Origin of the sequence: Pseudomonas reactans (genome assembly GCF_013387025.1) — a bacterium.
GTDB classification, from domain to species: domain Bacteria; phylum Pseudomonadota; class Gammaproteobacteria; order Pseudomonadales; family Pseudomonadaceae; genus Aquipseudomonas; species Aquipseudomonas reactans.
The window spans coordinates 1-55704 of sequence record NZ_JACAQP010000002.1 but is presented as its reverse complement, the minus strand read 5'-3'; the positions used below and the strand labels follow the sequence as shown (position 1 = coordinate 55704).

Sequence of the window (55704 nt, the reverse complement as noted above, 5' to 3'; positions counted from 1 at the left end):
TTGACCAGTCGCTGTTCCAGTTCGCTGCACGCTTGCTGGATCATCTCTTCGGTAATCTGCACATCTTTGCCATTGGCATCGACGTACCAGCAGGGCAATTGCTGCGGCTGGCGGATTACTTCAATCTTGGCATCGCTGCTGTTTTGCAAGGTCATGGCCTGTCTCCTCATCAGGTTGTGTACCCATTCTGCTCATCACTCTAAGCCGCCCGCGTGACCAGGCTGTTACAACTCCATTCAAAGCCACCTGTTCGAACACCCAGTCCACCAGAAACCGATACAAATTTCCAGCCAGGGGTTAGACCGATAGCCTCTAGGGATAGGTATCGGCGGGCATAATTAACCTGACTCATTGTTATTTACCCAAGTTCCCCCAATGTTGAGGACAGGTTCCTCATTGGTGATGCCCTCCATGTTCTCAGTCCGTCAACGCCGCGCGATCCGTCTGGCCAGCCGCTTCATCGCGCCCTACCGCTGGCAGGCGCTTGGCGCCCTGTTAGCGCTGATCGTCACGGCCGGCATCACTTTGTCCATGGGGCAGGGCATTCGCCTGCTGGTGGACCAGGGTTTCATGACCCAATCCCCGCACTTGCTCAACCAGTCCATCGGCCTGTTCATGGTCCTGGTGCTGGGGCTGGCAGTGGGCACCTTCGCACGGTTTTATCTGGTGTCGTGGATCGGCGAGCGGGTGGTGGCGGATATCCGTCGGCAAGTGTTCAACCATTTGATCTACCTGCATCCGGGCTTTTACGAGAACAACCGCAGTTCGGAGATCCAGTCGCGGTTGACCACCGACACCACGTTGCTGCAATCGGTGATCGGCTCGTCGTTGTCGCTGTTCCTGCGCAATGCGTTGATGGTCATCGGTGGCATCGTGTTGCTGTTTGTCACCAACCCCAAGCTCACCAGTATCGTGGTGGTAGCGCTGCCGCTGGTGCTGGCGCCGATCCTGATCTTCGGCCGCCGGGTGCGCAGCTTGTCGCGCCAAAGCCAGGACCGCATCGCCGACGTGGGCAGCTATGTGTCCGAGACCCTCGGCCAGATCAAGACCGTGCAGGCCTACAACCATCAGGTGCAGGACGAGCAGCGTTTCGCCGTGACCGTGGAAGACGCCTTTACCACCGCGCGCAAACGCATCACCCAGCGCGCCTGGCTGATTACCCTGGTGATCATGCTGGTGCTCGGCGCCGTGGGTGTGATGCTGTGGGTCGGCGGCATGGACGTGATCAGCGGGCGTATTTCCGGCGGTGAGCTGGCGGCGTTCGTGTTCTACAGCCTTATAGTCGGCAGTGCGGTCGGCACCCTGAGTGAAGTGCTCGGTGAGTTGCAGCGCGCCGCCGGGGCCGCCGAGCGCATTGGTGAGTTGTTGCAGTCGAGCAACGAGATCCAGGCGCCGACCGCAGGCACCGTCCAATTGCCCGCCCGTGTCAGCGGCCGCATGGAGGTGCAAGACCTGCGTTTCTCCTATCCCTCACGGCCGGACAGCTACGCCATCGACGGCCTGAACCTGACCATCAATCCTGGCGAAACCCTCGCGTTGGTGGGCCCCTCCGGCGCGGGTAAATCGACGATTTTCGACCTGTTGTTGCGCTTCTACGACCCCCAGCAAGGCCGCATCCTGCTCGAAGGCCATCCACTCACCGAACTCGACCCCATGGACCTGCGCCGCCACTTCGCCCTGGTGTCCCAGAGCCCGGCGCTGTTCTTCGGCAGCGTCGAAGAAAACATCCGCTACGGCAACCCGACCGCCACCCAGGAACAGGTTGAAGCCGCCGCCCGCATTGCCCATGCCCACGACTTCATCCTGCAAATGCCCGACGGCTACCAGACTCATCTAGGCGACGGCGGCATGGGCCTCTCCGGCGGCCAACGCCAACGCCTGGCTATTGCCCGCGCGCTGCTGGTGGACGCGCCGATCCTGCTGCTCGACGAAGCTACCAGCGCCCTTGATGCCCAGAGTGAACACCTGATCCAGCAAGCGCTGCCGCAGTTGATGCAAGGGCGCACCACGCTGGTGATCGCCCATCGGCTGGCCACGGTGAAGAACGCTGATCGCATTGCGGTGATGGACCAGGGCAAGTTGGTGGCGGTGGGGACGCATCAGCAGTTGATTGCGAGCAATGCGTTGTATGCGCGGTTGGCGGCGTTGCAGTTCAGTGATGGGCTTGAAGAGCACGCGTCACACTAAAGTCCAGTCCATAAAAAATGCCCGCATTTCTCAATGCGGGCATCGATGTCTCTGTAGGAGCAAGCTTGCCCGCGAAAAACGTCAACGATAACGTAGCTATCCTGGTTTTAAGCGGCGTCCTCAGGTTGTTCGCGAGCAAGCTCGCTCCTACATAGTGGCCTACTGATCATCAAAATACCGCTCATGCCAATCCACCAACGGCTGTGGCGAGTTGAGCTTTTGCCCGTAGATCACCGAATAAGACAGCACGTTCTGCACATACTGGCGGGTTTCGTCGAACGGGATGCTTTCCACCCACACATCGAAACTCAGGTGGTCTGCGCCGCGCAGCCACTGACGTACGCGACCGGGGCCGGCGTTGTAGGCGGCGGAGGCGAGCACGCGGTTGCCGTTGAACTGGCTGTGCACCTGGCTCAGGTAGGCGGCGCCGAGCTGGATGTTCTTGTCCGGGTCCAGCACTTGGGCCGGGGAGGCCAGGGGGATGCTGAACTTGCGCGCCGTTTCCTTGGCGGTACCGGGCATCAGTTGCATCAGGCCGCTGGCGCCGACGCCGGAGCGGGCGTCGTCCATGAAGGCACTTTCCTGACGGGTGATGGCGAATACCCAGCTGGAATGCAGGCCGCGCACCTTGGCTTCACGCACCAGGGTGTCGCGGTGCGCCATTGGGAAGCGGATGTCCAGGTCATCCCAGTACTGCGCCTGGCTGATGGTGCGGATCGCCGGGAAGTACCACTTCATGTCGTAGGCCAGCCTGGCCTGGGCGACCATCTCGTCACGGTTGAAGTGACGGCTCACGTGGTACCACTCACGACGGCCATCCACGATCTGGCCACGAGCGTAGAATTCCAGCGCACGGCGCACGCCCGGCGTGTTGCGCACTTTGTTGACCAGCGCCTGGCTCATCAGTAGCGGTTTGTTCTTCAACTGATACGGGGCTTTGGAGCGATCTGCCGCAAGGAAACCGTAGAAGTCACGCTCTTGTGCCAGGTTCTTGTACAACACCAGCGCTTGCGGGTTTTTCGGCTCGGCCAGCTCCAGGCTGCGGGCCTGCCAGTAGCGCCAGCGGTTGGTGGTCGCCAAGTCTTGTGGGAGTTTGCGGGTCAACTGATAGGCATCTTCCCAACGTGCCAGGCGCAGCAACAAGCGCAGGCGCCATTCGGAGACAGTGTTGTCGCGCAGTTCCGGATCGTACTTGGTCATCACCTCAAGGGCGCGCGGGTCATAGCGCTTGGCCAGGGTCAGGCCGATTTCCCGGGCGATCGACACTTTTTCGTCACGAGAGAAGTGCATGCTGCTGGCATAGCCGTCGAGCAGGGCCATGGCTTTGTCCGGATCCTGGCGGGCCAGGCGACGCAAGCCCAGGCCGACGGCGTCCGACATGGCCTCGGTAGCTGGCAGGAAGCGTGATGGGTCGCTGAGCATGTCGGGCTTTTGCGCCACGTCCACCATCAGGCGGCCTTGGGCGCCGAGGGTGGGCAAGGTTTTCACCAGGCTGTTGGCGAGCGCGTAGTTGCGCGCTTCGGCGGCGAGTTTGGTGCGGTCCCAGATCTTCTGTTCGGTGAGCTGCCCGTCAGCCGCCCATTGGCCGAAGGTGGCATCGCAGGCAGCCGGTTGAGACTTGCCGGTCATCCAGAGCTTTTCGGTGGTCTTGTAGCCTTCGGCTTTCAGATTGTGGGTGAGCTGGTACTGGCCCTGCAGGCAGTCCAGCTCAACGAAATTGAGCTTGGCGTCGTAGTACTTTTCAAAGGTCTGCCAATCGCCACGCTCGGCCAGCCAGCGCAACCAGCGCAGTTTCATCCAGTTGGCCTGCGGCAGGTCGCCGTTTTTGGCGAGGAACTGCTCGATTTCCTGGTTGCTCGCGGTTTTCAGGCGCGCCGTCAGTTCGTCATAGGCCAGGTACGGGGTCAGCGGGTAATCGGCCAGGGCCTGGCTGTATTGCATGTACGGGCCGGTATCGCCCTTGGCCAAAGCGCGTTTGGCTTCATCGTAATATTGACGTTGGGTGGTGAGGTCCACGGCCTGGGCGGATTGAACGGCGGTGGCGGAAAGAAGCAGACAAGATAAAAAGCTGAAAAGGCGACTGCGCATGAGACGTCCGTGCAGAGGAATCTGGACAAGTGCCGACGTCGTCGACACTGATTGCCCCTAGCTTAGCCTTTTGCCCGACACTGACGAAAGCTTTGCCGGGCGGTTCGTTCAAGTTCGTAGCAAATGTCCTACAGAACGTGTCGGCAGCGAAAATGCCAGCCGCATCCCACCCCTAACTCAGGTAGAATGCGCGCCCAGTTTTTGGAGAAGCGTATGACCCTGCTCAAATTCAGCGATGTGTCCCTTGCTTTCGGCGCTATGCCGTTGTTGGACAAGGTGTCCTGGCAGATCGCCCGTGGTGAGCGGGTGTGCATCATCGGCCGCAACGGCACCGGCAAATCCAGCATGATGAAGCTGGTCAAAGGCGACCAGAAGCCCGATGACGGCTCTGTATGGCGCGCGCCGGGCCTCAAGATCGGCGAATTGCCGCAAGAATTGCCGGTGGCCGACGGACGGACAGTGTTCGACGTGGTTGCCGAAGGCCTCGACGGCGTCGGCGCACTGCTCGCCGAATACCATCACCTGGCGCAGAACTGCGTCACCGAAGATGACCTGAACAAGCTGATGCACGTTCAGCAAGACCTCGAAGCCCGTGATGGCTGGCGCTTGCAGCAACTGGTCGACAGCACCTTGAGCCGCCTGCAACTGCCGGCCGACAAGACCCTCGCCGAGTTGTCCGGTGGCTGGCGTCGCCGCGTGCTGCTGGCCCAGGCCCTGGTGTCCGAGCCGGATCTGCTGCTGCTCGACGAACCGACCAACCACTTGGACATTGGCGCGATTGCCTGGCTGGAAGAAGCCCTCAAGGAATTCCAGGGCGCCGTGCTGTTCATCACGCACGACCGTTCCTTCCTGCAGAACCTGGCCACCCGCATTCTTGAACTGGACCGTGGCGGCCTGATCGACTGGAACGGCGACTACGCCAGCTTCCTGGTACACAAGGAAGCCGCGCTGGCTGCCGAAGAAACCGCCAACGCGCTGTTCGACAAGAAGCTGGCCCAGGAAGAAGTCTGGATCCGCCAGGGCATCAAGGCCCGCCGCACCCGTAACGAAGGCCGCGTACGCGCCCTGAAAGCCCTGCGTGTCGAGCGCAGCGAACGCCGCGAGCGCACCGGCAAGGCGAATATCCAGCTGGACACCGCCGACAAGTCGGGCAAGCAAGTGATGGTGCTGGAGAACGTCAGCTTCCATCACCCGGACGGCCCGTTCCTGATCAAGGACTTCTCCATGGTCCTGCAGCGCGGCGACCGTATCGGCCTGCTGGGCGCCAACGGCACCGGCAAGACCACCTTGCTCAAGCTGATGCTCAGCGGTCTGCAGCCAACCAGCGGCACCGTGGAAGAGGGCACGCGCATTGACGTGGCCTACTTCGACCAGCTGCGCCACCAGTTGGACCTGGAAAAAACCGTGATCGACAACGTCGCCGAAGGCCGCGACTTTATCGATATCGACGGCCAGAGCCGCCACGTGCTCAGCTACCTGGGCGACTTCCTGTTCAGCCCGCAGCGTGCACGTACGCCGGTGAAAGCCTTGTCCGGTGGTGAGCGTGCGCGCCTGCTGCTGGCGAAGCTGTTCAGCAAGCCGGCCAACCTGCTGGTGCTCGATGAACCGACCAACGACCTCGACGTGGAAACCCTCGAACTGCTGGAAGAGGTGCTGCTGACCTTCAACGGCACTGTGCTGATGGTGAGTCACGACCGGGCATTCCTCGACAACGTGGTCACCAGCACCCTGGTCTTCGAAGGTGAAGGCAAGGTGCGTGAATACGTCGGTGGTTACCAGGACTGGCTGCGCCAGGGCGGCTCGCCGCGCCTGCTGGGTGTGACCGAGAGCAAGTCTGGCAAGGCCGACTTGAACTCGGCGGTGGTGGCCCCAGTGGCGGCGGCTGCGCCGGCTGTAGAGGCGGCTCCGGTGGGCAAGAAGAAGCTCAGCTACAAGCTGCAGCGTGAGCTGGAAGCCTTGCCGGGTGATATCGAGGCCAAGGAACAGCAGATTGCCGCCGTCGAAGCGGACATGGCGGACGCCGGTTTCTACCTGCGTCCGGCGGCAGAAACCGCCAAGGTCATCGCCTCCCTGGAGAAACTGAACCAGGAGCTGGAAGTACTGGTTGAGCGTTGGGCCGAGTTGGATGCCTGAGTGAATCCAGTGCATTAAAAAACCCGGTGCTCATCTGATGAGCACCGGGTTTTTTATATGAAATGCGCTTCAACTGTAGGAGCTGGCTTGCCAGCGATTGCATTCTGTCAGTTGATATATGTGCTGGCTGACACTCCGCTATCGCTGGCAAGCCAGCTCCTACAGGGGGATTTATGAGGCTTTGTTCAGCTTGACGGCCAGCACATCGCACGGCGCACCGTGCAGCACATCATTGGCGGTGGAACCGAGCAACAACGCCAGCCCGTGACGGCCATGGCTGCCGACCACGATCAGGTCACAACCCTTTTCCTTGGCCAGATGGTGGATTTCCTGGCGCGGTTGGCCGTAGGTGAGGTGGCAGTCTTCCTTTTTCAAGTGCGGGTATTTGAGAATCAAACGGTCGAGGCGCTCTTTGGCCTGATCGAACTGTTGTTGCTGCAACTGGGAAAGATCCATCGGCACGTCACCGCCAAAGGCCATGGCCATGGGCTCGACGATATGCACCAGCGACAGTATGGCGCCATTGGCCAATGCTGACTCCTGCGCGCGCTTGATCACTGGATCGCACTCTTCGGTCAGATCGACAGCGACCAGAATATGTTGGTAGGGCATGAGGCGTTCCTCCAAGGGACTGCAATATGTTCAGTATGGCTGCTTTCAAGCGGATGGGGTTGCGTCAGATCAAATCCGCTCATCTAGAAATTCGGGAGTACACATATGACGGTCTGGATAGTGGTGTCAATCCTTGTGGTGGTTCTGAGCCCTCTGGCATGGCTGCGCCCGTCGCGCCATCAGAGTGGGCGCATGGCCCTGCGCATGGAGGCACGCCGCATTGGCCTGGCCATGCAGTTGTCGCCCCAGGAGTGGCCGCATTGGCTCAAGCAAGAGCCGCCGAGCCCCTGTGCGCAGTATTGCCGGCCACGACGCGGCAGCACGCCGGCGATCTGGAGCTATTGGCAGTTGGAGCCGGGGGTATGGGTGAATCAGTGGCGTGAAGTCTGCACTGATGAAAAGTTGTTGCCGTATTTTGCGAAGCTGCCGGACAACGTCTACAAGATCGAGGCGGACAAGCAGATGATCGCTCTGTATTGGGGTGAGAAGGGTGAGCCCAGCGTCCTGAAGGATATCGATACGCTGCTTAAAGCCCTGGCCTGAGAGCGGCTCTCTGTAGGAGCGAGCTTGCTCGCGAAAAGCCCGAGAGCGTCGCATTAACCCAGATGCGATGCGTTATCGTTGGCGATTTTCGCGAGCAAGCTCGCTCCTACAGAAACGCTGGGCAATAAAAAGCCCGACATCATCATCGGGCTGGAGTTGGCCAGGCAGGCCGGTAATTCTGTGTTCCCTGCGTCGGATATTCATCCAGGCGCGGTACGGTTGTCGCTAGCGTAGCGGCATATCCCGTTCTGTACAGCCCTTTCCCACATCTTTTCCCTTATTGATTTCGTGAATAGTTGAATATTGACGAGTCGCGGGCTTAGGGTTGGGGTTCTGAAATGACTGGAAAGTCGCGTTTTTCCTAGCCTTTCGAGCGATTGACAATTGCCCGGAATTGGATGAAGGTGGCGTACCCAAATCAAACGGGCGTATGAATTGAGCGTTTGTCTGTCAGACCGCTCATACAGAATCCCGACTATCGCATTGGCGGGTGTGCCTGGCGGATTGGCGTGAACATTGGCGAATTCATCAATGTCCAACCAGAGGCCAGCGTCCAATGTGTACTGTTCAGCTTCCATATCGTGGAGATCAGTTGATGATTTACGAAGGTAAAGCCATCACGGTTAAGGCTCTTGAAAGTGGCATCGTCGAACTGAAGTTCGACCTCAAGGGTGAGTCCGTCAACAAGTTCAACCGTCTAACCCTGAATGAATTGCGTCAGGCCGTAGACACCATCAAAGCAGATGCTTCGGTCAAGGGCGTGATCGTTTCCAGCGGCAAGGACGTGTTCATCGTCGGCGCTGACATCACCGAATTCGTCGACAACTTCAAGCTGCCCGATGCCGAGCTGGTGGCTGGCAACCTCGAAGCCAACAAGATTTTCAGCGATTTTGAAGACCTCAATGTACCGACCGTCGCCGCGATCAACGGCATCGCGTTGGGCGGCGGCCTGGAAATGTGCCTGGCGGCAGACTTCCGCGTCATGTCGGCCACGGCCAAGATCGGCCTGCCTGAAGTCAAACTGGGCATCTACCCAGGTTTCGGCGGCACCGTACGCCTGCCGCGCCTGATCGGTGCCGACAACGCCATCGAGTGGATTGCCGCTGGCAAGGAAAACCGTGCTGAAGACGCGCTGAAAGTCGGTGCTGTCGACGCTGTGGTTGCCCCGGACAAACTGGCCGAAGCTGCACTGAACTTGATCAAGGGCGCCATCAGCGGCGAATTTGACTACAAGGCCAAGCGTCAGCCGAAGCTGGAAAAACTCAAGCTCAACGCCATCGAACAAATGATGTCGTTCGAAACCGCCAAAGGTTTCGTGGCTGGCCAGGCTGGCCCGAACTACCCGGCGCCGGTTGAAGCGATCAAGACCATCCAGAAAGCCGCGAACTTCGGTCGCGACAAAGCTCTGGAAGTGGAAGCGGCTGGCTTCGTCAAACTGGCGAAAACCTCCGCAGCCCAGAGCCTGATCGGCCTGTTCCTGAACGATCAGGAACTGAAGAAAAAGGCCAAGGCCTACGACGAAATCGCCAAGGACGTGAAACAGGCTGCCGTACTCGGCGCCGGTATCATGGGCGGCGGTATCGCCTATCAGTCGGCGTCCAAAGGCACGCCGATCCTGATGAAAGACATCAACGAGCACGGTATCGAGCAAGGCCTGGCAGAAGCCGCCAAGCTGCTGGTCGGCCGCGTGGACAAAGGTCGCATGACCGCTGCGAAAATGGCTGAAGTGCTTAACGGCATTCGTCCTACGCTGTCCTACGGCGATTTCGGCCACGTCGACCTGGTGGTCGAAGCGGTTGTCGAGAACCCTAAGGTCAAGCAAGCCGTGCTGGCCGAAGTGGAAGCCCAGGTGAAAGACGACACCATCCTGGCGTCCAACACCTCGACCATTTCCATTTCGCTGCTGGCCAAGGCCTTGAAGCGTCCGGAGAACTTCGTCGGCATGCACTTCTTCAACCCGGTGCACATGATGCCGCTGGTGGAAGTCATCCGTGGCGAGAAGTCCAGCGAGCTGGCCGTTGCCACCACCGTTGCCTACGCCAAGAAAATGGGCAAGAACCCGATCGTGGTCAACGACTGCCCGGGCTTCCTGGTCAACCGCGTGCTGTTCCCGTACTTCGGCGGTTTCGCCAAGTTGGTCAGCGCCGGTGTGGACTTCGTGCGCATCGACAAAGTCATGGAAAAATTCGGCTGGCCAATGGGCCCGGCGTACCTGATGGACGTGGTCGGCATCGACACCGGCCACCACGGTCGCGACGTGATGGCTGAAGGCTTCCCGGACCGCATGAAAGACGACCGCCGCTCGGCGATCGACGCGCTGTACGAGGCCAAGCGCCTGGGCCAGAAGAACGGCAAGGGTTTCTACGCCTACGAGGCCGACAAGAAGGGCAAGCAGAAGAAAGTGGCCGACCCGTCGGTGCACGAAGTGCTGGCTCCGGTCATCTACGAACAGCGTGAGGTGTCGGACGAGGACATCATCAACTGGATGATGATCGCCCTGTGCCTGGAAACCGTACGTTGCCTGGAAGACGGCATCGTCGAGACCGCCGCCGAAGCCGATATGGGCCTGGTGTACGGTATTGGTTTCCCTCCATTCCGTGGTGGTGCGCTGCGTTACATCGACTCGATCGGTGTGGCCGAGTTCGTTGCCCTGGCTGATCAATACGCTGATTTGGGCCCGCTGTACCACCCGACCGCGAAGCTGCGTGAAATGGCCAAGAACGGCCAGCGCTTCTTCGGTTAAGTGCCCAGACGACTAGAGCGAGAATATTTATGAGCTTGAATCCAAGAGACGTCGTGATCGTCGACTTCGGTCGTACGCCGATGGGCCGCTCCAAGGGCGGCATGCACCGCAACACCCGTGCCGAAGATATGTCGGCACACCTGATCAGCAAACTGCTGGAACGCAACGTCAAGGTCGACCCGAACGAAGTCGAAGACGTGATCTGGGGCTGTGTCAACCAGACCCTGGAGCAGGGCTGGAACATCGCGCGCATGGCGTCGCTGATGACCCAGATCCCGCACACCGCCGCCGGCCAGACCGTGAGCCGCCTGTGCGGTTCGTCGATGAGCGCGCTGCACACCGCCGCCCAGGCCATCATGACCGGCAACGGTGATGTGTTCGTGGTCGGTGGCGTGGAGCACATGGGCCACGTCAGCATGATGCACGGCGTTGACCCTAACCCGCACATGTCGCTGTACGCGGCAAAAGCCTCGGGCATGATGGGCCTGACTGCGGAAATGCTTGGCAAAATGCACGGCATTACCCGCGAAGCCCAGGACGCGTTCGGCCTGCGTTCCCACCAGCTCGCCCACAAGGCGACTGTGGAAGGCAAGTTCAAGGATGAAATCATCCCGATGAACGGCTACGACGAGAACGGTTTCCTGAAACTGTTCGACTACGACGAAACCATTCGTCCGGATACCACCCTCGAAAGCCTGGCGGCTCTGAAGCCGGCGTTCAATCCAAAGGGCGGCACCGTGACTGCCGGTACTTCGTCGCAAATCACCGACGGTGCTTCGTGCATGATCGTGATGTCGGCGCAGCGTGCCCAGGACCTGGGCATCCAACCGCTGGCCGTGATCCGTTCGATGGCCGTGGCAGGTGTGGACCCGGCAATCATGGGCTATGGTCCAGTACCGGCCACACAAAAAGCCTTGAAGCGCGCGGGCCTGACCATCAACGACATCGACTTCTTCGAGCTCAACGAAGCTTTCGCCGCACAGGCCCTACCTGTGCTGAAAGATTTGAAAGTACTCGACAAGATGAATGAGAAGGTTAACCTGCACGGCGGCGCGATTGCCCTGGGCCACCCATTCGGTTGCTCCGGTGCGCGTATCTCCGGCACTTTGCTTAACGTGATGAAGCAAAATGGCGGCAACCTCGGGGTTGCAACCATGTGCATTGGTCTCGGCCAAGGCATTTCTACCGTCTTCGAACGCGTCTAAGCGTTGGGTTGACGGAAGCCGGGGCCCAGTGCCCCGGTTTTTGTTTTTGGGTGGTTTTGTATTTTTTTTTTAACAAATTTTGTAAGGGGGCCAGAGCATGAAAGTCGAACCAGGGCTCTACCAGCATTATAAAGGTCCGCAGTACCGTGTTTTCAGTGTGGCGCGCCACTCCGAGACCGAAGAAGAAGTGGTGTTCTACCAAGCACTGTATGGCGATTACGGCTTTTGGGTGCGCCCGTTGAGCATGTTTGTGGAGACCGTCGAAGTTGACGGCGAGCAGGTCCCGCGCTTTGCTTTGGTCCAGGCCGAACCCAGTCTTTTTTCAGGGCGATAACGGCAGGTCGCGCAGAATGCTGCGCTTGACCTCACCTTGTTGCCACTATATATAGCGTTGCCGCGACAGGCGCCAACTGCCTTTCACTTCTCGAATTCAGGAATTTTCCGATCCATGGGCAAATCGCTGGTCATTGTGGAATCCCCGGCTAAGGCCAAGACCATCAACAAGTACTTGGGCAACGAGTACGTGGTGAAGTCGAGTATCGGCCATATCCGAGACCTGCCCACCAGCGGTTCGGCTAGCGCCAGCAAGGAGCCAGCCGCCAAGCGCGGCAAGGCGGCTGCGGGCGAAGGTCCGGTGCTCACCCCTAAAGAGAAAGCGCGCAAGCAGCTGGTCTCGCGCATGGGTGTGGACCCGGAACATGGCTGGAAGGCCAAGTACGAAATCCTTCCAGGCAAGGAAAAGGTCATCGAAGAGCTGCGCCGGCTCGCCAAAGATGCCGACACCATCTATCTCGCGACGGACTTGGACCGCGAAGGGGAAGCCATTGCCTGGCACCTGCGGGAAGCCATTGGCGGTGATGACAGCCGCTACAAGCGCGTGGTGTTCAACGAAATCACCAAGAAAGCCATCCAGGAAGCTTTCTCCAAGCCGGGCGAACTGGACATCGACCGCGTCAACGCCCAGCAGGCCCGTCGTTTCCTCGACCGCGTCGTGGGTTATATGGTTTCGCCGCTGCTGTGGGCCAAGATCGCCCGTGGCCTGTCGGCCGGTCGTGTGCAATCGGTTGCGGTAAAGCTGGTGGTGGAGCGTGAGCGCGAGATTCGTGCGTTCATCCCCGAAGAGTACTGGGAAGTCCACGCCGACCTCGGCACTGCCAAGGGCGCCAACGTGCGCTTTGAAGTGGCCCGCGAGAAAGGCGAGGCCTTCAAGCCGCTGAACGAAGCCCAGGCCATGGCCGCGCTGGAAAAGCTCAAGTCTTCCAGCTACAACATCGTCAAGCGTGAAGACAAACCGACCAGCAGCAAGCCATCGGCACCGTTCATCACTTCCACCCTGCAACAGGCCGCGAGTAACCGCCTGGGCTTCGGTGTGAAGAAAACCATGATGATGGCCCAGCGCTTGTACGAAGCCGGCTACATCACCTACATGCGTACCGACTCCACCAACCTGTCGGTGGACGCGGTCGCGATGGCGCGTACCTATATTGAAGAAGAGTTCGGCAAGAAGTACCTGCCGGAGAAGCCGAACGTCTACAGCAGCAAGGAAGGCGCACAAGAGGCTCACGAAGCGATCCGTCCTTCTGACGCCAACACCACGCCTGCCAAGCTGAGCGGCATGGAGCGCGACGCTGAGCGCCTCTACGAGTTGATCTGGCGCCAGTTCCTGGCTTGCCAGATGCTGCCGGCGCAATACCTGTCCACCACAGTGACTGTCGCGGCTTCGGATTTCGAGCTGCGTGCCAAAGGCCGTATCCTCAAGTTCGACGGTTATACCCGTGTGATGCCGCAAATCGCCAAGCCTGGCGATGACGACGTGCTGCCGGACATGGCCCAGGGCGACACGCTCAAGCTGATCCAGCTCGACCCGTCCCAGCACTTCACCAAGCCGCCGGCGCGTTATTCGGAAGCCAGCCTGGTAAAAGAGATGGAAAAACGCGGTATCGGTCGTCCTTCGACCTATGCGGCGATCATCTCGACCATTCAGGACCGTGGCTACGTTGCGCTGCACAACCGTCGTTTCTACTCGGAAAAGATGGGCGACATCGTGACCGAGCGCCTGTCCGAGAGCTTCTCCAACCTGATGGACTACGGCTTCACCGCCGGTATGGAAGAGAATCTCGATGACGTGGCCCAGGGCGAACGCGACTGGAAAAACGTGTTGGACGAGTTCTATGGCGACTTCAAGAAAAAGCTTGAAGTAGCCGAAAGCCCTGAACATGGCATGCGCGCCAACCAGCCGGTGATGACCGACATTCCGTGCCAGACCTGCGGTCGGCCGATGCAGATTCGTACGGCGTCCACTGGCGTGTTCCTCGGTTGCTCGGGCTACAGCCTGCCGCCGAAAGAGCGCTGCAAGGCCACCGTCAACCTGGTGCCAGGTGATGAAATCGCCGCCGACGACGAGGGTGAGTCCGAGTCGCTGGTACTGCGTGGCAAGCACCGTTGCCCGATCTGCAGCACGGCGATGGACGCCTACCTGCTGGACGAGAAGCACAAGCTGCACATCTGCGGTAACAATCCGGATTGCAACGGCTACGAGATTGAAGAAGGTACCTATCGCATCAAGGGCTACGAAGGTCCGAGCCTGGAATGCGATAAGTGCGGCAGCGAGATGCAACTCAAGACCGGCCGTTTCGGCAAGTTCTTCGGCTGCACCAACCCGACCTGCAAGAACACCCGCAAACTGCTGAAAAGCGGTGACGCGGCGCCGCCGAAGATGGACCCGGTGAAGATGCCCGAGCTCAAGTGCGAGAAGGTCAACGACACCTACATCCTGCGTGACGGCGCTTCGGGGCTGTTCCTGGCCGCCAGCCAGTTCCCGAAAAACCGCGAGACCCGTGCACCGTTGGTGCTGGAGATCGTGCCGCACAAGGACGAGATTGATCCGAAGTACCACTTCCTGTGTGAAGCGCCGAAGAAGGACCCGGATGGTCGCCCAGCCGTGATCCGCTACAGCCGCAAGACCAAGGAGCAGTACGTGCAGACCGAAGTGGACGGCAAACCTACAGGCTGGAAAGCGTTCTACGACGGCGGTAAGTGGAAGGTTGAGGACAAGCGCCAGGGCGCTTGATCAACTAATCTGCGAAATACAAAGGCCGCCTGCACAGGCGGCCTTTTTTTGGGTGTGGGTGCGAGCTAGCTCGTGAAAATCGTTAACGATAACGCGGGAAGCCAGGTACATAATGGCGCTCTCAGGTTTTTCGCGAGCAAGCTCGCTCCTACACAGCCAGCATCGTGCTTATTCGTTGTGGAGATTGCCATCATGGCCAACGAACTCTATACCCGTACCAATCAGAAAATTTACTTCGCGGGTTTATCCCTGGAAGCCCTTGGCCGCGCCGAGGAAGGGAAAGAGATGAATGCCATCGCGCTGGTCCAGGCGGGGCGTGAAGCAGCGTTGTTTCACCTGTATGGCGCCTTGCTGGGTTTGTGTCATGAAATCGCCGGGTTTTACCGCCTGCCCCAGGCCCGTTCGCCCCGTGCAGAAATGATCATGAATCGCGAAGTGCTGGACTCGATGGCGATTCCTGAGCTGGCCGAGTTGGTGGAAATGGCTCAAAGCCCTGACAGTTGGGTGGCGCGTTTGCTCAAGGCGCATGCCGATATGTTCCAGCCACCGCGTATTCCGCATGTGCCCAAGGGCGATGTGACGCAGCCACTGATCGTGGCGGTTGCGGTGGAAGAGGAAGAGCCCAAGCCGTTGAGCCGTGAAGAGCTGGAGGGCTGGCGTCAGGAACTGAAAAAGATGGCGCTGCGCTTTCGCGAAGGTCTCAACGAGTGCTGAGCATCCTGTAGGCGACCATTCATCAAGCTGTCAACAAACCTGTTCAGATCCTCTGCGGGGCTGGGTGGATGACTGATATAATCCCGGCCTTTCGTGGAGAACAGACTTTTATGCCAACGTCCTTTCTAGAAATTGTTGAGTTGCCTGACGGCCGAATCGAGCTGCGCCGGGCTGAGGACGAGGGTTCTCTGGTCATCCTGGATTTTTCCGAAGATGCCAAGCAGTTCCTGCAAGGCCAGCACGTGGAAGTGGCTAAAGCCATGTTGAGCGTGGGCGTGCAGATGGCCGGTCGCCTGGCGGAAGGCGAGCCGGAGAAAGACGAGGGGCCGCGGGTTCTTCACTGAGCCCTGTGGTGAAGAGCGCTATTGTGGTTGATGGGGCTTCTGTGGCGAGCAAGCTTGCTCGCGTTGGGCTGCGAAGCGGCCCTAAATAGATTTATACGATAGGTTAGGCATTCCACGGTGCCAGTTTTGGGTCTGCTTCGCAGACCAGCGCGAGCAAGCTCGCTCGCCACAGGTCGGCTTGTGACTTTAGCCCAATCGAATATTCAAGCTTTGCGCATCACCCGTACGTGCAGCACTGATCAGTTGCTGCTTGGCGCTTGCATTCAACGGATTCAACCAGCTCACCACCGTATGGCTGCGGCCCAGGCGTAGTGCTTCGCAGGTCAACTGCTGGGCACTTTGCGTGCCGCGCGGTTGCAGCAGCAGGATGCGCTCGCGGTTGAGGCCGGCATCCCGCAGCCAGGCCTGGGTCAGGCTGGCGGGTGGGGCGATCAGCGTCAGCCAGCGGGCGTCCTGTTCCTCGCTCAGGTCACGCAGGATCGGCGCCAGCAGGCTCAGGCAACTCCCCGCAGCACCGCGCAACGACAATTCACTGAACGCCTCAGGTTCGGCGCCCCAGGGCGCCTCGACCGTTTTCTTGAGGATAGGCGCAAGGGGTTGGGCCATGAAGGCCTCGAACAGCGACAGTTGTGTGTGTTGTGGGGTGTGGACGAGTTGCATGATGCCTCCTCTAGCGGCGAATGACGCCGACGCTCAAGCCTTCGATCACCAGGTCCTGATCTTTCAGGTTCACTTCAATCGGGGCGAACTCAGGGTTCTCGGCCAGGAGCCAGACCTTGCTGCCTTCGCGCTTGAAGCGTTTGACGGTGACTTCATCGCCGATACGGGCGACGACGATCTGGCCATTACGGGCTTCGCGGGTGGTGTGGACGGCCAGCAGGTCGCCATCGAAGATGCCCACATCCTTCATGCTCATGCCATGGACGCGCAACAGGTAGTCGGCGCGAGGATGGAAGAAGGTCGGGTTGATGTTGCAGGACTCCTCGACGTGCTGTTGCGCCAGGATCGGCGCACCGGCGGCGACGCGGCCGATGATCGGCAGGGTCGATTCGTCGGCCTTGGCTTCGAAGCCAGGGATGCGAATACCGCGCGAGGCACCGGGGGTCATCTCGATCGCGCCTTTGCGAGCGAGGGCCTTGAGGTGTTCTTCAGCGGCGTTGGGGGACTTGAACCCCAGTTCCAGCGCAATTTCCGCTCGTGTCGGCGGATAGCCGTTGTCATCGAGGCAGCGCTTGATAAAAGCCAGAATCTCAGCTTGGCGTGGCGTCAGTTTTAGCATGTTGATCGCTCTGTCTTTTTATACAGTGACTGGGATTATATACAGTGAACTGCGCTTGGCAATCATCCTTTTCCGCCCCTCCGCTGGACGGTCATCGGGCATGCTTCCCACAAGCCAGGGATAGCGCTGCCTACAGACCGGTATGGATGTGATTAAATAGCGATGAAATGTATGACTGCCCGGCCGGAAAGCGAACCCGCAGGCTTGACAAGACACACCCTGAAACGTATGTTTCAAACAAGTGTTTGTCAGGCGGAGTAGCCATGGCCCAGTCGGAAACCGTTGAACGCATTCTCGATGCTGCCGAGCAATTGTTCGCGGAAAAAGGATTTGCTGAAACCTCATTGCGGCTGATCACCAGCAAGGCTGGCGTCAACCTCGCTGCTGTGAACTACCATTTCGGCTCGAAAAAGGCCTTGATCCAAGCGGTGTTCTCGCGCTTCCTGGGGCCGTTCTGCGCCAGTCTTGACCGTGAGCTGGAGCGTCGCCAGGCCAAGGCTGACCATAAGCCGACCCTGGAAGAGTTGTTGGAAATCCTCGTCGAGCAGGCCCTGGTCGTTCAGCCCCGCAGCGGCAACGATTTGTCGATTTTCATGCGCTTGTTAGGCTTGGCGTTCAGCCAGAGCCAGGGTCACCTGCGCCGTTACCTGGAAGACATGTACGGCAAGGTTTTTCGTCGCTATATGTTGCTGGTTAACGAGGCGGCTCCGCGTATTCCGCCGATCGAGCTGTTCTGGCGCGTGCACTTCATGCTCGGTGCTGCCGCGTTCAGCATGTCCGGGATCAAGGCGTTGCGGGCCATTGCCGAGACCGATTTCGGCGTGAATACCTCAATTGAACAGGTCATGCGCCTGATGGTGCCGTTCCTGGCCGCCGGCATGCGTGCCGAAACCGGTGTGACCGACGCCGCCATGGCCGCTGCTCAATTGCGCCCACGCAGCAAGTCCGCGCCAATACCCGCCAAGGTTTGACCGCACCGGGTGGGCGCGACCGCTTGCATCCGCTAAGCTAGCGGCCCATGCCGAATTCAGCTATTTACTCGCAACCCGTTGTGCTCACTGTGCCTGGTGAGGGCAACGGGTTGTGTGCGTTATTTAAGGAAGGTTTATGACTGCTGCCCTGCAAGGTTCTTTGATGGTCGACGTGGCCGGCACCTGGCTGACGGCCGAGGACCGCCATCTGCTGCGCCAGCCTGAAGTGGGCGGCCTGATCATTTTCGCGCGCAATATCGAGCATCCGCGCCAAGTGCGGGAGTTGAGCGCGGCGATTCGAGCCGTGCGCCCGGACCTGCTGTTGGCCGTCGACCAGGAAGGCGGTCGCGTACAGCGCCTGCGCCAGGGGTTCGTGCGCTTGCCGGCCATGCGTGCATTGGCGGACAACCCCAACGCCGAGTATTTGGCCGAGCAGTGCGGCTGGATCATGGCGACAGAAGTGTTGGCCGTTGGCCTGGACCTGAGCTTCGCCCCGGTGCTGGACCTGGACTACCAACGCAGCGCCGTGGTCGGCACCCGTTCCTTCGAAGGCGACCCCGAGCGTGCCGCCGTGCTGGCTGGCGCATTCATCCGTGGCATGAACAGCGCCGGCATGGCCGCTACCGGTAAGCACTTTCCCGGTCACGGTTGGGCTGAGGCCGATTCCCACGTCGCCATTCCCAATGATGAACGTAGCCTGGAACAGATTCGCGCCAATGACCTGGTGCCTTTCGCACGCCTGAGCAAGCAACTTGCGGCCGTGATGCCCGCGCACGTGATCTACCCGCAAGTCGACGCCCAGCCAGCTGGGTTCTCGCGCCGCTGGCTGCAGGACATCCTGCGTGGTGAGTTGCAGTTCGATGGGGTGATTTTCAGTGATGACCTGTCGATGGCTGGTGCCCATGTGGTGGGCGACGCCGCCAGCCGCATCGAAGCGGCGCTGACGGCGGGTTGCGATATGGGGCTGGTGTGCAACGATCGTGCGGCTGCCGAACTGGCGTTGAGCGCCGCGCAGCGTATGAAGGTCAAGCCATCGGATCGAATCGCTCGCATGCGCGGCCGGGCGATTGCGTCGACGGACTACAAGCAGGATCCGCGTTGGTTGGTGGCAGTTACCGCGCTGCGTGAAGCGCAGTTGATCGGCTGAAAACCGCGGTGCGCCCATCGCAGGCAAGCCAGCTCCCACATTCGACCGCAGTTATCTTGAAGAAACGCGGTCACCTGTGGGAGCTGGCTTGCCTGCGATAGCGATCTGACAGTCAGCGCTTTTCCTGTTTGTTGGGCAGCGGCGCAAACAGCGCTTCGATATCCTCGTTGCCCAACTGCCAGTCTCCGGTAGTACGCCCATCCAGCACGCCCGCTGCCAGGTCGGACTTTTCCTTCTGCAGGTGCTGGATTTTCTCCTCCACCGTGCCCCTGGCAATCATCTTGTAGACGAACACCGGCTTTTCCTGACCAATGCGATAGGCACGGTCGGTGGCCTGGTTCTCCGTGGCCGGGTTCCACCACGGGTCGTAGTGGATCACCGTATCGGCTTCGGTCAGGTTCAGGCCCACGCCTCCGGCCTTCAAGCTGATCAGAAAAATCTGCAGCTTGCCGCTCTGGAAGTCCTTCACCGGCGTGCGCCGATCCCGGGTCTGGCCGGTGAGCAGTGCGTAGGCCACGCCACGTTTTTTCAGCTCGACTTCGATCAGGCTCAACATCGAGGTGAATTGGGAAAACAGCAGGATCCGCCGACCTTCCTCAAACAGTTCCTCAAGCATTTCCATCAAACTATCGAGTTTGCCTGAGCTGCTGCCACGGGCGGGCAAGGTTGCGTCGTTGACCAGCCGCAAGTCACAGCACACTTGGCGCAACTTGAGCAGCGCCTCAAGGATGATGATCTGGCTGCGTGCCACGCCTTTGCGGGTGATCTCGTCGCGGACTTTCTTGTCCATGGCCAGGCGCATGGTTTCGTATACGTCGCGCTGGGCTTCATTGAGGTCGACCCAGTGGATAATCTCGGTCTTGGGGGGCAATTCTGTCGCCACCTGCTCCTTGGTGCGGCGCAGCAGGAAAGGTTTGATCCGACCGTTGAGGTGCTGCAGTCGCACATCGCTTGCGCGCTTTTCGATGGGCACGCGGTAATCGCGGTTGAAGCTTTTCACGTCACCGAGCCAGCCGGGCAGCAGGAAGTGAAACAACGACCACAGCTCGCCCAGGTGGTTTTCCAGCGGCGTACCACTCAGGCACAGGCGCTGGCGAGCATTCAGCTCGCGCGCCGCCTGGGCCGCCTTACTGGACGGGTTCTTGATGTACTGGGCTTCATCGAGGATCAGCACATGCAAGGGCAGGGCGGCGAGTTGTTCGATGTCCTTGGGCAGCAGTGCATAGGTGGTCAGCAGCAGGTCATAGTCCTGCAGGTTGGCGAAATGTTTCTTACGCCCTGCGCCATACAGCGCCAGCACTTTGAGTTGCGGTGTGAAATGCGCCGCCTCATCCAGCCAGTTGGGAATCAGGCTGGTGGGCATCACCACCATGCACGGCCGATCCAGGCGACCGGCGGCCTTCTCGCTGAGAATATGCGCCAGGGTCTGTAGGGTTTTGCCCAGGCCCATGTCATCCGCAAGTATGCCGCCGACATCCAACTGACGCAGCGACTGCATCCAGCTCAAGCCTTCCAGTTGGTAGGGGCGCAGGGTTGCGTTCAGCCCTTCAGGCGCTACGCAGGTGAAATCCTTGATGTCCCGCAGGCGCTGGGCAAAGTTGCGGATCTTCTCGCCACCTTCCCATTGCAGCGGCAGGTCTTCCAACGGATTAAGCCGGATCGCATCGGCCTTGGCCAAGCGCAACGTGGTGGTGCCGGCTTCCTGCAGGTAAAACTCACCGAGGGTCGCCAGCACCGGTTTCAGTCGACCGTAGGGCAGCGCGACCTGTATCGGGCCGTGACCATTGGGCAGCCCTGGGATATTCACCAGGATCAGCTCATCATCGCGGCGCCGCGCCAGTTTCTCCGGGTTGAGAATCTCGGTGTGGGAGCGCATCAGGTTCAGCAGGATCGGCAACAGGCTCAGTCGCTCGCCATTGACGATGATCCCCAGCTCCAGATCGAACCAGTCCCGCTCCGGACCTTCATCAACGGTGGCGTACCAATCATCGACGGCGCTGAGGTCGAAGCCGAAATCATCATCGATCAGCAGCTCCCAGCCCTCGGCCCGGAGTGTCGGCGTGGCATTGAGGGTGAAGTTCAGCCACGCACTGTCATTGACCATTTCGAACAGCTCGCCGGCGCTTTCCGGCAGGGCCTTGCTCTGGCGCGTGGCGATCTTGAAGCCCAGCAGGCGCAGTTGTTCGCGATAGGGTTGCTCAAGCTCCGGATGCCGTTTGATACGCAGGCTCTGGGTGTCCTGGCGCACGATGATGTCGGCGTTTTTCTGCCCGCTGACATAGTTGTCTAAGTAGTTGAACGACAGCGCCGCCCGGTGCTGGATATAGCGCTGCATCTTGCCGTTGCGCGGTTCAAAGGCGCTGAATTCGACGCTGGCCATCCACAGGCGCGGCACCGGCACCACATCTTCCATCACCACTTGCGGCAGCACCGCACGGTTTTCCAGCACGGCCTGGAGTTTTTCCAACAGCTCGGCATCCTGTGCGGCGGCGGGGTAGGCCAGGGTTTCCTGGACCTTGAGCAACACCGCGGCAATGTGTTTGCAGTTGGTGTGCACCGGGCAGGTACAGCGGCTGTCCACCAGGATCAAGGTGCCCTTGGCCGATTCACGCAACGAGATGGTCTGCCGATATACGTTGCCGCCGGAGCCTTCGCAACTGGCGACGATGGTGCTGTCGCCGCACTCGACGATGCGCACCCGGTTCTCCAGGGCATACCGTCGCCCGCGCTCAAGGCTCTGCTCTTTAAAGCGATTGGCCCAGGAAGGGGCCAGGGGTTTGGTCAGCGACGACGTGAGGGACATGGTGCTGGATCAGTCCTGAATGTCGGGCGGTGGCGCGCTGGGTGGCTTGGCGGTCAGCGAGGTGATCTTGATCAGCAGCGCGAGGTGGCCACCGTCCAGGTAGTTGAGCTGGTTATTCTTGGTGCGCACGTCGGTCTGGCTCAGATGCTCGCTGGCGATCACGCTGCCGTTGGCGTCGAACTGGTTGATCCAGAAGTTCGCATCAATGTCGGTAAAACGGCCCAGTTGCAGGCTCAACACGCCCTCGATGGGAAACTGACCGAACTGTTCCTGGCCGTCGGTGATGGCGACTTTGACCGGTTGCTCACCGAGGTTCTGCTCCCAGGCCTTGTGCGCCAGCACGGTGTAGCTGGAGTCGGCTCGCAGCTTGTCGACAATATTGCTCAGGCGCGGCGGGCTCAACTTATCGCCCAGGCGCGCTGCCCCGGCATCCCAGTTTTCCGGAGCGGCGCGGCTGTTGATCACCGGTTCGGCGTTCTGGCGCACCAGGATCATTTCCACCTGGTACGGGCTGTCGGCGAACGCCGCAGGGGCCACGACCACCAACAACAGGCTCAACATGCGGAACAGGCGCATTGGGGCGTCCTTCAAGCAGATTTCGGGATGAGGCGCTCGAACAACGCCTCCAAGGTATTAAAGCGTTCTTCGGCACGTTCCATCGGCACCATGAACTTGAACAGCGTAGCCCCTTCGAACTTGTAGCGGTTGGGCTGGCCCTGGATCAGTTTGATCAGTACCAGCGGGTCCACCGGCGTTTGCGCTTCGAATTCGATGCGTCCGCCCTGCGGTCCGGCGTCGACCTTCTTGATGCCCAATTGCTCGGCCTGCAATTTGAGCAAGGTCAGGCGTATCAGGTTCTTGGTCGGTTCCGGCAACAGGCCGAAGCGGTCGATCATCTCCACCTGCAGGTCTTTAAGGCCTTCTTCATCGGTGGCCGAGGCGATGCGCTTGTACAGGATCAGCCGCGCATGCACATCCGGCAGGTAATCTTCGGGAATCAGCGCGGGCAAGCGCAGATTGATTTCCGGCCCGCCGCCAAGCGGTTGATCGAGGTTCGGTTGTTCGCCTTTGCGGATGGCTTTCACCGCGCGCTCAAGCATCTCCATATACAGCGTGAAACCCACCGCCTGGATCTGCCCGCTCTGGCCGTCGCCCAGCAGTTCGCCGGCGCCACGGATTTCCAGGTCGTTGGTGGCCAATACAAAACCGGCGCCCAGGTCCTGGGTGTTGGCGATGGCTTCCAGGCGCTTTTCCGCGTCGGAGGTGATCTGCTGGCGCGGCGGCGTCAGCAAATAGGCGTACGCCTGGTGGTGACTGCGCCCGACCCGGCCACGCAGCTGGTGCAATTGCGCTAGGCCGAACTTGTCGGCGCGCTCGATGATGATGGTGTTGGCGCTCGGCACGTCGATACCGGTCTCGATGATGGTCGAGGCGATCAGCACGTTGAAGCGCTTGTGATAGAAGTCGCTCATCACCTGTTCGAGTTCGCGCTCGCGCATCTGCCCGTGGCCGATGGCGATACGTGCCTCCGGCACCAGCTCGGCGAGGTCGGCGGCGCATTTCTCGATGGTCTTCACGTCGTTGTGCAGGTAGTACACCTGCCCACCGCGCAGCAGTTCACGCAACAGCGCTTCCTTGACCGTGCTTTTGTTCTGCTCCATCACGAAGGTGCGCACCGACAAGCGGCGCGCCGGCGGCGTGGCGATGATCGACAGGTCGCGCATGCCCGACACGGCCATGTTCAGCGTGCGCGGAATCGGCGTGGCGGTAAGGGTGAGGATGTCGACTTCACTGCGCAGGGCCTTGAGCTGTTCTTTCTGGCGCACGCCGAAGCGGTGTTCTTCGTCGATGATCACCAAGCCCAGGTTCTTGATCTTCACATCGTCCGACAGCAGCTTGTGGGTGCCGATCACGATGTCGATCTTGCCTTCGGCCAGGTCGGCGACGGCGGCATTCACTTCCTTGGCCGACTTGAAGCGGCTCATCACTTCTACAGTCACCGGCCAATCGGCAAAGCGGTCGCGGAAGCTGTTGTAGTGCTGCTGGGCGAGTAGGGTGGTCGGCACCAGGATGGCTACCTGGCGACCGCCGTGCACGGCAATGAAGGCGGCGCGCATGGCCACTTCGGTCTTGCCGAAGCCCACATCGCCGCAGACCAGGCGGTCCATCGGCTTGGGCGCGAGCATGTCGGCGCGCACCGCCTCGATAGTGGTTTGCTGGTCCGGGGTTTCTTCGAAGGCGAAGCCGGCGCTGAAGGTGGCGTAGTCGGCTTTCGGGTCGGCGAACGCATAACCTTCGCGGGCGGCGCGGCGGGCATAGATGTCGAGCAATTCGGCGGCGACATCGCGCACCTGCTCGGCGGCTTTACGCTTGGCTTTCTGCCAGGTTTCCGAACCCAGGCGATGCAACGGCGCCAGGGCGTCATCGCTGCCGGTGTAGCGCGCAATCAAATGCAGGTTGGCCACCGGCACGTAGAGCTTGGCGCCCTCGGCGTATTCCATGGTGAGGAATTCGGCGGCCTGGTTGTCGATCTCCAGGGTCTGCAGGCCCAGGTAGCGGCCGACGCCGTGGTCGATGTGCACCACCGGCGCGCCTTCGCGCAGTTCGGTGAGGTTTTTGATCACGGCATCGTTGTTGGCGTCGGCGCGTTTTTCGCGCCGACGACGCTGCATCACGCGCTGGCCGAACAGCGGGCTTTCGGCGATCAGTGCCAAAGCCGGATCGTCCAGCAGCAGGCCTTCGTCCAGCGGTGCGATGGTGATCGCCAGGCGTTCTTTGCTTTTTACAAAGTCCGGCCAGCTTTCGACGGTTTTCGGGCGCAGCTTCAAGCGTTCGAGCAGTTCCAGCAGCACTTCGCGACGGCCAGCGGATTCAGCGGTAAACAGCACGCGGCCGGGGAAGTCACCGAGGAAATTGGACAGCGCTTCCAGCGGTTGCGTGGCTTTGGCCTGGATCGCCAAATCCGGCAGTGTTCCCGCCGGGAAGCGTTCGCGGCCGACGCCGGTTTCCACATCCTGCTGGCTGGCGACTACACGCGGCCAGCTTTTCAGGCGGGCGAAGCAGTCTTCCACCGGCAGGAACAGTTCGGCGGGCGGCAATAAAGGACGGGACGGATCGACGCGACGCTCTTCATAGCGGTTGCGCACGTCGTTCCAGAAATTTTCCGCCGCCTGTTCGATGCCCGGCAGCGAGAACACTTGGGTGTCCTGGGGCAGGTAATCGAAGAGGGTGGAGGTTTCGTCGAAGAACAGCGGCAGGTAGTACTCGATACCGGCGGGGGTAATCCCGCTGCTCAGGTCCTGGAAGATCGGGCAGCGGCGGAAGTCGACGTCGAAGCGTTCACGGAAGCGCGCCTTGAAGCGGGTCACCGCGTCTTTTTGCAGCGGGAATTCCCGCGCGGGCAGCAGCTTGACCGAGTCGACTTTATCGATGGAGCGTTGGTTTTCCGGATCGAAGGTACGCAGGGTCTCGATTTCGTCATCGAACAGGTCGATGCGATACGGCAATTTGCTGCCCATCGGGAACAGGTCGATCAGCGCGCCACGCACCGCGAACTCACCGTGCTCGTACACCGTGTCGACACAGCGGTAGCCGCTGGCTTCCAGGCGTGTGCGCATTTGTTCGACGTCCAACTTCTGGCCGATATCCAGCACCAGGCTGCTGCCCAGCAGGAACTTGGTCGGCGCCAGACGATGCAAGGCCGTGGTGATAGGCACCACCAGCACGCCGTGTGCCAGTTCCGGCAAGCGGTACAGGCTGGCGATGCGCTGGGAGATGATGTCCTGGTGCGGCGAGAACAGGTCGTAGGGCAGGGTTTCCCAGTCGGGGAAATGCAGCACCGGCAAATCGGGGGCGAAGAAGCTCAGCTCCTGCTCCAACCGTTCGGCGCTTTGGCTGTCGGCGGTGAGCAGCAGGGTAAAACGCTTGGCTGCGCTGGCAGCCTCGGCGATGGCCAGGCTCAGGGCGGCACCGGGCAGGTTGCCCCAGTGCTGTTTACCTGCCGCAGCAGGGAGAAGCGGTAGACGCAGGACGGGCACGGAAGGTTGAGCTCCAAGCGTTGCGACAAAGTCGGTAATTGTAACGGGCCAAGGTGCCGCCTGTCAGTTTCTGACTGAGCCTATAACGGTTTGTAGGAAATGTAGTGGCTAAGACAAACAATGGCGGGTTTTGACTCATTATGTAGTGCCAAAATGTACGCGTTTTTCGGAGGGTTACGGACAAGTTGTCCTGCGCGTGCCATTGGTGGCCTTCTGGAACCCGCGTATTTACTGGGCTGTAGCGGCGTGTCAATTTTCCGCAAGTGGTTTTTGTTGTCCGGGGCGCATTGCTCCGGGGGCGGTCGGGCGGCATAATGTAGCCCCTTTTTTCTGCCCCTACATGTGGAAGGTTCCCGTGACTCAGAAGCCCGACCAGTGTCTTGGTGAATGGATCGACCGTGAAGCACTCGCTGAAGCGATGATTCCGCTTATCGGTCAGCTGTACCGCAATAACAATGTGGTGAGCTCGATCTATGGCCGCAGCCTGATCAACCAGTCCGTCATCGCGATTCTCAAAGCCCACCGCTTTGCGCGTCACCGTTCCGCCGACGACAGCGAACTCTCCGTCCACGAAACATTCCCACTGCTCAAAGCCATGAGCGAGCTCAAGCTCGGCGCGGCTTCGGTAGACCTGGGCAAGCTGGCCTACAAATTCCGCAAGGAAGGCGCCGGCCGTACCGCCGAGCAGTTCGTGCGTGAAGAAATGGCCGATGTGGTTGGCCAGCAAAACGCCGCTGCCCGCAAAGGCACCGACGTGGTGCTGTACGGCTTCGGTCGTATCGGCCGCCTGCTGGCACGCATCCTGATCGAAAAAACCGGTGGCGGCGACGGCCTGCGCCTGCGTGCCATCGTCGTGCGCAAAGGTGCCGAGAACGACCTGACCAAGCGCGCCAGCCTGCTGCGCCGCGATTCGGTACACGGTCCGTTCAACGGCACCATCGTCATCGACGAAGAAAACAACACTATCACCGCCAACGGTAACCTGATCCAGGTGATCTACGCGAAGAACCCGTCCGAGGTGGATTACACCCAGTACGGCATCAAGGACGCCCTGCTGGTGGACAACACCGGCGTATGGCGTGACGCCGAAGGCCTGGGCCAGCACCTGGCCTGCCCGGGTGTTGATCGCGTTGTCCTGACCGCGCCTGGCAAAGGCAAGCTGAAGAACATCGTTCACGGCATCAACCACGGTGAAATCACCGCGGACGACAAGATCGTGTCCGCCGCGTCCTGCACCACCAACGCCATCGTGCCGGTGCTGAAGGCGGTGAACGACAAGTTCGGCATCGTCAACGGCCACGTCGAAACCGTTCACTCGTACACCAACGACCAGAACCTGATCGACAACTTCCACAAGGGCGATCGCCGTGGCCGTAGCGCCGCGTTGAACATGGTGATCACCGAGACCGGTGCTGCTACCGCTGCTGCCAAGGCACTGCCTGAGCTGGCCGGCAAGCTGACCGGTAACGCGATCCGCGTTCCGACGCCAAACGTGTCGATGGCCATTCTCAACCTGAACCTTGAGAAAGCCGCCACCCGTGAAGAGATGAACGAGTACCTGCGCTTCATGGCGCTGCACTCCGATCTGCATAAGCAAATCGACTTCGTCAACTCGCAGGAAGTGGTCTCCACCGACTTCGTGGGCTCGCGCCACGCCGGTGTGGTGGACGCGGAAGCGACCATTACCCAGGACAACCGCGTTGTCCTGTACGTGTGGTACGACAACGAGTTCGGCTACAGCTGCCAGGTGGTTCGCGTGATGGAAGACATGGCCGGGGTCAACCCGCCTGCGTTTCCGCGCTAAGTATCAGCAGTAAATGAAAAAGCCCCGACTGGTTCGGGGCTTTTTTATGGTTGTGAGGGCCTCTTCGCGAGCAAGCCCGCTCCCACATTCGACCGGGTGTCTTCAGGGCGCGCGCGGTTAAATGTGGGAGCGGGCTTGCTCGCGAAGGCGGTCGTTCAGCCAGCGCAAATCTTCAATTGAGCAACTGGGTACGCAAGCGTTCGGACAGCCCGTTGGGCGCCAGCCAGAGGCTCAGGTAGGTCCTGGCAAGCTCATCGTCGCGACTGCTGAACACCACCTGCCCATTGATCTCCAAATTCAAACCACGTCCCGGATGAAAATCCAGGGCATACCGATCACCGCTGCGGATATCCCGGAAGCTGGCGTGCAGTTTGTCTATTTCGGGTTTGAGGCGGGCGCTGGCTTGCTGGCGCTCCAGCGTGGCAGTGGCGGCTTTGATCACATCATTGCGGTCGATCTCGCGAAAGTAATACAGCGTCAGGCGCAGCGCTTTTTGTTGCGCCCAGGCCTGCTTGGCGCTCACGTCGGACGGGGCATACAGTGCAGCCGCGTACACATCCGCCCAGAGATAGGTGAGCACCGCCTGGTTTTTCAAGGTCAGTTGCTGGGACTGTGCGGGAAAGTCGGCCTGCTTCAACCGGTTCGCCTCATTGGCCTGCACCGTGATCGACAGCATCAGTAATAAACAGAAAGCGACATGTCGCATAATGGCCAGTCCTGCAAAGGGGCTTGCTGGCAGTGTAATTGCAATTTCCTGATGGTGTAGTAAAGGCAAGACTGGCCTACGACGCGACCAAGGGTTAATGTTCGCGGCGTTGAGCCTTATATAGACTGTGCCCCGGTTCACACACTTGAGCCGAATTGTCCTTCATGACCGCTGGCCGCGGCATGATTTAGCCCGGCGTCCAACCGTACGCCTGGCCTGTTCTGAGGAGTACGCATGGCTGTCTACAACTACGACGTGGTGGTACTGGGTTCCGGCCCGGCTGGAGAAGGTGCGGCGATGAACGCCGCCAAAGCTGGGCGCAAGGTGGCGATGGTCGATAGCCGTCGCCAGGTCGGCGGTAACTGCACCCACCTGGGCACCATCCCGTCCAAGGCCTTGCGTCACTCGGTGCGCCAGATCATGCAGTTCAACACCAACCCGATGTTCCGGGCCATTGGTGAGCCGCGCTGGTTCTCGTTCCCGGACGTGCTCAAGAGCGCCGAGAAAGTCATCTCCAAGCAAGTCGCCTCGCGTACCGGCTACTATGCCCGCAACCGCGTCGACCTGTTCTTCGGCACCGGCAGCTTCGCCGACGAGCAAACCATCGAAGTGGTCTGCCCTAATGGCGTGGTCGAGAAACTGGTGGCCAAGCACATCATCATTGCCACCGGTTCACGCCCGTATCGCCCGGCGGACATCGATTTCCACCACCCGCGTATCTACGATAGCGACACCATCCTGAGCCTGGGCCACACCCCGCGCAAACTGATCATCTACGGCGCCGGTGTGATCGGCTGCGAATACGCCTCGATCTTCAGCGGCCTGGGTGTACTGGTGGAGCTGGTGGATAACCGCGACCAGTTGCTGAGCTTCCTCGACTCGGAAATCTCCCAGGCGTTGAGCTACCACTTCAGCAACAACAACATCACCGTGCGCCACAACGAAGAGTACGAGCGGGTCGAAGGCCTGGACAATGGTGTGATCCTGCACCTCAAGTCCGGCAAGAAGATCAAGGCCGACGCCTTGCTGTGGTGCAACGGCCGTACCGGCAACACCGACAAGCTGGGCATGGAAAACATCGGGGTCAAGGTCAACAGCCGTGGCCAGATCGAAGTGGACGAGAACTACCGCACCTGCGTGGCGAACATCTACGGCGCCGGTGACGTGATCGGCTGGCCGAGCCTGGCCAGTGCGGCGCATGACCAGGGCCGCTCGGCCGCTGGCAGCATCGTCGACAATGGCAGCTGGCGCTACGTGAACGACGTGCCGACCGGGATCTACACGATTCCCGAGATCAGCTCGATCGGCAAGAACGAGCACGAACTGACCAAGGCCAAGGTGCCCTACGAAGTCGGCAAGGCGTTCTTCAAGAGCATGGCGCGTGCGCAGATCGCCGGTGAGCCGCAAGGCATGCTGAAGATCCTGTTCCACCGTGAAACCCTGGAAGTCCTCGGCGTGCATTGCTTTGGCTACCAGGCTTCGGAGATCGTGCACATCGGCCAGGCGATCATGAACCAGCCGGGTGAACTGAATACCTTGAAGTATTTCGTCAACACCACGTTCAACTACCCGACCATGGCGGAAGCCTATCGGGTAGCGGCCTACGACGGCCTCAACCGGCTTTTTTGAGCGGCTCCGGCCGGTGGCCTGAGCCGGCCGGGGAGACCGATTTCAGTAATTCCCGAGGGTGGCAGTGGCCAAACCGGGAAAGTCTGTAATCAGGCTATCTACGCCGAAGTCGGCGAGCCTGCGCATCAGCGCGGGTTCGTTGACGGTCCACACGGACACGTGCAAACCCTGGCGCTGGGCTTTTTCCAGTCGCTCAGGGGTGCACAACGTCCAGTTCAACGCCAGAATCTCACAGCCATAGTTCTGCGCGACTTTCAGCGGGTCGAGCCAGGCGTATTCCGCCACCAGTCCGCGTGACAGGTCGGGAGTGAGTTCAACTGCGGCTTTGAGTACTTCCCGCGAACTTGAGGTCACGGTGACCTTGTCCATCAGCCCGAAACGCACGGCCATCTCGCGGATTGCCAGCACGGTGGTGGCGGCGCGGGTGCGCGAGGCGCTTTTGACTTCCAGTTGCCAGTGATCGAAGTCGCACTTTTCGAACAGTTCTTCCAGACGCGGGATCGGGCACGGCTTGACCCAGCCTGGGCCGCCTTTGCGTGCGTCCATCTTCACCAGGTCGGCCGCGGAATACTCGACCACTTTGCCGCGCCGGTCGGCGGTGCGCTTGAGGGTCGGGTCGTGGATGACCATGAGCTCGCCGTCCATGGACAGGTGCAAATCCAGTTCGCAGCGGCGCACGCCGTGCTTGAGGCACTCCTGGAAGCTGGTCAGGGTGTTTTCCGGTGCTTCGCCTTTGGCACCGCGGTGGCCGTAGATCAGGGTCACAGTTGCTCCTTCGCGCCAGGATAGCTGGCGTAGTGAATACGAATTCAGATGTCGTCGTTTTGTTCCCGCGCCAGGCGGCGTTCCTGGGCCTGTTTCTGCAGGATGTAGCGCGCCAGCAGTTGGCGTTGGGCGTCGGTCATGGCTTCGAATTCCGTGCCGACATCAAAGCCTGCGCCTTTGGGGTCGCAATGGGTGACCCGCGCGCGCAGCAACAAGCCGAGCGCCTGGGGCATCAGCACCAGCTTGACCGCCAGGTGCGCACCGGCCGGCAGGGGCGTGGGGTGTTGGAAGTCGATGCCGCCTTCGGAAATGATCACCGGTTGCGGTGCGCCGACCTCATCCAGCAGGCCGCGCGCCATGATCTGGCTGAGCAGGTCCAGGCGTTTGTTCTGCACGCGTAGGAAGGCGGCGAGGGTGCGATCCTTCTCGCTGAGCTGGCGCAGCAGGTGCTGCGCTTCGAATTCACTCAGGTGCAGTTCACTGAGTAAATTGAACAGCGGAGAATCATCCAGCAACACTTCCTTGCTCGCCGCCTCGGGGGCAGACAGGCTTTTGATTTGAAGTGCGATCATGTCGTCGATACGGTAGTATTCGCGGCGTTCTTCTTCATCTAATGTCGACATGGCGAACCCCAGCTAGCGGTAATGGTCAGAGTGTAAAGCTGCTTACCAGACCCCGCCACCGGGACGTCTTCTTTTCCTCCGAACAAGCCCCGACATGTTCAGACCTCTCTTCGTATTTATCGGCACGCGTTATACCCGTGCAAAGCGTCGCAATCATTTTGTGTCGTTCATTTCCCTGACCTCGATGATCGGGCTCGCCTTGGGCGTGGTCGTGATGATCGTGGTGCTGTCGGTGATGAATGGCTTTGATCATGAGATGCGCACCCGCGTGCTGGGCATGGTGCCCCACGCGACCATCGAGGGCGATGCGCCCATCAGTGACTGGCAAAGCCTGGCCGACAAGGTCAAGCAGAACCCCAAGGTGCTGGCTGTTGCGCCATTCACCCAGATGCAGGGGTTGCTGACCAATGACGGCAAGGTGCAGAAGATCCTGCTCAATGCCATCGACCCGGCCCAGGAACGTAACGTCTCGATCATCGACAAGTTCATGCTGCAGGGCAAACTCGACGACCTGGCGCCTGGCAGTTTCGGCATCATCATCGGCGACAAGGCCGCTGCCAAGCTCGGCGTGGGCCTCGGCGACAAGCTGACCTTCGTCGCGCCGGAAGTCACCGTGACCCCAGCGGGCATGTTCCCGCGCATGAAGCGCTTTACCGTGGTCGGCACCTTCCATGTCGGCGCCGGCGAGATCGACGGCTACCTCGGCCTGACCAACCTCACCGACCTGGCGCGCCTGCATCGCTGGCAGCCGGACCAGGTGCAGGGCCTGCGCCTCAAGTTTGCCGACCTGTTCGATGCGCCACGCGGCGCCTGGGAAATCGCCCAGCACCTGGGTGAAAGTCAGTACTACGCCCGCGACTGGACCCGTACCCACGGCAACCTCTACCAGGCCATCCGCATGGAAAAAGCCATGATCGGCCTGCTGTTGCTGCTGATCGTCGCTGTGGCGGCTTTCAACATCATCTCCACGCTGGTGATGGTGGTGAACGACAAGAAGGGCGATATCGCCATCCTGCGCACCCTCGGCGCCACGCCGGGGCAGATCATGGCGATCTTCATGGTGCAAGGCACCGTGATCGGTGTGGTCGGCACCTTGATCGGTACGGCGGTGGGCATTTTGGCCGCGCTGAACGTCAGTGCCGCCATCGCCGGCCTCGAAACCCTGATCGGCCACAAGTTTCTCAACGCCGACGTCTACTTCATCGACTACTTGCCGTCCCAGGTTCAGGCCCAGGACGTGTTGATGGTAGGCGGCGCTGCGTTGGTCCTGAGTTTCCTTGCCACCCTGTATCCAGCCTGGCGCGCGGCACGTACCCAGCCAGCACAGGCCTTACGTTATGAGTGAATCGGGCATGAGTGAAAAAGCAATCCTGAGCTGCCGCGACCTGGGCAAATCCTACGAGGAAGGCCCGGAGTCGGTGGTGGTGCTGTCCAACCTGCAACTTGAGCTGCACCCTGGCGAGCGCGTGGCGATCGTCGGCAGTTCCGGTTCCGGTAAAAGTACCTTGCTGAACCTGTTGGGCGGCCTTGATACGCCGTCCCAGGGCAGCGTGTGGCTGGCCGGTGAAGAACTGTCGGCCCTCGGTGAAAAGGCTCGCGGCCAGTTGCGCAACCGTTCGCTGGGCTTTGTGTATCAGTTCCACCACCTGTTGCCGGAGTTCACCGCCCTGGAAAACGTGTGCATGCCACTGCTGATCGGCAAGACCGCGATCCCGGAAGCCCGTCAGCGCGCTAAAGCACTGCTGGAGCGCGTCGGCCTCGGCCATCGCCTGGAGCATAAACCGGCTGAATTGTCCGGCGGCGAGCGCCAGCGTGTGGCCATCGCCCGCGCGTTGGTGAACAACCCAGGGCTGGTGATGCTCGATGAGCCGACCGGCAACCTCGACTCCCACACCGCCCAGGGCATCAAGGACTTGATGCTGGAACTGAGCACCCAGATGCGCACTGCGTTCCTCGTCGTGACCCATGACATGAGCATGGCCCGCCAGATGGACCGCGTGCTGCACCTGCAGGAAGGTCATCTGGTCGCCATCTGACCCGTTTCAAGCCCGGTTTTTCAACGCCGGGTTTTTTCATTTTTTCAACGGTGCCCGCGAATGTTCAGACCGTTATCGATTTTCATCGGCACGCGCTATACCCGCGCCAAGCGCCGCAACCGTTTTGTCTCGTTTATCTCGATGACCTCGATGATCGGCCTCGCCCTGGGCGTGTTGGCGATGATCGTGGTGTTGTCGGTGATGAACGGCTTCCAGCGCGAAATGAGCTCGCGCATCCTCGGCATGGTGCCGCACGCGACCATCGTCGGCGTGAACCCGATTGACGATTGGCAGCCGGTGGCTGCTGCCGCGATGAAGAATCCGGAAGTGACTGCCGCCGTACCTTTTACGCAGATGGACGGCATGTTCTCCTACAAGGGCGCCATGCAGCCGATTGAGATCAGCGGCATCGACCCGGCGCAGGAAGGCAAGGTGTCGATCGTGGCCCAGCACATCGTGCGCGGCAGTCTGGAAGACTTGAAGCCTGGCGAGTTCGGTGTGGTCATCGGCGACATCACCGCCCGGCGCTTTCGCCTGAATGTGGGCGATAAAGTGACCCTGATCGTGCCGGAAATCAGCACTGCACCGGGCGGTATCACCCCGCGCATGCAACGCTTGAACGTGGTGGGCATCTTCAAGGTCGGCGCCGAGCTGGATGGCTCCATGGCGATGATCCACATGGCCGACGCCGCAGAGATCCAGCATTGGCAGCCGAACCAGGTACAAAGCGTGCGCCTGGCGGTGAAAGACCTGTACGCGGCCCCCAAGGTCTCGTCGGACATCGCCGCCAGCCTGGGCACTGCCTACAAGCCTGACGACTGGACCCACACCCAGGGCAGCCTGTTCAGCGCGATGAAGATGGAAAAGACCATGATCGGCCTGTTGTTGCTGATGATCGTCGCCGTGGCCGCGTTCAACATCATCGCAACCTTGATCATGGTGGTGAACGACAAGGGCGCGGATATCGCGATTTTGCGCACCATCGGCGCGACGCCCCGGCAGATCATGGCGATCTTCATGGTGCAGGGCACGGTGATCGGTATCGTCGGCACCTTGATCGGCGGCGTATTGGGCGTGATTGCCGCGCTGAACGTGAGTGAGCTGGTGGGCTGGGTCGAGCGGGTTACCGGGCAGCATATCTTCAGTTCGGACGTGTACTTCGTCAGCAACCTGCCTTCGGAGCTGCAGGGCGGGGATGTGCTGCTGATCTGCACGGCCGGGTTTGTATTGAGCTTTCTGGCGACGCTGTATCCGGCGTATCGGGCGGCGAAGATTGAGCCGGCGCATGCCCTCAGGTATTCGTAAACTTCAACACCGCTTTCGCGAGCAAGCCCGCTCCCACATTTGAATGTATTCACAAATCAAATGTGGGAGCGGGCTTGCTCGCGAAGAGGCCGGCCCATCTTGCATCAAACTTCGGTCGGCAACTCAATCACAAACCTTGTCCACCCCGCCCCAGATTCACAATAAATCCTCCCCCCATGCGCCCGCACAATCGACTGGGTAATCGCCAGCCCCAGCCCCGCATGCTCACTGCTGCCTTCGTGGCGCGCCGGGTCCACCCGGTAGAAGCGGTCAAACAACCTCGGCAGCAACTCCGCTGGAATGCCATCCCCGGTGTTCTCCACTGAAAGCCCCACCCCATCCTCGATTCGCACACGTACTTCGCCACCCGGCGGAGTAAACCGCAACGCGTTATCCAGCAAGTTTGACAAGGCCCGGCGCAGCATCCCGCGATCACCCTCCGTAATGGCCGCGCCCTCGCGAACCAGGCTGACCTGCCCGTCTTCCGCCAGCAGTGCAAAAAACTCCAGCAGCGCGTCCACTTCATCCGCCAGCGCCAAGGTTTCGCGCTTGGGCATCAGCAGGCCGTGATCCGCCTTGGCCAGGTACAACATGTCATTGACCAGTTGTGCCATCCATTGCAGCTCTTCCAGGTTGCTGTGCAATGCCTCGCGATAATCCTCCAGCGGGCGCGGCTGGGTAAGGATGACCTGGGTCTGGGTCAGCAGGTTTGAGAGGGGCGTGCGTAGTTCATGGGCGATGTCGGCGGAAAACGCCGAAAGGCGCTGGAAGGCGTCGTCCAGTCGTCCGAGCATGGCGTTGAACGCCTGGGCCAAGTCGGCCAGTTCCGTGGGCATTTCCTGTTGAGGCAAACGTTGGGTCAAGGAGTGGGCCGACACGCTGGCGGCCACTTCGCCCATGCGCCGCAGTGGCCGCAACCCGCTGCGGGCGGCCCAGGCGCCGAGCAGGGCGGTCGCCAGGGCTGACAGGCCCACGGTGAGCCAGATCAGGTGCTGCATGCGCTGCAAAAAGTGCTGATGGTGAGTAATGTCGAGCATCAGGCTCAGTTGCGGCGAGTCGGGTTGGCCTGTCCTCAACGGCGCGTTGTAGACCCGGTAGTCGGTGTCGGCGTTTTGCAGGCTGTGCAGGCCGGGCGCGTCGGGCAAGGTCACGCTTGGCGCATCGTCCAGCCAGCGTTGGCCGGCGGCGGTGATACGCAGGGTAAGGTCGGGCTGGCGACTGAGTTCGGTGCGCAATTGCGCTTCACGCCGGGCGAAGGCTTCCGGCGAGTCGACGCCCTGTAAGGTGCTGCGCAGCGCCACCAGTTTGCTGTCGAGTTGTTGCTGGTCCAGCTCAATGAAGTGCGCCTCGCTGGCGCGGTTGAACAGCACGCCGGCGATCAGCGACACCACGGCGGTGCAGGCGGCAAACAGCAGCGCCAGGCGGCTGGCCAGGGACAGGCGTTTGATCAATTGACGCGCTCCTCCAGCACATAACCCATGCCGCGTACGGTGTGGATCAGCTTGTTGGGGAAGGTGTCGTCGACTTTCAGGCGCAGGCGGCGGATCGCCACTTCGATGATGTTGGTGTCGCTGTCGAAGTTCATGTCCCACACCTGGGAGGCGATCAGCGATTTGGGCAGCACTTCGCCTTGGCGGCGCAGCAGCAGTTCCAGCAGGGCGAACTCCTTGGCGGTCAGGTCGATGCGCTGGCCGTCCCGCTCGACGCGGCGGCGGATCAGGTCCAGGCGCAGATCGGCCAGTTGCAACGCGGTTTCCTGCGGTGTGCTGCTGCCACGGCGCAATAGAGTGCGCACGCGGGCTAATAACTCGGAAAACGCGAAGGGCTTGACCAGATAATCGTCGGCGCCCAGCTCCAGGCCATGCACGCGGTCTTCCACGGCGTCGCGGGCAGTGAGGAACAGCACCGGAATGTCCATGCCGGCACTGCGCACGGCCTGGAGGATCTGCCAACCGTCGCGGCCCGGCAGCATCACGTCGAGGATCAACAGGTCGTAGTCGCCGGTCAAAGCGAGGTGCTGGCCACTGGTGCCATCGGCCACCAATTCAGTGGTAAAGCCCGCCTCGGCCAGGCCCTGGCGCAGGTAGTGGCCGGTTTTGGGTTGGTCTTCGACGATCAGCAGTTTCATGGGCGGCTCTTGGCAACGGTGGACGACGGCTTTATACCTTGAGTGCCAGGGCAGGGGAGCAACCTGACAAAGTTGTAATCTAGCAGTCAGCTAGCTGGCAGCGGCGCAATCTTAGAGTGCTGCCCAAGCTGTTCCTATATTTCTGGAGAAGACCGATGGCGTTGCGTACACCCCTGTTGTTGGCGGGTTGCCTGTTGGCGTTGAGTTTTAATGCGATGGCCGATGCCGCCCACACCTATGCATTCGGTGAAGCTGCATCGGCGAGCAAAGCCACGCGTACCGTGGAAGTGACCTTGCAGGATATTTCCTTTTCGCCCAAGTCCTTGGACGTAAAGGCCGGTGAGACGGTGCGATTTGTGCTGGTCAACAAAGGCCAGTTGCTTCACGAATTCAACCTGGGCGACGCGGCGATGCATGCCGAACACCAGAAGGAAATGCTGCAGATGCAGGCCAGCGGTATGCTCACCGCCACCGGCATGGGCAAGATGGACCACGCTGCAATGGGCCATGGTGCGATGAAACACGACGACCCCAATAGCGTATTGGTCGAACCCGGCAAAACCGCCGAGCTGACCTGGACGTTCACTAAGGCCACGGGCCTGGAGTTTGCCTGCAACCTTCCGGGGCATTACCAGGCGGGCATGGTCGGCAAGCTCAACGTCGATTGATTCGCTGGCGCTTAGGCGCGGGGGCAAAGGCTGGTAGACTGGCGCGGTTTATTTAGCCAGGTTTCCGCCATGCATCCCGCAGCCGAACATTCGCCTCTGGGCAAGTCCAGTGAATACATCTCCACCTACACACCTTCGTTGCTGTTCCCAATCCCACGTGCCGCCAAATGGGCCGAGCTGGGCCTGAGCGCCGAGACCCTGCCTTACAAAGGCGTGGATTTCTGGAACTGCTTCGAATTGTCCTGGCTGCTGCCGTCCGGCAAGCCGGTGGTGGCCATCGGCGAATTCAGCATCCCGGCTGACTCGCCGAACATCATCGAGTCCAAGTCGTTCAAGCTGTACCTCAATTCGTTGAACCAGACCGCGTTTGCCGATACGGCAAGCCTGGAAGCGACCTTGCGCACCGACCTCAGCGCCGCTGCCGGTGCGCCTGTGAGCGTGCGTATCCGCACGTTGGCTGAAATCGAAGCTGAAGGCGTAATGGCGCTGCCCGGTGTGTGCATCGATGAGCTGGATATCAGTGTCAGCAACTACGAGCACCCGCGCCCGGAGCTGCTGCGTTGCGATAACTCGTGCGTTGTCGAGGAGAGCGTGCACAGCCACCTGCTCAAATCCAACTGCCCGGTGACCAGCCAGCCGGACTGGGGCAGTGTGGTGGTGCAATACCGTGGCCACGCGCTGGATCACGCCAGCCTGCTTGAGTACATCGTGAGCTTTCGCCAGCACTCGGACTTCCATGAACAGTGCGTGGAGCGCATCTTCCTGGACCTGCAGCGCTTGCTGAAGCCGGAGACGTTGACGGTGTATGCGCGGTATGTGCGGCGGGGAGGGTTGGATATCAACCCGTATCGCAGTACGGAAGACGTGGCGTTCCAGAACGTGCGCCTGGCCCGTCAGTAACATTGAAAAGCCCCGCGATTGCGGGGCTTTTTGCTATCAGATCCCGATATTGCCCAAGGTGATCATGATATCTCGCAAGGTCCCGGAAATCACCGGGTGCTCAGCGTCGAACTCGATGGCCGCTTGATTCACATCGTCGGAAATACTCGGTGTTTGAGTGGCCGGCTCAAGTTCAAGTTGCAATTCAAACTTGGCAATCAAGGCTTCCAGCGCTTCACGTTTTTCTTCCGACAGCGGCGGTTCCTGTTCCAACTGCCCGCGCAGGATCTCGACCTGTTCTTCCAGTTTTTTGCGATCAGGCATGACGTGTTTCCTTTTATCGATAGGCACTGGCATAGACCACGGCACGCCGAGAAAGGTCTACGGGCTGGCCTGTAGATTAATCCACTGGCGCCGACTGTGCATGATCCGTGTCAGGGCTTCTCGCCTTTGATCTGGCGCAGGCTGATGTCGGCCAGGCAGGTGCCGAGTTCGCCCAGGTGATCGATCACCGAGTGCACGCCCAGTCCGTACAGCGCGAGGGTGGCCTTGCCGCGCTTGAGCTCGCGCTCCTGCTCGCTCAGCGCGAGCCATTGTTCGGGGGCCATGCCACAGAGTGAGCCGCAGGAAGCCAGGCCGATGGTCCACAGCCCGGCATTAAGGCCGGATTGCAGCAGGCGCGGCTCGCCGCTGACCAACACGCAGCCTTCCAGGCGCTCGATGTTCAGTTCCATCAACGCTTGCCAGCAGGCGTGGGGCGCAGGCCAGCGGATGGAGGAGGGCGATGTCGCCTTGACCCACGCAGGCAGCGTGGTGGCCAGCGGGGTGGTGACGGTGGGGGGCAGTTCATCCAGCCAGGCGCAAGGGACGCCTTGGTCTTGGAGGCTGCGCAGTATTTTTAGTGCGCCCGGTGTGGCTTGGGAGTCCGGGGAGGGTGAGTCGGTGCGTGCGCGGGAACCGAAGTCCACCAAGCAGCCACTCAGGCCAAACAAAACGGCAGTCAAGGCGGGGGCACTGGTGATGGCTATCTCGGCGTGAGGCATGTCGACATCCCTGAAATAGCGTCAACGCTATCGGGCCAGGATGACAACTCGATGACAGGATTGTTAATTGTAGGAATTTTGTCCATTTTTGGTCTGACGTTTCCTAGTTACTGCCTAATTGGCGACTTCCGTCATATACTGACGGCCTTATTCAGGGCATAGCGCCCATGACAGACCATTCAAGGAGCAAAAGCTATGCGCTGGAGCCACTACTTCGCTCAGCTGTCGGTGTGTGCCACTGTCCTGCTGGCGCCGTTCGCCGTACAGGCTGCGTCGGAAGACGATCCATGGGAAAGCGTCAACCGCCCGATTTTCACCTTCAACGACACTGTTGACACCTACGCGCTCAAGCCATTGGCCCAGGGCTATCAGTTCGTGACCCCGCAATTCGTCCAGGATGGCGTTCACAACTTCTTCCGCAACATCGGCGATGTCGGCAACCTGGCCAACAACGTGCTGCAGCTCAAGCCACAAAAGGCCGGCGTAGACACGGCCCGTTTGCTGGTCAACACCACCTTCGGCGTGCTGGGCTTTATTGATGTCGGCACCAAAATGGGGCTGCAACGCAGCGATGAAGACTTCGGTCAGACCCTCGGCTACTGGGGCGTAGGCAGTGGTCCATACGTAATGCTGCCTTTGTTGGGCCCGAGCACCTTGCGTGATGCGCCGTCCAAGTATGTGGACAGCTACACCCAACCGTACCGCTACATGAACGACATCGGCTGGCGCAACAGCACCTTCGGCCTGAATATCGTTGATACCCGTGCCAGCCTGCTCGACAGCGAGAAGCTGATCACCGGTGACAAGTACACCTTCATTCGTAACGCTTACCTGCAGAACCGCGAGTTCAAGGTCAAGGACGGCAAGGTCGTCGACGACTTTTAAGCTGTGACGTTTTGAAATGAAAAAGGCGACCCTTGCGGTCGCCTTTTTTGTGCGCGCTTTTCAGCGCATTTTCAGGATCCTGAGGCCCAGATGCTGGTCGTCACCGTTGGTTTTGGTCCATACCACCTCGGTGTCCGCCTCCAGGCCCTTGAGCGCCGCGTGCTCCGAATCGATGCGCACCGTCAACCGGTCGCCTACGTTGAACTGGCGCGGCGCCTGCACTTGCATGCCGGAGCTGGAAAGGTCCACGCAAACCCCGGCAATCTCCTGCCCCGCGTGGATCAGAGACACATCGGCATCCACACGCATGCGGATGAAATCGCGTTTTTCGGCGTAGTCGCGCTCGTGTTCGCTCATGGGCTTCATCCTTACTTTGTGTTGTGGTCGTGCCTGTTCTTATAACTCCCGGTGATTTGCGGTGTAAAGACGCCCGGCGACCATCGGCATGAGCTTGAAACCCCTGACGGATGGGAGTACCGTCTGCGCCTTAGAAGGGCACCTCTGCTTTACCGTTGTGCATGGGGAAAATCCCAATGCTTTGTAGGACAGAGAGGCTAGAAAGCGAATCCAGTACGTGAGCCCGGCCATTGTCGCGCCACCTACGCCAACCTAATTCTGGCGCCGTTTGCCCACATGCAAAAAACCAGTGCCACGCTGCTGATAATCGATGACGACGAAGTAGTGCGCGCGAGCCTCGCGGCCTATTTGGAAGACAGTGGCTTCAGCGTCCTGCAGGCCAGTAATGGCCAACAGGGTCTCCAGGTATTCGAGCGCGACCAGCCCGACCTTGTGATCTGCGACCTGCGCATGCCCCAGATGGGCGGCCTGGAGCTGATTCGCCAGGTGACTGAACTCGCCCCGCAGACGCCGGTGATTGTCGTATCGGGCGCCGGGGTGATGAACGATGCCGTCGAAGCCCTGCGCCTGGGGGCCGCCGACTACCTGATCAAGCCCCTGGAAGATCTCGCGGTGCTGGAGCACTCGGTGCGCCGTGCCCTGGATCGTGCACGCCTGCTGGTGGAAAACCAGCGCTACCGTGAAAAGCTCGAAACCGCCAACCGCGAACTCGAAGCCAGCCTTAACCTGCTCCAGGAAGACCAGAACGCCGGTCGCCAGGTGCAGATGAACATGTTGCCGGTCAGCCCCTGGACCATCGACGACTTCCAGTTTGCCCACCAGATCATCCCGTCGCTGTACTTGTCGGGTGATTTTGTCGACTATTTCCGCGTGGATGAGCGACGTGTGGCGTTCTACCTGGCCGACGTCTCCGGCCACGGTGCTTCCTCTGCTTTTGTTACCGTGTTGTTGAAGTTCATGACTACACGGCTGCTGTTCGAATCCAAGCGCAATGGCACCTTGCCGGAGTTTACCCCCTCCGAGGTGTTGGGCCACATCAACCGGGGCCTGATCAGCTGCAAGCTGGGCAAGCACGTGACGATGGTCGGCGGCGTGATTGATGAAGAAACCGGTCTTTTGACCTACAGCATCGGCGGTCACCTGCCGATGCCGGTTTTATACACTCCAGACAGTGTGCGTTACCTGGAAGGCCGTGGTCTGCCGGTGGGCTTGTTCAATGAAGCCACCTACGAAGACCACATCCTGGAGCTGCCGCCGACGTTCAGCCTCACGCTGATGTCAGACGGCATCCTGGACCTTCTTCCAGAGCCTACACTCAAAGAGAAAGAAGCCGCCTTGCCCCAAAAGGTCAAGTCGGCGGGCGGCAGCCTGGATGGCCTGCGGCAGGTTTTTGGATTGGCCACGCTGGGGGAGATGCCGGATGATATCGCCCTATTGGTGTTGAGCAGGAATCTTTGATGAGTACCGGAAGAATCCAATTCGCCGAGCAAGACGGGACCTTCGTCCTGAAATTTGTCGGTGAAGTGCGCCTGACCTTGTGTTCGGCGCTGGATGCGACGATTGAGCGGATCTTCACAGCGCTGAACTTCTCGGCGATCGTGATTGATCTGACCGAAACCCGCAGCATCGATAGCACCACCTTGGGCCTGTTGGCCAAGTTGTCCATTCTGTCTCGGCAGAAGGTCGGCCTGTTGCCGACTGTGGTCACCACCCACGAAGACATCACTCGTCTGTTGCAGTCCATGGGCTTCGATCAGGTGTTCAACATCGTTGACCGCCCGATTCCGTGCCCGGAATGCCTGACCGACCTGCCTTCGCAAGACCAGTCCGAAGAAGTGGTGCGGGTCAAGGTACTGGAAGCGCACAAAATCCTGATGGGCCTCAACGAGTCCAACCGCGAAGCTTTCCACGACCTCGTCAACGCCCTCGAACGCCACTGACGAACCACGCTCCCTGTGTAGGAGCTGGCTTGCCAGCGATGGCAACAGTCCAGGCAGCATAAAAAAGGGCGGAACCCTCACAGGTTCCGCCCTTTTTGCAGTCGCCGCCTTTTACAGCTTGGCAGTCAGCAACGCCTCCAGTTTCTCTTGGTCGCGAGCAAACTGACGAATCCCTTCTGCCAGCTTCTCAGTCGCCATCGCATCCTCGTTGGACTCCCAACGGAACTGCGCTTCAGTCAGGTGCACACGGGCTTCACCGGCATGGCCTGGCGACAGCTTGCGCTCCAGCTTGCCTTCATCCGCTGCCAGCTTCTCCAGCAGGTCCGGGCTGATGGTCAGGCGGTCACAGCCAGCCAGCTCTTCGATCTGGCTCAGGTTACGGAAGCTTGCGCCCATCACCACGGTCTTGTAGCCATTGGCCTTGTAGTAGTTGTAGATGCGCGTTACCGACTGCACGCCCGGGTCTTCAGCGCCGGTGTAGTCGTTGCCGTTGGCCTTCTTGTACCAATCGTAGATACGGCCCACGAACGGCGAGATCAGGAACACGCCAGCTTCTGCACAGGCCACAGCCTGAGCGAAGGAGAACAGCAGCGTCAGGTTGGTCTGGATGCCTTCTTTTTCCAGCTTCTCGGCGGCGCGGATGCCTTCCCAGGTGGAAGCGATCTTGATCAGCACGCGGTCGCGGCCAACGCCGGCTTTGTCATACAGGTCGATCAGACGGTGTGCGCGCTTGAGAATGGCGGCTTCATCGAACGACAAACGGGCATCCACCTCGGTGGAAATACGGCCCGGTACCACTTTAAGAATCTCTTGACCCACCGCCACCGCAAAACGGTCGCTGGCCAGGCCCACGTCACCGTTGCAGTCTTGCACGGCCTCATCCAGCAGCTTGGCATACGCAGGAATCGACGCAGCCTTGAGCAGCAGGGAAGGGTTGGTGGTGGCGTCTTGCGGCTTGAGCTTGGCGAGGGTGGAAAAATCGCCGGTATCGGCAACGACAGTGGTGAATTGCTTGAGTTGTTCCAGCTTGGAAGTCATGGGCGTGCTCTGTCCTGTGGGTCTGATGACATTACCCGAGCGCTGGCAGGCGCTCAAGGGCGCAAATGCGTTCGATCGTTTGCGAGGGCAACAACCTGAAAACAGCCGTTTGAAAGACCGACCGTACTGCTCAATAGGAGGGCAAAACGGCTGGCAGGTTCAACCCAACTGCGACTGGCGACTCGATCAACTGTAGGAGCTGGCTTGCCAGCGATGACGGCAGCCCGACCGCCCCTTACATCAACTGACCCTCACCGCCCCTCCAGCAAAGCCCCCGCCTGATCCAGCAATGCCAAAGGATCACTCGCCTTATGAATATCCACCGACAACAACTGCCTGAACTTGCGCGCCCCAGGAAAACCGGTGCCCAACCCCAGAATATGCCGAGTGATATGGTGCATCGAGCCACCACTCGCCAAATGCTGCGCAATATAAGGCCGCAACTGCACCAGCGCCTGCGCCCGACTGATCACCGGCGCCTCACTGCCAAACAACTGCTGATCCACCTCCGCCAGCAAATACGGATTGTGATAAGCCTCCCGCCCCAACATCACCCCATCAAACGTCTGCAAATGCTCATGGCACTGCTCCAGCGTCTTGATCCCACCGTTGAGAATGAACTCCAACCCAGGGAAATCCCGCTTCAACTGCGCCGCCACGTCATAACGCAATGGCGGAATGTCACGGTTCTCCTTCGGCGACAACCCCTCCAGAATCGCAATCCGCGCGTGCACGGTAAAACTGGTGCAGCCCGCGTCCTTCACCGTCCCGACGAAATCGCACAACTCGGCGTAGCTGTCCCGGCCATTGATGCCGATACGGTGCTTTACCGTTACTGGAATTGACACCGCATCGCGCATGGCCTTCACGCAATCGGCTACCAGGGCAGGGTGCGCCATCAGGATTGCGCCGATCATGTTGTTCTGTACGCGGTCGCTTGGGCAGCCGACGTTCAGGTTTACTTCGCCGTAACCGGCGGTTTCGGCCATACGGGCACAAGCCGCCAAATCAGCCGGAACACTACCGCCCAACTGAAGGGCCAGCGGGTGCTCGGCTTCGTTGTGGCGCAGAAAGCGGTCGTGGTCGCCGTGAAGAATGGCGCCGGTGGTGACCATCTCGGTGTAGAGCAGGGCGTGTTTGGAGAGCAGGCGCAGGAAGAACCGGCAGTGGCGGTCGGTCCAATCCATCATCGGCGCTACGCTGAACCGGCGTGACGGCTCTGAGCGGGAATGGCTAGCATTTACTGGTGATTCGGCTTTTTCGGAATTCATTAATACTGATCTTTTATACAGCGGTTTTTACCCGTTTTCCCTTGTTTTCTGGAGTCGGTTGCTACATTGTAGCGATCGAATTCGGCAATGTAGCAACTGGAAATGGGCACGATCACAGCACGTAAGCGCAAGGACAACTCGACAGCCTACACGGCGCAGATACGGATCAATCGGGATGGCAAGACAGTTTATCAGGAAAGCCAAACCTTCGACCGTAAGCAGGTCGCCCAGGCCTGGATCAAGCGACGGGAGACCGAGCTGGCCCAGCCAGGTGCTATTGAGCGGGCGAATCGGAAAGGGGTGACGATCAAGAAGATGATCGAGCAGTACCTGGATGAGTACGAGAAGATCCGGCCGCTGGGGAAGACCAAGAGCGCGACGTTGAGCGCGATCAAGGAAACCTGGCTGGGTGAGTTGGACGATTCAGTGCTGAACAGCCAGAAACTGGTGGAGTACGCGCAGTGGCGGATGAGCGAGGAGGGCGGCGGTGTGCAGGCGCAGACGGTTGGTAATGATCTGTCGCACCTGGGCGCTGTGTTGTCTGTGGCTCGGCCGGCATGGGGCTATGAGGTCGATCCTCATGCAATGCCTGACGCTCGAAAAGTCTTACGCAAGCTTGGCATGGTGAGCAAGAGCAAAGAGCGTAATCGTCGGCCCACGATCGATGAGCTGGACAAACTCATGGGGCATTTTTTCGAGATGCAGAAGCGCCGGCCGGACTCTATTAACATGCCGAAGATAATTGCATTTGCGCTTTTTTCCACGCGCCGGCAGGAGGAGATCACTCGGATTCGGTGGGAGGATCTCGACTGTGCTCGGCAGGCTGTGCTGGTGCCGGATATGAAGAATCCCGGGCAAAAAATCGGTAATGATGTTTGGTGTCATCTGCCGGATGAGGCTTGGGCGATCCTGCAGAGTATGCCGAAGCAGGAGCGGGAGATCTTTCCATACAACGCCAAATCAGTGTCAGCCTCTTTTACACGGGCATGCCCGATTCTAGGCATTGAGGATCTGCACTTTCATGATTTGCGGCATGAGGGAGTGAGTCGGTTGTTTGAGATGGATTGGGATATCCCGAGAGTCTCGAGCGTTTCGGGTCACCGCGATTGGAACTCCCTGCGGCGTTACACTCATCTGAGAGGCAGAGGCGATGCTTATAAGAGCTGGCGCTGGCTTCAGTCGGTTCTAGATTCCACTACTATTATGTAGCGTTGAGCAAGGTCAAATTCCAATTGTGGAGATGGTGATGGCAACCAGAGAGGACATGAAAAAATGGGTTGTCGCGGCCCTGAAATCCCTTGGTGGAACAGCTTGGCCTAAGGATGTGGCAAAGTATATTTGGGATAACTATGAAATTGAGATAAGGCGATCTGGCGCTCTGCTTTACACTTGGCAGTACGATGCACGATGGGCTGCCACAGCCATGAGAAAGGCTGGAATTTTAAAGGCTGTGCATGGAAGGACAGATCTCCCATGGGAACTCGCTTAGTATTTAAAAAATCAATAATTTTCGGTGTAAAGGACTTATATGATTCCAATTTATGAACAGGGAAGTGGTAAGGGAATAGGTCATGGGCGTGAGCAATTCATAAAGCGTTTCGACGAAATTTGCGCTGAGCATCTCGAAAAAAAGAGGGCGCGTTCTTTTGCTTTTGTTTTTTATGATTTTAATAACAAGGCATTGAGGAAAATACTCAGAGATCAAGGAGTTTTTGCGGAGTTAGATAGAGTCTCAGGAAGGCGGTTAAGCCTTTTTTACCTTCATGGTGGTGACCGTGGTGCGGTAGAGAATTTCAACCAGAACTTTCTTAGTGTGCTGGGTGTTGAAGGTAAAGCAGATCTCCCTTGCGTTGTATTTTTTAAGGTGGACGCTGGTAAAGTTGCAGAGGTTAAAGTTGCTCAGCTCGATAGTGCTGACCTTGTCCACGGGTTTAAAGAGCTTTCTGGAGTTGTAGAGGAATACTTGTCATCCAACAACGGCGGTAGTGGGGCCCGCTATACCGCGATCAAATGGTTGAAGGTGGGAGGTAAATTCGTTACTGCCGGGGCCTTCAGCGTAATCCTGAAGAAGGGAGTTGAGTATTTTTTTTGACGTCTCTCTCGAGTTGCCAATGTCGGGAGGTTTCCCTCCCGGCAGGAGTCAGGCCGCTCTTCCCATAAGTTTTTGATGCTCTTGGCGTGCGTTCTCCCTCTGACGATCAATATACTCAGCGAGGTCTTTTATATGAACGCCAAGTGCAGCTTTTTGGCTATTAGCTCCTAAGCGGATGATAGGGATATCAATCTCGCCGGATAAGCATTTATGTTTGAATTTTTCGACCGTTAATCCCATATAATCCTCGCATATGGAAATAAGAGGAATAACTGCTTGGCCATTATACTGTGCCATTATAAGAAACAAAGTGTTCATGCGGCCTCCTTATGACGCTGTTCTTGAAAATAAATCGAATGCTGCTGCCACGATTGGAACCTGTCCGTTCCCAATGGCTTTAAGTCGGTCCATCCGATGGGCCACCCCATCAGCCACTCGACCCATTCCGGGTTCAGATGACCACCATCCAGTGCCATCACGGCGTGATCTAGGCGATCGTTCGAGCGGTCGGCACCGGAACGGCGAGTCAGTGCGGCGGGTGAGGATCCCTTTGCCATGCTCGGCACGGGTGTTGGCCACCGTCTGGAGGCTGTCCTCTGCGATGAGCCAGATCCGGTCCCGCTGATGAGGGGCTCCGAGGTCTGCCGCTCCGATAACACCCCACCGCGCGTCATACCCCATTTCGGCAAGGTCACCGAGTGCCACGGCAAGTCCTCTTCCCACAAGCAGTGGTGAGTTCTCCAGTTCGACGTAGCGCGGTCGTACCTCATTGATAATTCGTGCCATCTGCGACCACAGTCCGGAGCGTGGTCCGGCGATACCCAGGCCGTTTCCCGCGGCCGAGATGTCCTGGCAAGGAAATCCTCCCGAAACCACGTCAACAAGGCCTCGCCATGGTCGTCCGTCAAAACTGCACACGTCAGACCAAATTGGGAAAGGCGGGAGAAGCCCATCGATTTGTCGTTGCGCCAGAATCTGTGCGGCGTAGGCTTCACGCTCAACGGCGCAGACGGTGCGCCAGCCGAGGAGGTGGCCGCCGAGTATTCCGCCACCAGCGCCTGCGAAAAGAGCCAACTCATTCACGTTGCCTCCTTCATAGACGAAAAGCTTAGAAATGGGCATGCTCGATTTTTTTTGATGGCTAGGAGCCATGACGCATGAAGGTTTTTAGTATGCCGCCCACGATGAAGATCGCCGGTATCTGGGTTACCTGGGCTTTTTTGGCAATAGGCGCATTGGGTTGGGCATTGTTTGTTGTGTTGGATGCGTTCGGGGCTAAAGAAAATGCCTCTGACTGGGTTCAGGCTATTGGCTCTATATTGGCCATCATAGGTGCTGCGGCATTTCCTATTATCCACTCCAAGAAAAGTGCTGTTGATAGGCAGTCTCAAACTGACGCCATGCTGAAAACAATTGCCACATTGATCCGAAAGGAGCTGGAATTGCTTATTAATTCCCTGCTTGGGAATATCAGCCCGGAAAAAGAACTGGCATCTGAGATTTGGCAGCACCGGCACAGAATGCTCCACGCAAAGCCGCCTGAGCCCAGCCAGCGAATGTGTGAGGAATCTAGGAAGAGTGCGCGTCAATACGCAAGGCATGGCCATATAGCTAGTTGGAAAGGGTTGGATATATTGCTGACGAACATTAGCAGTGCCCATATGGCGACAAGGCTTCATCTGATTCATCTCAATCATTTGATGAATGCTATTTCGGCGGCCAAGGCAGCTTGTGAGATGCTTGATGATTGGGATCTTTCGCACGATGATGAACTGCCGATGGTCAATAGGCTCATTTTTTGTCAACAGAACGTCAGCAATGCAATCGACTATCTGAGCGGAAAAAGACAGGCTTTCACCAATTAAATCGACTCCCTTGTACCCCCCGACAGGCTGCGCGAGCGGGCTTTCTTGAACGTTTAGCGTTGCATCAGTGAGCGCTGCCCCGCGCAGCTTTTCGTGGGGTGTAAGTGCCTCTGAGATGGCATTGGCAGGAGCAATAATGCCTGCTGCTGCGCAGCAGAGACTTTTTGTTTCTAGCGTGTCGACACCATCAGCAGCGCGGAGCAAAGCGGACAGAGAAGGGAAGTTATCCTGTTGGTTCTTCATGCCGCTTTCCTCCGGTGTTCGATAGCGAGTTGGTCCATCAGGCGCTGGTGGTAGGTGAGCCGGGCTTCGGCGGCAGGCCATGGGCGGATGGTTTCAACCATGGGTTCGATGCCGACCAAGCAATCCCAGATAGCCGGATCGGGTGGCATGAGGTCTCGGCGCTCTGTCGCAAGCGCGATCAGATCTGCCTGACGTACGCAGACAGGGAGATCGAGTACCAAGTCGAAGCGAACACAAATGTGCTCCCAAATGATGTCTTCGAAACCTCGATAGTCGGGCATCCATTGCTTGAGTGGCCGTGTCATGTCGCCCAGGTACGCCTCGGCGGCGTCGTGAAGTAAGGCCGCGAGTTTGTGTTCTTCCGGCACCAGCTCGGCGACGATGCAGCTGTGTTGGGCCACGCTGTAGAACTCGCGGGTGTGGCCGTTGAATCGGCACAGTTGGGCCAGTGCGTGCGAGATGTCCCGTGGGTCGATCATGCCGACGTCAGGCTCGAACAGGTCGAAGCGCTTGCCGGTGGAAGTCAGGATCCAGTTCATGCGGCTTCCCTCACCAGGTCGGCCAGCAGCAAGGCGTCCTCGGTCGCCTTGTGCAATTGGCGCAGAGCTTCATAGCCGATCAGGGCTTTCAACTGGCGGTCGAACTCTTTGCTGTAGCGCGTCTGAGAGCGCAGTTCCTTGGTGGCCTTGGCGTGCTGCTGTTGCAGTGTGCCGGCGGCCTGAGGCGTCAGGCGAAGCGTTGGGATGGCCTGGCTCATGCTGCATCCTCCTGAAAGAAGGAATCCAACCCAGCAGCCATGCTCAGGGCTTTGTCGCGCAATGCTAGGGCCTGTGATGCCTGGCTTTCGGATTTAACCGCTCGAAAGGTATCAGCGGCCAGCAGTTGCCGTTGAACCTCACCACCGGCTATGGCGTTGTTCTTGGAACCTGGTGTTTGCGCAGCGTTGAGGAGGAGCAGGGTGCGTTGCTGGCTGGCGGGATCCCGCGCAAGCAAACTTTTAGTTTGGAGTTCACACGCTATGGCGATGATATGCAGAACGTCTGACGGTGACCTGCTGGATACGCTGTGCTACCAGCACTACGGGCACCTGAATGGCACTGTCGAGGCGGTGCTGGCGGCCAATCGATTGTTGGCGGATGAGCCACAGCCTTTGCGCACGGGGTTGCTGATCACCTTTCCTGAGCCTCCTGAGACTGTGGGTCAGCAGGTGCAATTGTGGGACTGACCTTTTTTCTGGATACCTATTTTGTAAACGATTAGATTTGCATCTTCTTTGCTTACGGAGAGATGGTGCGTTGTATGGATTATTTTTCAGATTTACTAAATGTTAAGTGGTGGATTGGTACTTTTTTTAATGTGGTAATCGGCATCGTCTTGCTCGCTGCTTTCAAGTTGGTACCGCGACTTGGCGTTCAATGGTTGCAAAGCGGTCGCTTGAAACGCTTGAAAAAAATCAGGCGTGTACGATTTAATCCGGTTGCTGTTAATTATGAGATTATGATTTCAGGCGCGTACTTCGTCCTGTTTTTGATTTCGGTTGTTTTGACAGTCTGTCTCATTGCTTTTACTAGCTATACGGGGGAAGTGAAATTGACATATGTCCCACTAGTAGTGTCATTGTATGCAACTCCGGTATTCATTTTTGAAGTGCTCTGGTTAGAGCAAAATTTCTTTGTGAGAATGTTAATTCGGTTTAACCCATATTCTCATAAGGGTAAAAAGCGTCTCAGCAGGTCTTCTCCGCGTTCAGCCCGCAGAGATAGAGAGCGTGCTTCGCGACGTAGTGAGTTAGCCTCTTTGAAGTATCGCCACGCATGATTTTTATTCAAATTACGGCCCCTTAATTGGGGCTTTGTTATTTCTGGGGAGCAGTATTTTGAAGCCAATCTTTCGGATTGTTGCTGATGGCGCTGACATAACCGCGTTGATCAACGACCGTTTGCTGTTGCTGCGGACCCTCGACAAGCCCGGTATGGAGTCGGACGAGTTCGAGCTGCGCATTGATGACCGCGACGGTGCGGTGTCCCTCCCCAAAAGGGGGGCGACGATACAGATCTACCTGGGCTACGACAGCAAAGCACTGGACCGTCTGGGTCGCTACACCGTCGATGACATCGAGGTCTCCGGCCCGCCTGACACCCTTATCATTCGCGGCAAAGCCAGTGATATGCGCGGCAGCGGTAAGACCACCCGTAGCGGTAGTTGGGAAAATGTGCCGCTGTCCAGGATCGTCAGCGACATTGCCGCTCGCAACGGCTGGAAGCCTGAGTGCCCAGTCGCCACGGTTGTGCCTCGGACGGACCAGTTGAACGAATCGGACTACAACTTCATCACCCGGCTTGCCAAGGATCACGACTGCACGGCCAAGGTCGCCGACAGCAAGCTGCTGGTACTGCCTCGCCAAAGTGGACAGACCGCCAGTGGCAAGAACCTGCCCGCGATCACTATCCGACGCAGTGACGTCAGCCGCTGGCAATTTCGCTTCACTGATCGCACCACGCAGAAAGCCGTAAAGGCCAGGTACCAGGACAAGAAAACCGGCGAGCTGGTCAACCTGACCCTGGACAACGACGACGCACCCGCAGGGCTGCCGCCCGTTCATACCGACCGGCATATCCACCCGAACAAATCTGCCGCTGAGCAAGCGGCCAAAGCCCGACTCGCGGCATTCAACCGCTCCACCGCCGAGGTTCGGCTGGAGATGGTAGGGCGCACCGATCTGTTCGCTGAGCGGCAGATCAACGCGCAGGGCTTCAAGGAAGGCTTGGACGGCGAGTTTCTTGTCGACTCGGTGGAACAGGTGTTCACCCAGTCCGGCTGGAGCACGACCGTGGAATGCAACGCAGGGAAGAAGGGAAAGGCCAAGGCGGCCGGTAAGAAAACGAAGAAGTCCAAGGAGGTCAAAGTCCTGGAACTGTAACTGTAACTGCCCGTACCTGCTTCACCACCCGCCGCCATCGAGCGGTCTTTTTTTGCCTGGGAAAAAGCGATGTCCATTACCGAGCAACAACTCCAACGCATCATGCCCAACGCCCGCCGCCAAGCGGGCGTTTTTGTATCCGCGCTAAACGCAGCCATGACCAATCGCAAAATCGATACGCCAAAGCGTCAGGCAGCCTTCCTTGCCCAGATCGGCCACGAATCCGGCCAACTGCAGTACGTGCGCGAACTGGGGAGCGATCAATACCTCAGCAAGTACGACACCGGCCTGCTGGCCGCCAAGCTGGGGAACACGCCTGCCGCTGATGGTGACGGCCAACGGTATCGTGGCCGTGGACTGATCCAGATTACCGGGCACGACAACTACCTGCGCTGCAGCTTGGCGATGTTCGGCGATGAAAGATTACTTCGTACCCCGGAACTGTTGGAGCTGCCGCAATGGGCGGCAGAGTCTGCAGCGTGGTTCTGGGCCGTGAACGGGTTGAACGCGCTTGCGGATCAAGACCAGTTCAACACCATCACCCGTCGGATCAATGGCGGGCTCAACGGTTTGGAAGATCGTCTACAACTGTGGGCCAGGGCGAGGGCGGTGTTATGCGTCTCTTCGACCTGATCCCCGCGCAATACCGGCTCGCGGCAGTCGGCGTGTTGATGGTGATGTTGGCGGCCGGATCCGCTGCCTTCGCCTGGACAGCTCAAGGTTGGCGTTACGGCCAGCAGCTGGAGCGTCAGGCCAGGCTACACGCCAACACCCTTGGCGAGTTATCCCGAGCTGCTGCTGCCCAGCAGCGCAGCGAGCAGGACAAACGCCTCGCCCTTGAGCAGCGCCTGCAGAACAAAGATGAAACCCACTATAAGGAATTGACTGATGAGCAAACCAAGCAGGCTCGTCTGCGTGATCGCCTGGCTACTGCTGATCTGCGGCTGTCAGTCATTCTCGCCGCCACCGAAGCCACCAGCAGTTGCTCAGTGCCAACCACCACCGCCACCGGCTGCGTGGTTCATGGCTCCCCAAGAGCCCAACTTGACCCAGCGCATGCTCAACGAATTATCGGGATCACCGATACCGGTGATCAAGGACTGATTGCGCTTAAGGCTTGTCAAACTTACGTTTCGACGATAGCGCTCCAACGTTCTCAGTAATCACTTTAATTTAGGACTTAGCTTAATAGGGTTAATCATAGAAGGCCTGTTGGTATGCTCGATAAGCGTGTCCTTCCCGAGAGCGAGTGCGCAGTTAGCAATAGTGAGTGTAAATATCATTACGCTCAATGAAATGACTTGCTGGCTGTTGATTGTAATGATGTCTGTAGTCAGTCCTAATACTAGAACCCCTAACACTGCTCCTAAACCAGTTCTTGTAATAGTGAGAAAGCCGGTTCCTATTTCTGCAATGATTGTGTGAAAGAAGTTAAAAATGCCTTTGCTTTTGTCAGAGCTGAAGCGTATCCCGTGTTTGATAATGAAAACCAACGCGTAAGGTGCAATTAGGTAGGCGGAGTATTGAATGAGTGGGCCGATTGCAAGCAGTCCCTGCACAATTTCATCAACATCTTTTTCAGTAGAACTGAAAAGCCAAGTAGGTAGAGTCCCCAATAGAAAGGCTAAGAGCCATTCACTTGGTAGTTTGCTCACTAGCGCGACCATTTCCTTTTTGAAATTGCTGGGCTTTTTGTTCATAAGCGTCTTCCTTGAGGGCACATGATGACTTGATATCTTTAAAAGGAACGAGCCTGACGGATGCGCCAACATCCAGTCAGGCTCGCCAAACCCGCAGACCAATCCTGCAAGTCCAGCCACGGCTCCTGCCTTGTGCACAAAGCACGGCGAGCCTAGCACCTGTTTATTCATACAGTAAAGGTCTTACTTTTATGTACACCCCGATTATTCCTTGGATGGGCGGCAAACGCCGCCTGGCCGACCGTCTTATCCCTCTCTTCCCTCCCCACGAATGCTACGTCGAAGTCTTTGCCGGCGGCGCCGCGCTCTACTTCATGCGTCCCCAGGCCGCGCCGGTTGAAGTCCTCAACGACATCAACGGCGACCTGGTGACGCTATATCGCGTCGTGCAGAACCATCTGGAGGAATTCGTGCGCCAGTTCAAATGGGCGCTCAGCTCTCGCCAGGTGTTCGAGTGGCAGAAGATGACCCGCCCTGAAACCCTCACCGACATTCAGCGTGCCGCACGATTCTTCTACCTGCAGCACCATGCCTTCGCCGGCAAGGTGACGGGGCAGACGTTTGGTACCGCGACCACTGGCCCGGCGATTAACCTGCTGCGGATCGAGGATAACCTGTCCGCCGCGTGGCAACGGTTATCCGGCACCTACGTTGAAAACCTGCCTTGGTTGGAGTGCGCTGAGCGTTACGACCGTCCCCACACCTTTCATTACATGGACCCGCCTTACTGGCAGACGGCGGGTTATGGCGTGGATTTTCCGTTTGAGAATTACGAGCGCATGGCTGACTTCATGCGGCGCTGCAAGGGGAAGGTGATGGTGAGCATCAACGATCACCCGGACATCCGGCGGGCTTTTGATGGCTTCCACTTTGAGACGCTGGATATCCGCTATAGCACCACCAACCAACGGCAAGGCCGGGCTCAAGTCAGTGGAGAGCTTGTGATAATGAACTGGCAGCCAGCAGATCTTGGGGGCCTATTTTAACCGTCGGCATGGTTGAGGAAGGTGCGGTCTCCACCCATGGGGATTGCCCGTGCACGCAGTAGTTTCAAGCTGTAAACTATTCACTGAATTCTATAAGGGGCACGTATGTCTGTTGAAAAGGGAAGTAGTAGAAAGGGATTTCGGGCTCTGAAAATTACTGCGGTGCTTGCCTTTCTGCTGTTGCTGTCATTTGTATCTATAGCGATAGGGATGCGGTCAGTCGCGAATCAAGATGCGTTGTTCTTTTCGGTCAAAGAAATCAAAAGAATGTTTATCCCTGCGATTAATAAGTCGGTTCCGGATCCGTTTTTGTTAAATGAATATGATCAGCTGAGCTTTTTTCATGATAAGCAGGAAGTTGACGCTCCCCAGATAACGAGAAACACAGTTGTGGCTTTTGTATTTGGTCAATCTAATGCGGCCAACCACGGCGGTGAACGCCATCAATCCACTACCGGGAAAGTGTTCAATTACTTCGAAGGTAAATACTACCTGGCTGCTGACCCTCTGTTAGGTGCTACAGGCGTATCTGGAAGTGTGTGGAGCAACCTCGGCGACAAGCTGGTGAATGACCACTTGGCTGACGATGTGATACTCATCCCGGCAGGTGTTGGCGGTTCGACGTTAAAGCAGTGGCAGTCAGGCGGTAGGCTCAATGAGATGTTGAAGGCAAGGCTTGCAGAGGTGAAATCGTCTGGCCTAACCGTGACGCATTTTTTGTGGCATCAAGGTGAGTCGGATAACACGTTGTCGCCGGACCAATACGCAGTGGGCTTGGGGCAAGTTATCACCCTCACGAAAGAGTACTTCCCTGAGTCGAATTTCTTTGTTGCGCAGGCCAGTCGCTGTGGAACTATGGCGTCTTCGCCTGGAATACTTGAAGCGCAACGGAACGCTACAAAGCAGGATGGTGTGTATCTAGGACCTAAGGATGGTCTGAAGTAG

General features: G+C 58.9%; 55 protein-coding genes and 1 pseudogene (1 of these 56 only partly in view). 33 read left to right on the top strand and 23 right to left on the bottom strand.

The features are described 5' to 3' along the window. Nucleotides 1-155, bottom strand: the 5' portion of a protein-coding gene (locus tag HX793_RS01705) for a PA1571 family protein (protein WP_016975252.1). The gene continues 19 nt to the left of window position 1, outside the view; only the first 155 of its 174 coding nucleotides appear in the window; the start codon lies at nucleotides 153-155; the stop codon falls past the left edge of the window. Nucleotides 156-402: 247 nt separating this feature from the next. Here HX793_RS01705 and HX793_RS01700 point away from each other — a divergent pair, with 247 nt between their 5' ends. Then, nucleotides 403-2187 carry an ABC transporter transmembrane domain-containing protein gene (locus tag HX793_RS01700; protein WP_177051081.1) on the top strand — a complete coding sequence of 595 codons (1785 nt, stop codon included), beginning with the start codon at nucleotides 403-405 and terminating at the stop codon, nucleotides 2185-2187. A 159-nt stretch (nucleotides 2188-2346) separates the two neighbouring features. On the opposite strand, the gene HX793_RS01695 is transcribed toward HX793_RS01700, so the two are convergent. Next, nucleotides 2347-4275, bottom strand: a complete 1929-nt coding sequence (locus HX793_RS01695; protein WP_177051088.1) for a transglycosylase SLT domain-containing protein — start codon at nucleotides 4273-4275, stop codon at nucleotides 2347-2349. A 213-nt stretch (nucleotides 4276-4488) separates the two neighbouring features. On the opposite strand from HX793_RS01695, the gene HX793_RS01690 reads away from it, so the two are divergent. Continuing rightward, nucleotides 4489-6408 carry an ATP-binding cassette domain-containing protein gene (locus HX793_RS01690; RefSeq protein ID WP_016975256.1) on the top strand — a complete coding sequence of 640 codons (1920 nt, stop codon included), beginning with the start codon at nucleotides 4489-4491 and terminating at the stop codon, nucleotides 6406-6408. 171 nt (nucleotides 6409-6579) lie between these two features. On the opposite strand, the gene HX793_RS01685 is transcribed toward HX793_RS01690, so the two are convergent. Beyond that, nucleotides 6580-7020 carry a universal stress protein gene (locus HX793_RS01685; protein ID WP_177003461.1) on the bottom strand — a complete coding sequence of 147 codons (441 nt, stop codon included), beginning with the start codon at nucleotides 7018-7020 and terminating at the stop codon, nucleotides 6580-6582. A 105-nt stretch (nucleotides 7021-7125) separates the two neighbouring features. Between HX793_RS01685 and HX793_RS01680 the strand changes: the two genes are divergently transcribed. The 7 genes from HX793_RS01680 to HX793_RS01650 all read left to right on the top strand — a co-directional run bounded on the left by HX793_RS01680 (nucleotide 7126) and on the right by HX793_RS01650 (nucleotide 15639). After that, the gene (locus HX793_RS01680) at nucleotides 7126-7563 is read left to right on the top strand and encodes a hypothetical protein (RefSeq protein ID WP_177003462.1); all 438 of its coding nucleotides are present in this window, start codon (nucleotides 7126-7128) and stop codon (nucleotides 7561-7563) included. A gap of 595 nt (nucleotides 7564-8158) precedes the next feature. After that, a complete protein-coding gene (gene fadB / locus HX793_RS01675) occupies nucleotides 8159-10306 on the top strand; it encodes a fatty acid oxidation complex subunit alpha FadB (protein ID WP_028619416.1) in 2148 nt (715 codons plus the stop codon). 29 nt (nucleotides 10307-10335) lie between these two features. Next, nucleotides 10336-11511: an acetyl-CoA C-acyltransferase FadA gene (gene fadA, locus HX793_RS01670; protein ID WP_016975260.1), complete on the top strand. Its 1176-nt coding sequence runs from the start codon at nucleotides 10336-10338 to the stop codon at nucleotides 11509-11511. A 97-nt stretch (nucleotides 11512-11608) separates the two neighbouring features. Next, nucleotides 11609-11845: a DUF1653 domain-containing protein gene (locus HX793_RS01665; RefSeq protein ID WP_016975261.1), complete on the top strand. Its 237-nt coding sequence runs from the start codon at nucleotides 11609-11611 to the stop codon at nucleotides 11843-11845. Nucleotides 11846-11959: 114 nt separating this feature from the next. Further along, entirely contained in the window at nucleotides 11960-14581 is a 2622-nt protein-coding gene (gene topA, locus HX793_RS01660; protein ID WP_177051089.1) for a type I DNA topoisomerase, read from the top strand. Between the two features lie 192 nt (nucleotides 14582-14773). Next, nucleotides 14774-15295, top strand: coding sequence for a DUF6586 family protein (locus tag HX793_RS01655; RefSeq protein WP_177051090.1), 522 nt, complete (start codon nucleotides 14774-14776; stop codon nucleotides 15293-15295). 110 nt (nucleotides 15296-15405) lie between these two features. Further along, the gene (locus HX793_RS01650) at nucleotides 15406-15639 is read left to right on the top strand and encodes a hypothetical protein (protein ID WP_016975264.1); all 234 of its coding nucleotides are present in this window, start codon (nucleotides 15406-15408) and stop codon (nucleotides 15637-15639) included. A gap of 186 nt (nucleotides 15640-15825) precedes the next feature. On the opposite strand, the gene sulA is transcribed toward HX793_RS01650, so the two are convergent. Both sulA and lexA read right to left on the bottom strand, forming a co-directional pair. After that, the gene (sulA, locus tag HX793_RS01645) at nucleotides 15826-16299 is read right to left on the bottom strand and encodes an SOS-induced cell division inhibitor SulA (protein WP_177095973.1); all 474 of its coding nucleotides are present in this window, start codon (nucleotides 16297-16299) and stop codon (nucleotides 15826-15828) included. Between the two features lie 10 nt (nucleotides 16300-16309). Then, nucleotides 16310-16918, bottom strand: coding sequence for a transcriptional repressor LexA (gene lexA, locus HX793_RS01640; RefSeq protein WP_003172575.1), 609 nt, complete (start codon nucleotides 16916-16918; stop codon nucleotides 16310-16312). 263 nt (nucleotides 16919-17181) lie between these two features. On the opposite strand from lexA, the gene psrA reads away from it, so the two are divergent. Both psrA and nagZ read left to right on the top strand, forming a co-directional pair. Continuing rightward, nucleotides 17182-17889 carry a transcriptional regulator PsrA gene (gene psrA, locus HX793_RS01635; protein ID WP_016975266.1) on the top strand — a complete coding sequence of 236 codons (708 nt, stop codon included), beginning with the start codon at nucleotides 17182-17184 and terminating at the stop codon, nucleotides 17887-17889. Nucleotides 17890-18025: 136 nt separating this feature from the next. Beyond that, a complete protein-coding gene (nagZ, locus tag HX793_RS01630) occupies nucleotides 18026-19036 on the top strand; it encodes a beta-N-acetylhexosaminidase (protein ID WP_177051091.1) in 1011 nt (336 codons plus the stop codon). Nucleotides 19037-19148: 112 nt separating this feature from the next. On the opposite strand, the gene HX793_RS01625 is transcribed toward nagZ, so the two are convergent. Genes HX793_RS01625 through mfd form a run of 3 tightly spaced genes read right to left on the bottom strand, consistent with a single transcriptional unit; the run spans nucleotide 19149 to nucleotide 25876 of the window. After that, nucleotides 19149-21839, bottom strand: a complete 2691-nt coding sequence (locus tag HX793_RS01625) for a DEAD/DEAH box helicase (RefSeq protein ID WP_177095971.1) — start codon at nucleotides 21837-21839, stop codon at nucleotides 19149-19151. 9 nt (nucleotides 21840-21848) lie between these two features. Beyond that, complete coding sequence (locus tag HX793_RS01620; RefSeq protein WP_177051093.1) at nucleotides 21849-22415, bottom strand: CsiV family protein; 567 nt, start codon at nucleotides 22413-22415, stop codon at nucleotides 21849-21851. An 11-nt stretch (nucleotides 22416-22426) separates the two neighbouring features. Next, nucleotides 22427-25876 carry a transcription-repair coupling factor gene (gene mfd, locus HX793_RS01615; protein WP_177095969.1) on the bottom strand — a complete coding sequence of 1150 codons (3450 nt, stop codon included), beginning with the start codon at nucleotides 25874-25876 and terminating at the stop codon, nucleotides 22427-22429. 340 nt (nucleotides 25877-26216) lie between these two features. On the opposite strand from mfd, the gene HX793_RS01610 reads away from it, so the two are divergent. After that, entirely contained in the window at nucleotides 26217-27680 is a 1464-nt protein-coding gene (locus HX793_RS01610) for a glyceraldehyde-3-phosphate dehydrogenase (protein ID WP_122724991.1), read from the top strand. Nucleotides 27681-27852: 172 nt separating this feature from the next. On the opposite strand, the gene HX793_RS01605 is transcribed toward HX793_RS01610, so the two are convergent. Then, nucleotides 27853-28386 (bottom strand): chalcone isomerase family protein, encoded by a 534-nt coding sequence (locus tag HX793_RS01605; protein WP_177095967.1) that lies wholly within the window; start codon nucleotides 28384-28386, stop codon nucleotides 27853-27855. A gap of 234 nt (nucleotides 28387-28620) precedes the next feature. On the opposite strand from HX793_RS01605, the gene sthA reads away from it, so the two are divergent. Then, entirely contained in the window at nucleotides 28621-30015 is a 1395-nt protein-coding gene (gene sthA / locus HX793_RS01600) for a Si-specific NAD(P)(+) transhydrogenase (protein WP_016975273.1), read from the top strand. A 42-nt stretch (nucleotides 30016-30057) separates the two neighbouring features. On the opposite strand, the gene HX793_RS01595 is transcribed toward sthA, so the two are convergent. Both HX793_RS01595 and HX793_RS01590 read right to left on the bottom strand, forming a co-directional pair. Then, a complete protein-coding gene (locus tag HX793_RS01595; protein ID WP_016975274.1) occupies nucleotides 30058-30780 on the bottom strand; it encodes a glycerophosphodiester phosphodiesterase in 723 nt (240 codons plus the stop codon). 44 nt (nucleotides 30781-30824) lie between these two features. Then, nucleotides 30825-31403: a PilZ domain-containing protein gene (locus tag HX793_RS01590; RefSeq protein WP_016975275.1), complete on the bottom strand. Its 579-nt coding sequence runs from the start codon at nucleotides 31401-31403 to the stop codon at nucleotides 30825-30827. A 94-nt stretch (nucleotides 31404-31497) separates the two neighbouring features. Here HX793_RS01590 and HX793_RS01585 point away from each other — a divergent pair, with 94 nt between their 5' ends. The 3 genes from HX793_RS01585 to HX793_RS01575 are packed head-to-tail and all read left to right on the top strand — an operon-like array spanning nucleotide 31498 to nucleotide 34744. Then, nucleotides 31498-32748, top strand: a complete 1251-nt coding sequence (locus HX793_RS01585) for a lipoprotein-releasing ABC transporter permease subunit (RefSeq protein WP_177095966.1) — start codon at nucleotides 31498-31500, stop codon at nucleotides 32746-32748. Nucleotides 32749-32755: 7 nt separating this feature from the next. Then, nucleotides 32756-33439 (top strand): lipoprotein-releasing ABC transporter ATP-binding protein LolD, encoded by a 684-nt coding sequence (gene lolD / locus HX793_RS01580; protein WP_020372622.1) that lies wholly within the window; start codon nucleotides 32756-32758, stop codon nucleotides 33437-33439. A 60-nt stretch (nucleotides 33440-33499) separates the two neighbouring features. After that, entirely contained in the window at nucleotides 33500-34744 is a 1245-nt protein-coding gene (locus HX793_RS01575) for a lipoprotein-releasing ABC transporter permease subunit (protein WP_016975278.1), read from the top strand. A 104-nt stretch (nucleotides 34745-34848) separates the two neighbouring features. Here the strand turns inward: HX793_RS01575 and HX793_RS01570 are convergent, their stop codons facing one another. Together HX793_RS01570 and HX793_RS01565 are read right to left on the bottom strand one after the other, a co-directional pair. Then, nucleotides 34849-36195, bottom strand: a complete 1347-nt coding sequence (locus HX793_RS01570) for a heavy metal sensor histidine kinase (RefSeq protein ID WP_177095965.1) — start codon at nucleotides 36193-36195, stop codon at nucleotides 34849-34851. After that, nucleotides 36192-36872 carry a heavy metal response regulator transcription factor gene (locus HX793_RS01565; RefSeq protein WP_016975280.1) on the bottom strand — a complete coding sequence of 227 codons (681 nt, stop codon included), beginning with the start codon at nucleotides 36870-36872 and terminating at the stop codon, nucleotides 36192-36194. Before HX793_RS01565 ends, HX793_RS01570 begins: the two co-directional genes overlap by 4 nt. A 155-nt stretch (nucleotides 36873-37027) precedes the next feature. Here HX793_RS01565 and copI point away from each other — a divergent pair, with 155 nt between their 5' ends. Together copI and queF are read left to right on the top strand one after the other, a co-directional pair. Then, the gene (gene copI / locus HX793_RS01560) at nucleotides 37028-37540 is read left to right on the top strand and encodes a copper-resistant cuproprotein CopI (protein WP_177060025.1); all 513 of its coding nucleotides are present in this window, start codon (nucleotides 37028-37030) and stop codon (nucleotides 37538-37540) included. Between the two features lie 69 nt (nucleotides 37541-37609). After that, nucleotides 37610-38440 carry an NADPH-dependent 7-cyano-7-deazaguanine reductase QueF gene (gene queF / locus HX793_RS01555; protein WP_177095963.1) on the top strand — a complete coding sequence of 277 codons (831 nt, stop codon included), beginning with the start codon at nucleotides 37610-37612 and terminating at the stop codon, nucleotides 38438-38440. A 36-nt stretch (nucleotides 38441-38476) separates the two neighbouring features. On the opposite strand, the gene HX793_RS01550 is transcribed toward queF, so the two are convergent. Then, on the bottom strand, nucleotides 38477-38743 hold the full coding sequence (locus tag HX793_RS01550; protein WP_177095961.1) for a DUF4404 family protein: 267 nt from the start codon (nucleotides 38741-38743) through the stop codon (nucleotides 38477-38479). Nucleotides 38744-38853: 110 nt separating this feature from the next. Further along, nucleotides 38854-39462, bottom strand: a complete 609-nt coding sequence (gene pcrP, locus HX793_RS01545) for an HAD superfamily inactivated hydrolase PcrP (protein ID WP_177060021.1) — start codon at nucleotides 39460-39462, stop codon at nucleotides 38854-38856. 195 nt (nucleotides 39463-39657) lie between these two features. On the opposite strand from pcrP, the gene HX793_RS01540 reads away from it, so the two are divergent. Next, nucleotides 39658-40347, top strand: coding sequence for an MlaA family lipoprotein (locus HX793_RS01540; protein WP_016975284.1), 690 nt, complete (start codon nucleotides 39658-39660; stop codon nucleotides 40345-40347). A 60-nt stretch (nucleotides 40348-40407) separates the two neighbouring features. On the opposite strand, the gene HX793_RS01535 is transcribed toward HX793_RS01540, so the two are convergent. Next, entirely contained in the window at nucleotides 40408-40704 is a 297-nt protein-coding gene (locus HX793_RS01535; RefSeq protein WP_016975285.1) for a PilZ domain-containing protein, read from the bottom strand. Between the two features lie 276 nt (nucleotides 40705-40980). Between HX793_RS01535 and rssB the strand changes: the two genes are divergently transcribed. Continuing rightward, nucleotides 40981-42162 carry a two-component system response regulator RssB gene (gene rssB / locus HX793_RS01530; RefSeq protein ID WP_016975286.1) on the top strand — a complete coding sequence of 394 codons (1182 nt, stop codon included), beginning with the start codon at nucleotides 40981-40983 and terminating at the stop codon, nucleotides 42160-42162. Then, on the top strand, nucleotides 42162-42644 hold the full coding sequence (gene rssC, locus HX793_RS01525; protein ID WP_003172602.1) for an anti-sigma factor antagonist RssC: 483 nt from the start codon (nucleotides 42162-42164) through the stop codon (nucleotides 42642-42644). The genes rssB and rssC overlap by 1 nt, the downstream gene beginning before the upstream one ends. Nucleotides 42645-42755: 111 nt before the next feature. On the opposite strand, the gene tal is transcribed toward rssC, so the two are convergent. Both tal and dusA read right to left on the bottom strand, forming a co-directional pair. Continuing rightward, entirely contained in the window at nucleotides 42756-43682 is a 927-nt protein-coding gene (gene tal / locus HX793_RS01520; protein WP_071496709.1) for a transaldolase, read from the bottom strand. Between the two features lie 251 nt (nucleotides 43683-43933). Continuing rightward, on the bottom strand, nucleotides 43934-44953 hold the full coding sequence (dusA, locus tag HX793_RS01515) for a tRNA dihydrouridine(20/20a) synthase DusA (RefSeq protein WP_178905451.1): 1020 nt from the start codon (nucleotides 44951-44953) through the stop codon (nucleotides 43934-43936). 102 nt (nucleotides 44954-45055) lie between these two features. Here dusA and HX793_RS01510 point away from each other — a divergent pair, with 102 nt between their 5' ends. From HX793_RS01510 to HX793_RS01500, 3 genes are read left to right on the top strand one after another with little or no spacing between them, the layout of a single operon-like run. Continuing rightward, nucleotides 45056-46162 (top strand): site-specific integrase, encoded by a 1107-nt coding sequence (locus HX793_RS01510; protein ID WP_178905450.1) that lies wholly within the window; start codon nucleotides 45056-45058, stop codon nucleotides 46160-46162. A gap of 37 nt (nucleotides 46163-46199) precedes the next feature. Beyond that, nucleotides 46200-46442: a hypothetical protein gene (locus tag HX793_RS01505; RefSeq protein WP_178905449.1), complete on the top strand. Its 243-nt coding sequence runs from the start codon at nucleotides 46200-46202 to the stop codon at nucleotides 46440-46442. A 39-nt stretch (nucleotides 46443-46481) separates the two neighbouring features. Then, nucleotides 46482-47045, top strand: a complete 564-nt coding sequence (locus HX793_RS01500) for a hypothetical protein (protein WP_178905448.1) — start codon at nucleotides 46482-46484, stop codon at nucleotides 47043-47045. 48 nt (nucleotides 47046-47093) lie between these two features. Here HX793_RS01500 and HX793_RS01495 read toward each other — a convergent pair whose 3' ends face one another. Together HX793_RS01495 and HX793_RS01490 are read right to left on the bottom strand one after the other, a co-directional pair. Continuing rightward, nucleotides 47094-47363, bottom strand: a complete 270-nt coding sequence (locus HX793_RS01495; RefSeq protein WP_178905447.1) for a pyocin activator PrtN family protein — start codon at nucleotides 47361-47363, stop codon at nucleotides 47094-47096. 9 nt (nucleotides 47364-47372) lie between these two features. After that, nucleotides 47373-48167, bottom strand: coding sequence for a DNA cytosine methyltransferase (locus HX793_RS01490; protein WP_218646196.1), 795 nt, complete (start codon nucleotides 48165-48167; stop codon nucleotides 47373-47375). Nucleotides 48168-48202: 35 nt separating this feature from the next. Here HX793_RS01490 and HX793_RS01485 point away from each other — a divergent pair, with 35 nt between their 5' ends. Then, a complete protein-coding gene (locus HX793_RS01485) occupies nucleotides 48203-48910 on the top strand; it encodes a hypothetical protein (RefSeq protein WP_178905445.1) in 708 nt (235 codons plus the stop codon). A gap of 239 nt (nucleotides 48911-49149) precedes the next feature. Here HX793_RS01485 and HX793_RS01480 read toward each other — a convergent pair whose 3' ends face one another. Together HX793_RS01480 and HX793_RS01475 are read right to left on the bottom strand one after the other, a co-directional pair. Further along, the gene (locus HX793_RS01480; protein WP_178905444.1) at nucleotides 49150-49692 is read right to left on the bottom strand and encodes a phosphohydrolase; all 543 of its coding nucleotides are present in this window, start codon (nucleotides 49690-49692) and stop codon (nucleotides 49150-49152) included. Continuing rightward, nucleotides 49689-49910, bottom strand: a complete 222-nt coding sequence (locus HX793_RS01475; protein WP_178905443.1) for a hypothetical protein — start codon at nucleotides 49908-49910, stop codon at nucleotides 49689-49691. The genes HX793_RS01480 and HX793_RS01475 overlap by 4 nt, the downstream gene beginning before the upstream one ends. A 119-nt stretch (nucleotides 49911-50029) precedes the next feature. Here HX793_RS01475 and HX793_RS01470 point away from each other — a divergent pair. The 6 genes and pseudogenes from HX793_RS01470 to HX793_RS01445 form a co-directional block, all read left to right on the top strand. Further along, a pseudogene (locus HX793_RS01470) lies at nucleotides 50030-50197 on the top strand (phage tail protein); the annotation flags it as partial. Continuing rightward, nucleotides 50172-50378, top strand: coding sequence for a tail protein X (locus HX793_RS01465; protein ID WP_178905442.1), 207 nt, complete (start codon nucleotides 50172-50174; stop codon nucleotides 50376-50378). The pseudogene HX793_RS01470 and the gene HX793_RS01465, both read left to right, overlap by 26 nt. A 74-nt stretch (nucleotides 50379-50452) precedes the next feature. Next, nucleotides 50453-50971: a hypothetical protein gene (locus HX793_RS01460; protein WP_178905441.1), complete on the top strand. Its 519-nt coding sequence runs from the start codon at nucleotides 50453-50455 to the stop codon at nucleotides 50969-50971. 58 nt (nucleotides 50972-51029) lie between these two features. Continuing rightward, the gene (locus HX793_RS01455) at nucleotides 51030-52073 is read left to right on the top strand and encodes a phage late control D family protein (RefSeq protein ID WP_178905440.1); all 1044 of its coding nucleotides are present in this window, start codon (nucleotides 51030-51032) and stop codon (nucleotides 52071-52073) included. 69 nt (nucleotides 52074-52142) lie between these two features. Further along, nucleotides 52143-52706 (top strand): glycoside hydrolase family 19 protein, encoded by a 564-nt coding sequence (locus tag HX793_RS01450; RefSeq protein ID WP_178905439.1) that lies wholly within the window; start codon nucleotides 52143-52145, stop codon nucleotides 52704-52706. Beyond that, the gene (locus HX793_RS01445; RefSeq protein WP_178905438.1) at nucleotides 52688-53236 is read left to right on the top strand and encodes a lysis system spanin subunit; all 549 of its coding nucleotides are present in this window, start codon (nucleotides 52688-52690) and stop codon (nucleotides 53234-53236) included. The genes HX793_RS01450 and HX793_RS01445 overlap by 19 nt, the downstream gene beginning before the upstream one ends. Here HX793_RS01445 and HX793_RS01440 read toward each other — a convergent pair whose 3' ends face one another. Beyond that, on the bottom strand, nucleotides 53237-53773 hold the full coding sequence (locus tag HX793_RS01440) for a hypothetical protein (RefSeq protein ID WP_178905437.1): 537 nt from the start codon (nucleotides 53771-53773) through the stop codon (nucleotides 53237-53239). A 191-nt stretch (nucleotides 53774-53964) separates the two neighbouring features. On the opposite strand from HX793_RS01440, the gene HX793_RS01435 reads away from it, so the two are divergent. Continuing rightward, nucleotides 53965-54759 carry a DNA adenine methylase gene (locus tag HX793_RS01435; RefSeq protein WP_178905436.1) on the top strand — a complete coding sequence of 265 codons (795 nt, stop codon included), beginning with the start codon at nucleotides 53965-53967 and terminating at the stop codon, nucleotides 54757-54759. Nucleotides 54760-54864: 105 nt separating this feature from the next. Next, nucleotides 54865-55704 (top strand): sialate O-acetylesterase, encoded by an 840-nt coding sequence (locus HX793_RS01430; RefSeq protein WP_178905435.1) that lies wholly within the window; start codon nucleotides 54865-54867, stop codon nucleotides 55702-55704.

Coding starts and splice junctions, on each gene's coding strand:
- HX793_RS01620 (WP_177051093.1), bottom strand. CDS start 22,415: ATGCGCCTGTTCCGCATGTTGAGCCTGTTGTTGGTGGTCGTGGCCCCT.
- fadA (WP_016975260.1), top strand. CDS start 10,336: ATGAGCTTGAATCCAAGAGACGTCGTGATCGTCGACTTCGGTCGTACG.
- lexA (WP_003172575.1), bottom strand. CDS start 16,918: ATGCTAAAACTGACGCCACGCCAAGCTGAGATTCTGGCTTTTATCAAG.
- HX793_RS01540 (WP_016975284.1), top strand. CDS start 39,658: ATGCGCTGGAGCCACTACTTCGCTCAGCTGTCGGTGTGTGCCACTGTC.
- HX793_RS01460 (WP_178905441.1), top strand. CDS start 50,453: ATGGATTATTTTTCAGATTTACTAAATGTTAAGTGGTGGATTGGTACT.
- HX793_RS01440 (WP_178905437.1), bottom strand. CDS start 53,773: ATGAACAAAAAGCCCAGCAATTTCAAAAAGGAAATGGTCGCGCTAGTG.
- HX793_RS01625 (WP_177095971.1), bottom strand. CDS start 21,839: ATGTCCCTCACGTCGTCGCTGACCAAACCCCTGGCCCCTTCCTGGGCC.
- topA (WP_177051089.1), top strand. CDS start 11,960: ATGGGCAAATCGCTGGTCATTGTGGAATCCCCGGCTAAGGCCAAGACC.
- HX793_RS01550 (WP_177095961.1), bottom strand. CDS start 38,743: ATGCCTGATCGCAAAAAACTGGAAGAACAGGTCGAGATCCTGCGCGGG.
- sulA (WP_177095973.1), bottom strand. CDS start 16,299: ATGCAACTCGTCCACACCCCACAACACACACAACTGTCGCTGTTCGAG.
- HX793_RS01650 (WP_016975264.1), top strand. CDS start 15,406: ATGCCAACGTCCTTTCTAGAAATTGTTGAGTTGCCTGACGGCCGAATC.
- HX793_RS01495 (WP_178905447.1), bottom strand. CDS start 47,363: ATGAACACTTTGTTTCTTATAATGGCACAGTATAATGGCCAAGCAGTT.
- psrA (WP_016975266.1), top strand. CDS start 17,182: ATGGCCCAGTCGGAAACCGTTGAACGCATTCTCGATGCTGCCGAGCAA.
- HX793_RS01590 (WP_016975275.1), bottom strand. CDS start 31,403: ATGTCGACATTAGATGAAGAAGAACGCCGCGAATACTACCGTATCGAC.
- HX793_RS01430 (WP_178905435.1), top strand. CDS start 54,865: ATGTCTGTTGAAAAGGGAAGTAGTAGAAAGGGATTTCGGGCTCTGAAA.
- HX793_RS01565 (WP_016975280.1), bottom strand. CDS start 36,872: ATGAAACTGCTGATCGTCGAAGACCAACCCAAAACCGGCCACTACCTG.
- HX793_RS01665 (WP_016975261.1), top strand. CDS start 11,609: ATGAAAGTCGAACCAGGGCTCTACCAGCATTATAAAGGTCCGCAGTAC.
- HX793_RS01700 (WP_177051081.1), top strand. CDS start 403: ATGCCCTCCATGTTCTCAGTCCGTCAACGCCGCGCGATCCGTCTGGCC.
- HX793_RS01655 (WP_177051090.1), top strand. CDS start 14,774: ATGGCCAACGAACTCTATACCCGTACCAATCAGAAAATTTACTTCGCG.
- nagZ (WP_177051091.1), top strand. CDS start 18,026: ATGACTGCTGCCCTGCAAGGTTCTTTGATGGTCGACGTGGCCGGCACC.
- fadB (WP_028619416.1), top strand. CDS start 8,159: ATGATTTACGAAGGTAAAGCCATCACGGTTAAGGCTCTTGAAAGTGGC.
- HX793_RS01500 (WP_178905448.1), top strand. CDS start 46,482: ATGATTCCAATTTATGAACAGGGAAGTGGTAAGGGAATAGGTCATGGG.
- HX793_RS01695 (WP_177051088.1), bottom strand. CDS start 4,275: ATGCGCAGTCGCCTTTTCAGCTTTTTATCTTGTCTGCTTCTTTCCGCC.
- queF (WP_177095963.1), top strand. CDS start 37,610: ATGCATCCCGCAGCCGAACATTCGCCTCTGGGCAAGTCCAGTGAATAC.
- HX793_RS01605 (WP_177095967.1), bottom strand. CDS start 28,386: ATGCGACATGTCGCTTTCTGTTTATTACTGATGCTGTCGATCACGGTG.
- HX793_RS01505 (WP_178905449.1), top strand. CDS start 46,200: ATGGCAACCAGAGAGGACATGAAAAAATGGGTTGTCGCGGCCCTGAAA.
- copI (WP_177060025.1), top strand. CDS start 37,028: ATGGCGTTGCGTACACCCCTGTTGTTGGCGGGTTGCCTGTTGGCGTTG.
- HX793_RS01450 (WP_178905439.1), top strand. CDS start 52,143: ATGTCCATTACCGAGCAACAACTCCAACGCATCATGCCCAACGCCCGC.
- lolD (WP_020372622.1), top strand. CDS start 32,756: ATGAGTGAAAAAGCAATCCTGAGCTGCCGCGACCTGGGCAAATCCTAC.
- sthA (WP_016975273.1), top strand. CDS start 28,621: ATGGCTGTCTACAACTACGACGTGGTGGTACTGGGTTCCGGCCCGGCT.
- rssC (WP_003172602.1), top strand. CDS start 42,162: ATGAGTACCGGAAGAATCCAATTCGCCGAGCAAGACGGGACCTTCGTC.
- rssB (WP_016975286.1), top strand. CDS start 40,981: ATGCAAAAAACCAGTGCCACGCTGCTGATAATCGATGACGACGAAGTA.
- tal (WP_071496709.1), bottom strand. CDS start 43,682: ATGACTTCCAAGCTGGAACAACTCAAGCAATTCACCACTGTCGTTGCC.
- HX793_RS01480 (WP_178905444.1), bottom strand. CDS start 49,692: ATGAACTGGATCCTGACTTCCACCGGCAAGCGCTTCGACCTGTTCGAG.
- HX793_RS01465 (WP_178905442.1), top strand. CDS start 50,172: ATGGCGATGATATGCAGAACGTCTGACGGTGACCTGCTGGATACGCTG.
- HX793_RS01685 (WP_177003461.1), bottom strand. CDS start 7,020: ATGCCCTACCAACATATTCTGGTCGCTGTCGATCTGACCGAAGAGTGC.
- pcrP (WP_177060021.1), bottom strand. CDS start 39,462: ATGCCTCACGCCGAGATAGCCATCACCAGTGCCCCCGCCTTGACTGCC.
- HX793_RS01575 (WP_016975278.1), top strand. CDS start 33,500: ATGTTCAGACCGTTATCGATTTTCATCGGCACGCGCTATACCCGCGCC.
- HX793_RS01535 (WP_016975285.1), bottom strand. CDS start 40,704: ATGAGCGAACACGAGCGCGACTACGCCGAAAAACGCGATTTCATCCGC.
- dusA (WP_178905451.1), bottom strand. CDS start 44,953: ATGAATTCCGAAAAAGCCGAATCACCAGTAAATGCTAGCCATTCCCGC.
- HX793_RS01485 (WP_178905445.1), top strand. CDS start 48,203: ATGAAGGTTTTTAGTATGCCGCCCACGATGAAGATCGCCGGTATCTGG.
- HX793_RS01510 (WP_178905450.1), top strand. CDS start 45,056: ATGGGCACGATCACAGCACGTAAGCGCAAGGACAACTCGACAGCCTAC.
- HX793_RS01610 (WP_122724991.1), top strand. CDS start 26,217: ATGTGGAAGGTTCCCGTGACTCAGAAGCCCGACCAGTGTCTTGGTGAA.
- HX793_RS01435 (WP_178905436.1), top strand. CDS start 53,965: ATGTACACCCCGATTATTCCTTGGATGGGCGGCAAACGCCGCCTGGCC.
- HX793_RS01585 (WP_177095966.1), top strand. CDS start 31,498: ATGTTCAGACCTCTCTTCGTATTTATCGGCACGCGTTATACCCGTGCA.
- HX793_RS01490 (WP_218646196.1), bottom strand. CDS start 48,167: ATGCCCATTTCTAAGCTTTTCGTCTATGAAGGAGGCAACGTGAATGAG.
- HX793_RS01680 (WP_177003462.1), top strand. CDS start 7,126: ATGACGGTCTGGATAGTGGTGTCAATCCTTGTGGTGGTTCTGAGCCCT.
- HX793_RS01445 (WP_178905438.1), top strand. CDS start 52,688: ATGCGTCTCTTCGACCTGATCCCCGCGCAATACCGGCTCGCGGCAGTC.
- HX793_RS01475 (WP_178905443.1), bottom strand. CDS start 49,910: ATGAGCCAGGCCATCCCAACGCTTCGCCTGACGCCTCAGGCCGCCGGC.
- HX793_RS01690 (WP_016975256.1), top strand. CDS start 4,489: ATGACCCTGCTCAAATTCAGCGATGTGTCCCTTGCTTTCGGCGCTATG.